The organism is Pantoea sp. At-9b, assembly GCF_000175935.2.
GTDB lineage: Bacteria > Pseudomonadota > Gammaproteobacteria > Enterobacterales > Enterobacteriaceae > Pantoea.
Window position 1 is genome coordinate 1 of the sequence record NC_014840.1, and the last position, 57,671, is coordinate 57,671.

Genomic DNA, 57,671 nt, shown 5'->3' on the forward strand with positions numbered 1-57,671 from the left:
TAATCATTAAACATAAACTGGCACAGGCTGTGCTACGGGCAAAGTCACGACGATTTTCGAGGAAACAGACATGTCCGGAACGATGAAAACGATGGATGGCAACGCGGCAGCGGCCTGGATCTCCTACGCCTTTACCGATGTGGCGGCGATTTATCCCATCACGCCCTCAACCCCCATGGCGGAAAATGTTGATGAGTGGGCTGCTGCCGGGAAGAAGAATCTGTTTGGTCAACCCGTAAAGGTGATGGAGATGCAGTCGGAAGCGGGCGCAGCCGGTGCGGTGCACGGGGCACTACAGGCAGGTGCATTAACCACCACCTATACCGCTTCTCAGGGTTTATTGCTGATGACCCCGAACCTCTACAAAATTGCCGGTGAACTGTTGCCTGGTGTGTTTCATGTCAGCGCACGGGCGCTGGCGACCAATTCCCTGAATATTTTTGGCGATCATCAGGACGTAATGGCAGTGCGCCAGACCGGTTGCGCAATGCTCGCGGAAAGCAATGTTCAGCAAGTGATGGATTTGTCTGCGGTGGCGCATTTGTCTGCAATTAAAGGGCGGGTGCCCTTTATTAACTTCTTTGACGGTTTCCGCACCTCGCATGAAATCCAGAAAATCGAAGTGCTGGAGTACGATGAACTCGCACCGCTACTCGACATCGACGCGCTGAACCGGTTTCGCCGCCATGCACTCAACCCTGACCATCCGGTGATTCGCGGCACGGCACAGAATCCGGATATCTATTTTCAGGAGCGGGAAGCCTCCAACGGTTTCTATGCCGCATTGCCTGACATTGTGGAAAATTACATGGCGGAGATCGCCGCTATCACCGGGCGCGAATACCATCTGTTTGATTATTACGGCGCGGATGATGCTGAGGATATGATTGTTGCAATGGGGTCAGTCTGCGACACCATTCAAGACGTGGTCGATGCCTTGCTCGACAGCGGCGAGAAGGTCGGGGTGCTGATGGTTCATTTGTTTCGCCCCTTTTCGTTAGCGCATTTTTTTGCCCGTATTCCCGCCAGCGTGAAACGTATCGCGGTGCTGGATCGTACCAAGGAGCCGGGCGCGCAGGCTGAACCGCTCTGTCTGGATGTGAAAAACGCTTTCTACCGACATGATAACCCGCCCCTTATTGTCGGCGGACGTTACGCCCTCGGCGGTAAAGATATTCTGCCATCACATATCGTCTCAGTTTTCGAGAATCTGAAAAAACCGTTACCGCAAGATGGCTTTACCTTGGGGATCTTCGATGATGTCACCCATACCTCACTACCGCTGCCGGTGCATGAGGTACAGGTCTCCACGGAGGGGATCACCGCCTGTAAATTCTGGGGGCTGGGATCGGACGGCACGGTGAGTGCGAATAAAAGCGCCATCAAAATCATTGGTGATAACACCCCGATGTACGCTCAGGCTTATTTCGCCTATGACTCGAAGAAATCGGGTGGCATTACGGTTTCGCATCTGCGCTTTGGCCATCACCCGATCAACGCCCCGTACCTGATTCACCGTGCCGATTTTATCGCCTGTTCACAGCAATCTTATGTCGACAAATACGACTTACTGGAAGGGTTAACGCCAGGTGGTACTTTCCTGCTGAACTGCACCTGGTTTGGCGAGGAACTGGAGGAGAAACTACCCGCCAGCGTCAAACGTTACATTGCGCGCAATAGCATTCGTTTTTACACCCTAAATGCGGTGGAGATTGCCCGTAAACTGGGTTTGCGCGGGCGCTTCAATATGTTGATGCAGGCGGCATTCTTTAAGTTAGCCGGAATCATTGACCCACCCACCGCCGCCATCTATCTCAAGCAGGCCGTGGAGAAATCTTACGGCAGCAAAGGACAAAACGTGGTCGATATGAACAACGCCGCAATCGATCTGGGTATGGAAGCCATCCAGGAGGTGATGGTGCCCGAACGCTGGGCGATGCAGGAGGATAAACCCGCTCCTGCGCGGCTGTTGCCGGATTTCATCAGCAACATTCTTGAACCGATGAATCGTCAGTGTGGCGACAAGCTGCCGGTGAGCACCTTCGCCGGTATGGAGGATGGCACCTTTCCCACCGGCACAGCGGCCTGGGAGAAGCGCGGTATCGCGCTGGAAGTCCCGGTATGGCAGCCTGAGGGTTGTACCCAATGTAATCAATGTGCATTTATCTGTCCCCATGCCGCCGTGCGCCCGGCATTGCTGACCACCGAGGAACGTTATTTCGCCATGCCGGAGCTGTTGAGTAAACCGGCACAAGGAGCAACCGATTATGAATATCACCTGGCGATCTCTCCGCTGGACTGTTCTGGCTGCGGTAACTGCGTCGATATCTGCCCGGCGAAAGGGAAGGCGTTGAGTATGAAGCCACTGGAAACCCAGCGACATATGAGCAGCGTGTGGAACTACGCGTTGGAACTGGCACCGAAAATCAACCCATTTGGCAAAACCTCGGTAAAAGGCAGCCAGTTTGAAACGCCGCTGCTGGAGTTTTCCGGTGCCTGTGCGGGTTGTGGTGAAACACCTTATGCGCGGCTGGTGACGCAACTGTTCGGCGACCGGATGATGATCGCCAATGCCACCGGCTGTTCATCAATCTGGGGGGCCAGTGCACCCTCAATTCCCTGGACCACCAACCATAAAGGGCAGGGGCCAGCGTGGGCAAACTCGTTGTTTGAGGACAACGCCGAGTTTGGCCTTGGCATGATGCTGGGAGGGCGAGCGATTCGTGATCAGCTCGCCCAATATGCCACCGAGGCGTTAAATCGGCCACTCAGCGCCGGGCTGCAGCAGGCTTTGCAGCAATGGCTGGCGCTGAAAGATCAGGGCAATGGCACGCGGGAGCGCGGTGAACGTCTGAGCACATTGTTGGCGGAAGAAAAGGGCGATGATGACCTGCTTAATCGGCTCTATCAAAACCAGGACTACTTCGCTAAACGTTCACAGTGGATCTTTGGCGGAGATGGCTGGGCCTATGATATTGGCTTTGGCGGACTGGACCATGTACTGGCATCCGGAGAAGACATCAATGTGTTGGTTTACGATACCGAGGTCTACTCCAATACTGGCGGCCAATCGTCTAAATCCACGCCGGTCGCCGCCATCGCCAAGTTTGCGGCGCAGGGCAAACGTACCCGCAAAAAAGATCTCGGTATGATGGCGCTCAGCTACGGCAACGTCTATGTCGCGCAAATTGCGATGGGTGCGGATAAAGCCCAGACGCTGCGGGCTATCGCCGAAGCCGAAGCCTGGCCTGGGCCTTCTCTGGTGATTGCCTATGCGGCCTGTATCAATCACGGGTTAAAAGCGGGGATGGGTTGCAGCCATCGTGAAGCGAAGCGTGCGGTCGAAGCGGGTTATTGGCATCTGTGGCGTTATAACCCTCAGTTAGCCGAGAAAGGGAAAAATCCGTTTATGCTTGATTCGGAGGAGCCGGAAGACAGTTTCCGCGACTTTTTATTGGGCGAGGTGCGTTATGCTGCGCTGCGCCGCACAGCGCCAGATCTTGTGGATCGCCTGTTCGAACAGACGGAACAGGATGCAAAACAACGCTTTGAGCAATACAGACGCATGGCGGGTGACTAATTGTTATCTTAAGGAAGAGACGGCCTGAGCAGCGCAGGACACGCGCTGCTCACTCATGCCCTTGCCATCATCCTGCTTATTGTTCTCTGGCATAAGGGAGAGTTTGAATGTTTCTGCTGACGCAGCATGTTTTCTCTTCAACTCTAACGCTTGTGGCGCATCTAACTTACCAGGTAGCAGGACAATGCATCGAGCTGGGAAAAACTGAAATGTATACCCGCTATTCAGATACTTCAACGTTCCCGATTGACTCAGCGTCTCCAGGCATGCCGCAAATGGCTAAGAATAATTTTATTTTCTAAGGTACTGGGTGCCTGTCATCTTTAACATTATATGCTTTTAATTCCCTTTCAATGTCTTTATTCCCCATCAACAATGTTAAAAACAGGTTAAATGACACAATACCCGCCTTTTATATTGCCGAATCAACGGGCATCTCCCCGTTATAAAACGGTGTTTTATGAGCAGAACATGCAGCAATTTGGTTATGATTTTCTACTATCGATTTATTCCCCTGTTGCTATCGTTGGGCATTATTATTTTTTCTTCTTTGAAGAGAGCGCTGCGTTTATGGAAGAGATCGTTATTGTGGAACCGGCATTTTTCAACCAGTTTCAGTGTGTGGGTAGTGCCTGCCCCGACCATTGCTGCAAAGGATGGGATATTGAGCTCGATGAACCAGCGGTAAATCGATACATGCAGAGCGAAGCCATTGAAATTCGTCAAATTGCTGTTGAAAATATTATTACAACTAAAGAAAGCCAGAGTCGTTGGGGGAAAATAAAATTAACCAGCAATGGCAACTGTACTTTCCTTGATGAAGACCGCTTGTGCAAAGTGCATAAGTCACTTGGGGAAAAAGCGCTCAGCACCACCTGTGCGATCTATCCACGTCTTTACGCCAGCTATAAATATGAAATTAGAAGTAACCTGACCCTATCATGCCCGGAAGCGGCAAAAAAACTCTTAACAACGCCGGGCGCGATGCTCTACAGCGAAAAAATCAAGCCAAGTCCCGAGGCGTTGGATGCACCTGACATTAGCGAGCAAGATCGTCTGCTCAATCTGATGTGCACCAACATTATGCTAACCTGTGGTTCAGACATCGACGCAGGCTTTTACGGTATCATCTTGTTATTCTTTTATCGTGATAAGTTGGAAAAGGACAATGAGCCGGAAGGGAATATTTTAAATTATTTCGAGGATATCCAGACGGCGATTTATAATGGCCAAATCAGAAAAAACATTGATGAATTAAATCCTAACTACCCGCTACAATCCGAACTGTTTTCTCGACTGCAAACATACCTGAATAAAAAACATGAAGGTCGGGGGTGGTCTACCTTACGACGTTATTCGCAAAGACTGCATACTGTGCAAAGCAACAATTCCGCAGACACAATGCAGCGATTAAATAAAATCTGGCAAGATAAAGCACGCCCCTGGTTCCAGGAGCGTTCCCATCTACTTAGTAACTATATCCAGTATCGTATGTATGAGGATTTTTTCCCACTGAAGAATGGAAGAGAACTCTTCACCAATCTTTATTTAATGATATCGGAATGGCTACTATTAAAGTGGCTAACTGCTGCACGTTTTGCGCTGAATGACAACTTCACTGAAGATGATGTGATTAATATCGTCTATAGCTATCACAGTATCGCAAGACATGACAAAAATGCAGAGGATGCATTTTTGACTGAAATTGGCAGGATAACGTTTAACGATCATCTTTCATTGGCTTATCTCCTGAAGTGATGGTATTCCCCGTGGTGGGGATGATCCAGGCCACAAACATCATCTTAGCGACCTCTGACTAGCCAGCAATAAATGTAAAAGGATTGTTGTCCTGAGCTGATTCGCTAAAATGTGGCATCTCGTCCATCAACAGGGAGTCATCCGTGGCAGATTTTGAGCGACCTAAGTCACTGACAGCGGTAGTAACCGATCACGTTCGCAAGCTGATAGTCCATGGCGATATTCCACTTGGGGCAGCCATAAGCGAACGCACCGTTGCCGCTGAGCTGAATGTCTCAAAAACACCGGTTAGAGAAGCACTTGCCCAACTCAGTGTTGAAGGGCTGGTGACGATCAAACCGCAATCAGGCGTGCGAGTATTTACTTTGAGCGCCAGGGAAGTGCGAGAAATTTGTGCTTTCCGACAGGTTCTTGAAACCGCGGCACTGACACTGGCTATGCAGCAGGATGCCAAAGGGCTGGCGGATGCATTGGATGCAGTGGTGAAACAAATGGACGTCGCTCAGAGTAAGGGGGATTTCCGTCGTTATCTGGAGTTGGATAATGATTTCCACCAGCGTTTTTTTGATTTCTGTGACAACGCTTACCTGACCAATTCTTACGTGCGTTATGCGGCTAAAATCGCGGCGTTACGTACTCACCTTGCTGCTAAACCACAACACACATCGCTTTCTTATCAAGAACATGGCGAAATTGTTGCCGCTATCAGAAATGATGCACACGCAGAAGTCTTGGCCATTCTCGAACGCCATTTGGGCCGTACCCGTGAAACCTATGAAATCGGTGTGGAAGATATCGCCGCAGCCGACGCCGCTTCCCTGACCACATCCTCCTGATCTACTAAGCCAGGGCTCCCTGGCACCTTCCTGTGAAATCATTAAAAAGCCAATCCTGGTCACATTTTCTTAACTTTTCTTTGACTGGTATACCAGATCTCAGTTAGTTTTTTTCGAAACCCGCTGCTGATGTCGGTGGCGAAAACTACGCAATCTGGTTAAAGGAGCGTCTGATGAGTCGAAGATTTAAGGTGGTTATTACTGATTATGATTACGGCGATATCGCCATTGAAGAAGAGATCCTCAATGCCGCAGATGCGGATGTTATTGGCCTGCAAGCGAAATCTGAAGATGATCTGGTTGAAGCTGCGCGTGATTGCGACGCCATCATGAATCAGTATGCCCGGGTTGGCGCAAAGGTGATTTCCGCCATGACGCAATGCAAGGTGATTGCGCGTTACGGCGTCGGTGTCGATATTGTCGATGTCGATGCGGCCACCAAAAGCAACATCCTCGTTACAAATGTGCGTGATTACTGCACCGAGGAAGTTGCCGACCATGCCATCAGCATGTGGCTGGCGCTGGCGCGTAACCTGTTCGCTTACAACACCGCTACACATCAGGGCATCTGGCAGTGGCAATCTGGCGCACCCGTCTATCGCCTGCGTGGACAAACGATGGGGATTGTTTCATTCGGCCGGATTGGTCAGGCGATCGCTGAGCGCGCCCGCGCCTTTGGTGTGAATGTCATTGTCTACGATCCGTACATTGATCCGGCCTTAGCACAGCAACATCAGGTGACGCTGGTCAACAAAGAAACCCTCATCGCGCACTCCGACATTTTCATGATGCAGGTACCGATGACTGCGGACACCCGCCATTTCCTCAGCGAAGCAGAATTCAGGGCCATGAAGCGCCGGGCGTTAATCATCAACACCGGACGTGGTCCCACTATCGATAATCAGGCGTTATACCGCGCACTGCATGAAGGCTGGATTACCGGTGCAGCGCTGGATGATCCCGAAGAGGAACCGGCAAAACGCGCGCAATGGAATCCTGCGGACAACCCGATTTTCTCTCTGCCAAATGTCATCGTGACACCCCATTCGGCCTACTACTCCGAAGAATCCATTCGTGCGGCACGTCAGTTGGCAGCCACTGAAGTCGCCAGCGTGCTAACAGGTAAAACACCTCGATTCCCGGTCAATGGCGCAGCCCTGGCGCTTCGCATCAAAGGAGCAAATGACCATGCTGAAGCAATTTAATGATTTCACCCGTCAGCCAGAGCTGCTGGCACAGTTTGACGCCTTATTGCAGAGCTATTCGATTGCGGCGGTTTTTGCCGATGTGCAGTACCGCACTGGCGTCATGGACAGCGGTATTAAACCGGCATTCCGCGCCAAAGTCTGTGGTCAGGCGATTACCGTGCAGTTGTCTAAAGGGGATCTTGTTGATCCATTGAAAGCGCTGGAGATGGGACAACCCGGCGATGTGATCGTAGTAGATGCGGGTGGCGACTGTAACACCTCGGTTTGCGGTGGACTGATGGGCGGTCTGGCTCAGAACCGTGGCATTCGCGCCATGATCATTGACGGTGCCGGGCGCGACACGGATGAACTGGAAGATATCAATTGGCCAATCTGGAGCCGGGCGATCACACCCCGCGGTACCCACACCATGTTTTCCGGGCGTAAAGAAGAACTGTCCATCAACGTTCCCATCGCGGTCGGCGGTCAGTTAGTAAAACCTGGCGATTTTATCGTGGCTGACCTGATGGGGGTGGTGGTGATCCCTCAGGAAAATGCACCAGAGATTTTGAAACTGGCGAAAGAACAGGTCGAGCGTGAACAGGCTACGCGCGAATGGGTGAAGCAGGGGAAAACCGTCGAAGACTTGCTGGCAGAGTTTGGCCGTATCTGACCCTGTGCTCTGCACCAAGGGTGCAGAGCATGTTAACCCGGAGAAAAATATGAGCAATACCGCTGAATTTGGACTCTGTGACTGGGGCACTTCGAGCTTTCGTCTGTGGCTGGTAGATGGGAAGGGCACCACCCTGAATGAGGTACGGACCCACCAAGGGTTGGGCAGCGTGGCTGAGCGGTCGTTTTCAGGCGTGCTGGAGCAGCACCTGGCCGAACTTGGCGCATCCGCTGACCTGCCGGTGTTGATTTGTGGTATGGCGGGTTCCCGTCAGGGCTGGCAGGACGCCGGTTACAGCACCGTCCCGCTGACGGTGAACGCGCTTCTGCTTTCCCCGATCAGGATTGCTGGCGCAAGAGACATCCGCATTTTACCGGGCGTGTGCCAGCGCTCACCGACTTACGATGTTATGCGTGGCGAGGAAACCATGTTGTTGGGTGCCGTGCGATCAGGTCAGCTTAACAACGGATTGATCGTGATGCCCGGCACCCACAGCAAATGGGTATCGCTGGAGAATGGGGTTGTCACCGGTTTCAACACCTTTATGACCGGGGAACTGTTCAGCCTGATGAGCACGCATTCTATCCTGCGCCATGCGGTAGCCGATGCCATCGGTGAAATTGATGAACACTCTCCGGCGTTTATCGCGGCAGTGAACCTGATGTTAAGTGGGGGATCACTCACTCAGCAGTTGTTCACCGTTCGCTCAACCACCTTACTGAGCGACTGTCCCCCGGCAGAAAGCGCCTCACGCTTGTCGGGATTGTTGATTGGTGCAGAGGTAGCGGCATGCTATCAACAGACGTCACAGCGCCAGGTTATGTTAATTGCGTCAGGTTCCCTCACCGCACTTTATCGCAAGGCGTTAACGCTGGCGGGCTTTGCAGTCACCCTGGTGGATGCTGACGAAGCGGTACGCGCCGGGCTGTTCCAGAGTGCACAGACCTTGTGGCAGCGGCAGGAGGAGCAACAGCATGTCTGAATTACGTTTATCAGGTGCTAAACGGGGACTTATCGCCATCCTGCGCGGTGTTAAACCCGAAGAAGTGGTGGATATTGGCTATGCGCTGGTCGAGGCGGGAATCGCGATCATTGAGGTTCCCCTGAATTCCCCGCAACCGTTTGAATCGATATCACGGCTGATAAAAACATTACCTGCGGACATTCTCATCGGTGCTGGCACGGTGCTGAACCCGCAAGATGTCGACCGGTTGGCAGATTGTGGTGGCGGAATCGTCGTGAGTCCGAATGTTGATAAGGCGGTCATTGAACAAACCCGCTTACGCGGCATGCTTTCTCTACCCGGCGTGTTTACTGCGACCGAGGCCTTAGCGGCGATTGCCGCAGGAGCCAGCGGCCTTAAGTTCTTTCCAGCTTCTGTTATGGGTGCCAGTGGCATCAATGCATTGCGCGCGGTGCTACCGGCAGACATTGCATTAGGTGCGGTTGGCGGAATAGACGCCGGGCAGTTTATTGATTATCACAAAGCCGGTATTCATTTTTTCGGGCTTGGTAGCAACTTGTATAAAGCCGGAGATAACGCACGAACGGTTTCGCAAAGAGCAATAAATCTGGTGCACGCCTGGGACGCCATAAAAAACCAATAACTATTTTCCCATAATAAAACGGCTACGGCGTAAACAACGTAGCCTTATTCTCTCTACCCTGCAGGAGAAAATAAATGTCTGGATTTACTCTGTCAAAACAAAGCTCGACCATGAAACCTCAAGGGCGGCAGCGCTGGGGGGTGCTTGGGTTACTCTGCCTGCTGGCGATCATTAATAATATTGACCGCCTGACGCTGTCTATCGCAGCGCCGGTAATGCAAACTGAAATGCATATCACCGCTACGGATATTGGCCTGCTGGGAAGCGCCTTTGCTTTAGCTTATGCATTTGGTCAATTACCTTCCGGCTGGTTTGTCGATCGTTTCAGCCCGCGTATCCTGTTGGGCACATCCGTGATCATCTGGAGTGCCGCGACAGTCGCGATGGGTCTGTCCTATACGCTTACTGGCTTTATACTGGCCCGTATCTGGCTCGGTCTGGCTGAAGCACCATCCTTACCCGCCACGAATAAAATCGTTACCCGCTGGTTCCCCAAAAAGGAGCAGGGCATCGCCAATGCCAGCTGGGATGCTGCACTTAAAGTAGGACCGGCCTTCTTTACCTTTTTACTGATCTGGATCGTTTCAGAAATTGGCTGGCGTGAAATGTATTTCATTGCCGGTGGTGCAGGAATTATTGCCGCAGTGATATTTTTTGCCTTCTATCGGGATATAGAGAAACATAAATCCCTGACAAAAGAAGAAAGGGAATATATTCAGCATGATGCCACACCCATAATTACAAAAAATAATTTACCCTGGAGGGAGTTATTCAAACATCAAACCATGTGGGGCATGATGGCAGGTTTCTTTTGTAACATGTGGGTTTACCAGATCTTCCTGGTCTTTATTCCACTTTATATTATCAACCAGTTTGGCATTAAATTTTCCTCTTTAGGTCTGGTCGCCAGCATCCCGTGGATTGGTGCGATCATCGGTGATCTCGTGAGCGGTGTGATTTCAGGTAAGCTCTCCGAACGTTCCGGCTGGAGCACGCTGAAAGCCAAGAAGGTCACTATCATTGGTGCGCTGGTGTTACAGGCTATCGTCCTGGCGCTGCTGCCATTTAATGGCATGTTCGGTGAAGGCGCGGGCCTGACTGTCGCGGTGATCTTAATGGCTTTTGCGCTCGGTTTTAATGGTGGCGTAGTCGCGCATGCCTGGTCGATTCCAGCCGAAGTCACGGCCCCGGGTACGGTAGCCTCTGTCGCCGCAGTACAGAATTTCGGTGGCTTCCTCGGTGCGACAGTTTCACCGCTGGTCGCTGGTGCGATTGTCGATGCTACACACAGTTTCACGCTGGTGTTTCTGATTTCCGCGGTTGTCTCAGTGATTGGTGCGGGCATTTATTTCTGGTTCGTCGGTAAGCCCATTATCCGCGAAGAAAAAACCTCATCCCTTATGGCACAGGCTACACAGGAGTAATCTGAGATGAAAATTACGGAAGTGGAAACCTATATCCTGAAGAGCAAACTGGATCGTCCGTTTGCCTACTCTCAAGGCTGGGTGCAGGGGCGTTCTACGGTACTTGTGCGTATTGCCACCGATGAAGGTATTGAGGGGTGGGGGGAGACGTTCAGTGTTGGTTTGCAACCGCCAGAAATCGCCGCTGCCGCCATTAACAGTGCCCTGAAGCCGTTGATCATCGGTAAAGATCCCCGTAATACCGAAGTGCTGTGGCATGACATGTATGTCAAAACGCGAGATTACGGCCGAAAAGGGGTGGTGCTGGGTGCCATCAGCGCAGTTGATATTGCGTTGTGGGACATCTGCGGTAAAGCGGCGGGATTGCCGCTATGGCAACTGCTTGGCGGCGCGTTTCGTGAGCGCGTGCAATGTTATGCCACCGGGTTTTTCCGCACGGAAGGGCGCGGCCAGGCGGATGCTATGGCCCGTGAGGCGATACGCCACAGTGAAGCCGGTTTTTCTCTGATGAAGGTAAAGTTAGGCTTTGGGGTTGATGATGACATAAAAGTCATGTCTGCCATTCGCGAAGCCGTTGGCGAACGTAGCAAGTTTATGATTGACGTTAACCACGGTTACGGCGCTAATGATGCCATTCGTCTTGGCCGCGCTCTGGCTGATTACGATTTACTGTGGATGGAAGAACCGGTCATTCCTGAAGATTATGTTGCTTACCGTCGGGTAAGGGATGCGTTGGACATTCCTATTGCGGGCGGTGAGGCGGAGTTTTCATTGTTTGGCTTCCGCGATCTCATTGCATCGCAATCCATTGATATTGCCCAGCCGGATATCTGCCTGGCCGGTGGAGTCACTGCGTTGCGTCATATAAATGTACTTGCAATGGCCGGTGGTGTTCAGGTTAACCCTCATGTCTGGGGGACTGCGGTTGGCCAATACGCTTCATTGCATATGATCGCGTCTACTCCGGTCACTCACTATGCGCTGTATGCCAGTCAACCGCTTTTCGAATACGACACATCATCACATCCGTTCCGTACTGCGCTGGTTGAGAACCCGCTGGAACATGAACAGGGGTGGTTAACGCTGCCGCAAGAACCGGGACTTGGTTTCACCATTGACCGCGATTTTTTGGAAGAAAATGCTATGACTGATAGCACCCATTAGAGATCGAATATGGCCGCTTCTGTCCAGTTTTCTGAGGCGGCAAATGCTGCGATTTTAAGTGCGATGGAAAAAGCGATTTTCAACTCCGCTGACAATACAGCCAGAGCAGGTGGAATCCGAGTAGTAGGGTATGTTGGTTAAGTCGTATCAGACCCTTAATTTAACATAACTATCATTTTGCGCACTTATTTATGTCATTGATAAATATATGTTTACATGCCAATGATGACTCCCATGACCGTTCGGGATAACTTGTGCAGCCGCTCAGTTCAGCCATAAGGCACAGGCAACTTCGCGCAAGTATCCCCGAATAATGGTTTCATCCTGACTGATGTCAGAGTAGTCTCTTGGCCGACTCTGAATGATGCCCGCTTTGATAAGAATGACTTGCCGCTCGTTCTAATAACTAAAAATAGTGCAAACAGGACAACTATGGATTCTCCACTTAATTCACCATCAGCCATGAACAAAACTCCGTCTCTGAATCGCGCCCGGCGCGCTGCCTGGGGTAGCTTTGCCGGTGCGGTGGTCGATTGGTATGACTTCTTGCTCTACGGCATCACTGCCGCCCTGGTCTTTAACCATGAATTTTTTCCCCAGATTAGTCCAGCGATGGGAACGCTCGCTGCATTCGCCACCTTTGGTGTCGGCTTTCTGTTCCGGCCGTTGGGCGGGATAATTTTCGGCCATTTTGGTGACCGTCTTGGCCGTAAACGTATGTTGATGATGACCGTCTGGATGATGGGTATTTCCACCGCCCTTATCGGTCTGTTGCCAACCTTCTCCACCATTGGCTGGTATGCACCGGTGTTGCTGGTCACATTGCGGGCCATACAGGGCTTTGCGGTTGGTGGCGAATGGGGAGGTGCAGCGCTGCTTTCAGTAGAAAGTGCACCTGAGAAGAAAAAAGCCTTTTACAGCAGCGGTGTTCAGGTCGGCTACGGCGTAGGACTTTTACTCTCCACCGGACTGGTTTCACTCATCAGTCATTTAACATCGGACCAGCAATTTCTGAGCTGGGGCTGGCGCATCCCTTTCCTATGCAGCACGATCCTTGTTCTTGCCGCGCTGTGGATACGAAATGGCATGGAAGAATCCACTGAATTTGAGCGCCAGCAGAAAGCAGCGGTTTCAAAGAAGTCACGTATCCCCGTCATGGAGGCGCTGCTGGTGCGTCATCCGGGGGCGTTTTTAAAGATTATCGCACTGCGTCTGTGCGAGTTGCTGACCATGTATATCGTTACCGCGTTCGCATTGAGTTATTCCACGCAGAATCTTGGCTTGCCGCGCGAACTGTTCCTTAATATCGGTCTGCTGGTCGGTGGCCTTAGCTGCCTTACCATCCCTTGCTTTGCCCATTTAGCGGATCGCTTCGGTCGTCATCGCATTTACATCATCGGTGCGGTGATCGGTATGCTGAGTGCCTTCCCTTTCTTTATGGCACTGGAGGCGAAATCTCTCGTCTGGATAATATTCTTCTCCATTATGCTGGCGAATATTGCGCATGACATGGTCGTCTGTGTCCAGCAACCCATGTTTACTGAAATGTTTGGTGCAGGTTATCGCTACAGCGGTGCTGGGGTGGGTTATCAGGTCGCCAGCGTAGTTGGCGGTGGTTTTACGCCGTTTATTGCGGCCTCTTTAGTGACCCTCTCGGGTGGTGAATGGCATAGCGTGGCAATTTACCTTCTGGCTGGCTGCCTTCTCTCTGCGGGCACCGCGTTGTTTATGAAAAAATCTCACTAACTGCACATGCCTTGATGATCGTCCGGCGATCAACTTTGTTGTATCGGGTTGGATCGCCGACATTTACTGAAAGCGCCACACTGGATAGAGCCAGTCGTGCGCTGGAAAATGACACAGATGGTTAGTACCGTCAGAACACTCTCACAACCGCTGCACTGACAACCCAAGTCGCACAAAACACGAAATGTTACACCTCCTTAAGAAAAGATCACATTAAACGTAATTTGTGAAATTTTACCGTCAGTTTTGTGATTCAGGTTAAGTTTTTATATCCCTATAATTATTGAGAGATTGAAATTATGTCACCACACCTGTGGCTGGCAGCATTCAGTCATAACAATAGAATCACACATGGCGGTCATTTATTTATGGTTGAGCAATCAAGTCGTGTTTCGCGCAGGCGTTTGTTGCAGGGAATGGGTGCACTGGCTGCACTGACGGTTATTCCCGCATTCCCTTCCTATGCCAGCGCCTCCGACGACAGTAGTTTCACAAAATTATCCACCCTGCTAACCGGTAAATCACAACTACCGGAAAACTTTACCAGGGTCCTTCTTGCCGCTTTCTCCAGAATTGACAGCAGTTTCAGCAGTAAAACATCCAGACTCCAGCAGTGGATTGACCACAACACCGTGAGCGCCAATGAAATCAGCAGCAAGCTGGCTGCCGATCCTTCAGTTGCCGATTTAGCCCATCTCCCAACCGACATTCTGACTGGTTGGTATCTCGGGGTCGTCGGCAAAGGAGACAACGCCATTTGCGTGGCTTATATCGAGGCACTCGCCAATCAGGTTGTGGCCGACAAGCTCAGACCACCGACCTACGCCTACGGTGCCTATGGCAGTTGGGCTGCACAGCCGCTCTAACCCCTCGGTTCAATCTATCCATTGAGATTAAGTAACTAATATGTCTGAAACTATTACTACTGATATTGTCGTTATCGGTTCCGGGGTCGTGGGCGCATTGACCGCCCGTAAGCTGGCGCTGGCGGGACGTCAGGTTCTGATGCTGGAGGCTGGCCCGCGTATTGAACGAGACACCATTGTCAGCAATTTCCGTCATTCTGCCCGTAAGGACGATTTCATCGCTCCCTACCCCAATTCAAAAATCGCCCCGTTTCCCGATTACAAACCTGAAGATAACGGTTATCTCGACCAGACGGGTCCAAAGGACTATAAACCCGAATATCTGCGCGTTGTCGGTGGCACCAGTTGGCACTGGGCAGCCCAGGCATGGCGGTTGGTGCCGGCTGATTTTCGCCTGAAATCTCAGTATGGCGTAGGGCGCGACTGGCCGATCAGTTATGACGATCTGGAGCCGTATTATTACGAGGCCGAACTCCTCTGGGGCGTATCAGGCCCGCCAGAAATGGCGAAATATTCACCCAGAAAACAACCATTTCCGATGCCTCCCGTCACCAAATCGTGGCTTGAGCAACGAATTACCGAGCGACTGGCACCGAAGTATGAAGTGCTGACGAATACCACCGGGCGTAACTCACGGCCTTATGATGGTCGTCCTCAATGCTGTGGTAACAATAACTGCATGCCAATCTGTCCGATTGATGCGCAATATCACGGTGGCATTGCTGCGGATGCCGCTGAAAAAGCGGGTGTCAAACTGCTGCCACAGGCGGTGGTTTACAAACTGGAGCAGGACGGGAAAGGTAAGATCACGGCCGTTCACTATTACGACTGGAACAAACAATCTCACCGGGTAGAAGCTGAGATCGTCGTGCTGGCGGCAAATGCGGTTGAGACACCCAAAATATTGTTCATGTCTGCCGATGCGAAAAACCCTCATGGTCTGTGCAATAACTATGACCAACTGGGACGTAATTTGATGGACCATCCCTCAAACTCCGTCACCTTTTTCGCTGATGAACCCCTCTGGCCGGGACGCGGCCCGATGAGTCCCTCTTCTATCCAGCAGTTGCGTGATGGTGCTTTCCGCTCTGAATCCGCCGCGTTTCGTATTGATATTTCCAACTCATCGCGGGTCGCCGGCGTCACGGCGGGTGCAATTAAAGAAGGACTTACCGGTCAGGCACTGGATGACGCTATCCGATTTCGCGCCTCCCATGAACTGAGTTTTAAGAACGTGTTAGAACAACTGCCCGATCCTAACAACCGTACCATGCTGAGTACCACGAAAAAGGATGCGCTGGGTTTACCCACCCCGGCATTCTCTTATTCATTCGACAGTTATGTTGAAAAAGGGATGCAGCACTCCTTAGCGGTGTATGCCGAGATTGCCAAAATGCTGGGTGCTACCAATGTGCGTTACTCCACGCCGGGCGTGTACAGCAATAACCAACACATTACTGGCACGCTGGCGATGGGTTTTGATGAAAAGACCTCAGTCACTGACCATCATGGCAAAGCCTGGGAGTACGACAATCTCTACATGGTATCGACGGGTGTCATGCCAACCGTTGCTACCGCAAACTCAACCCTCACCGCATGCGCGCTCGGCTTACGTACTGCCGACGCCATTCTTGGCAAAATTTAAGGAGAGCCGTAAATGAAAAAGACGCTTTCTTTAAGTCTGACAGGCGTGGCGCTGGCGCTCTCCTTGAGTGCAGCAGCCCAAGCTGATGAGCCGGCATCCGCTGCGCTTATCGCCAAAGGGCAGTATCTGGCCACCGCAGGAGATTGTGGTGCCTGTCATACTGCGCCGGGCGGTAAACCCTTTGCCGGTGGATTATCACTCCAGACGCCGCTGGGCAGCATCTACAGCACCAACATCACACCGTCGAAAACAGCAGGTATTGGCGATTACAGCCTGACTGATTTTGAAAAAGCGGTACGTCATGGGGTGCGCAAAGATGGCGCAAACCTCTATCCAGCCATGCCTTATACCTCATACTCGAAGGTTACTGATGAGGATATGCAGGCGCTGTACGCGTATTTCATGCAGGGTGTCCAGCCCGTCGATGACAAAGGGCCGCAAACCGATCTGCCCTTCCCCTTCAATATTCGCCTGTCTATGGCAGGATGGAATTTGTTGTTTGCAGACGATAAACCGTTCACGCCGGATAACAGCAAATCGGCTGAATGGAACCGGGGCGCGTATCTGGTTGAGGGGTTAGCCCACTGCTCCACTTGCCATACACCCCGCAACGCTCTGATGGCTGAAGAGTCGGGTAAGGCGCTGGCCGGTGCTTCTCTCGGTACCTGGTTTGCACCCAACATTACCTCGGATGTCCATGCAGGTATCGGCGGTTGGTCAGATCAGGCATTGTCTGCTTATCTCACTACCGGTAATTCAGGGGAAGGATCGCAGGCAGGTGGCCCCATGCTGGAAGCTATCAACAAAAGCTTCAGTCACCTGACGCCCACTGATATCCAAGCCATTACCGCATATTTGCGCGATGTCCCTGCACAGCAAATCAATCCAACGGCAACGAAAACGCAGCTAACCCCGGCGAAGCAGGTGAATGAGCTGGACCTGTTATCGGGCAATGCTTCCGAAGGCGCAAACCTGTATAACAGCCACTGCGCCAGTTGCCATCAGCTATCGGGGGAAGGTCGTAACGGACTCCCTGCCTTGGCTGGCAACGCTGCACTTCGACGCCCGGTGGCGGATAACGCTGTCATGGCCGTGCTGGATGGTCTGGTACCCGACCACGGACAAGCGATGCCAGCTTTCTCCCGGCATATGAACGATCAACAGGTTGCCACGTTGGTTAACTATCTGTTCCATAACTTTGGCGATGCCCGTGTTCAGACCACACCAGAACGGGTGAAAGAGTTAAGAGCAGGTGGCAAACCTTCGCCGCTATTAGCCGTGGCGAAAGGCGGTATGGTCGCTGGTGGTGTTATTGTCCTGCTGATTCTTCTGTTTTTCTTACGCAGACGACAGCGAAAATAGGGTAAATATCAGGCGATGGTTTCTGCCATCGCCTGATATGTTCTGATAACAGGTCTGTAGTCTTTCAGCTTATGGGTTAAGAATGCTGTGAATCTGTTGTGACGTAAGGTCTACACCAAAGAATTGGCTGTAAAAATCGTGCGTTTCCTTAGCCATATCGATATCAGCAAATCGTGCCGGATAAAGGGTTTTCGCCAGCCATAAGATCTGTATTGCCTCTTCACTGGTTTCCCTACACCACCAGAACATCCCCTGCGGATTGACATACACCCGATGTTGTTTCACCGCTGCCACAGCCTGCCAGGCGGGAGAATGCATGATTTCATCGGCATCGCGTTTGTTCATGGCGACAATTGCCTCAGGATTGCTGGCGATGACTTTCTCCAGCGGGACCTCACCCATGTTGTTTCGTTTCACGCCAAACCAATGTTCTGCCACATTGCGCGCGCCAGCCAGATCCATCCAGTCCTGGTTGAGAGAAGGACGACCGCTGGTCGTTAGTGGGGTTCCCATGCTGTGATAAAGCGTCACCTGTTTACTTTCCGGCAGCCCTTTCAGTCGTTGCTTTATCAGCGCGATATTGCGGTCAAAATAGTGCTGATAACGATCGTTAATCACCTCAGCCGAAGGCCCCAGTGCTTGCGCCGTCAGTGATACCCGCTCACGCAAGGCATTCATAGAATTCGCTTTCAGCTCCAGCGTCTTAACACCGGCCTGAGATAGCAGTTCGGGTTGTGACAGATGCATATTGGCGGGAATGATCAGTAGCTGAGCATTGAGTGCGATAACCTGCTCAGGATTAATTTCATGCGCACTGTTCACACCAATGACAGGTACCTGTTCAATGCCTGGATAGATCTGGCGAAACAAAGGAATGCGCTTGGCAATTTCTGAGGTGCCAACAATATTGGGCCCATAACCCAGCATGGCAATAATGGTATTTTGTGCAGGCCAGGGAGACGCGACACGAATATCGCTGTGCGTCTCAGTTGCCGCATTACCATACAACGGCCAGGCCAACAGGGCGGCGACTAAAACCGTCGTTAATCGACGAATAACGTTTTCCATAAAATCCCGGTGCCTCCTGACGGGAGACACCGCTCCGAAGATTAGAAATCGAAAGTGACTGAAGCGCGAACTTCACGACCGTTGCCGACAAAGGCACTTGCCGAGCTGCCACTCCCGTCGGTATCACCCGGGAAAATAGACGCCCAGTAGTGTTCATTCGTCACGTTATTTACCGCAACACGCAGAGTGGTGGGGATATTGCCAACCATCGTGGTGTAGCGGGTGCCGAGATCCAGGGTGGTATAACTGTCTGCCCATGTGGTATTCAGGTCATTACTTGCACGCTTGCCGGTATAATGGACATTGGCGCTGTAGACCAGTTCTGGCATGGAAGGCAGGTTGTATTCCACCAGCACATTCCCCTGAACTTTCGGTACGCCGACCACCCGTTTATTGCTGGTGTCGGCTGAAACGGTGTTTTTCAATTTCGGATCGAGGAAAGTGACGCCGCTATAGATATTCAGGCCGTCAAACACATTTCCGCTGGCGGTGAGTTCGAGTCCTTTATTAAGTTGATCACCCTGCTCTTTGTAGACCATGTCAGAAGGGTCAACGTAAGCAAAGGGACGTTTCAGGCGAAACAGCGCCGCACCCAGATTCAAGCCCTGAACCTGCGCTTTCAGCCCAATTTCATATTGCTCGCTACGGTAGGGGTCGAGTGTCTGCCCCTCATTTTTAATGCCTTCACCCGTTGCCGCGGTTCCACCCTGTTCAAGTGAGTCGGCATAGCTGATATATGCCATCACGGCTGGGGTGATCGAGTACATCAACGCGACATTCGGACTTAAGCCATCCTGGCTGACAACACTGGTTTTCTGACCCGCATTACTGTAGTTACTGGTCTCCAGCCAGCTCTGGCTGAGATAGAACATCGCTGACCAGCGTGGATTGAAGGTGACGGTATCGCCAACGGTGATATTTTGTTGCGTGGTCACACTCGATTTATAACGCGCACCATCAGTGATAATTTTGCCATCACCCGGTTCCTGCATAGCCGAAGGATCATAATAGTTAGTCGTTCCCAGACTGTAGCGTTGGGTACTGCCTTTAGCGGTCCAGATAGACCATACATAACCTCCGGTGGAGAAGGCCAGGTCATGCCCGATACTTCCGGTATCGACGTGTCCGTTCAGCGTCAGCGTATTGCTTAATACTCTGAATCGCCCCGCAGCCGCAGAATCAGAAAGGGAGCGACTGAGTGTTCCCGAATTATCGGTAATCGTGTTAGATACGGTGCGCATTGCCCGGTCTGCCTGCTGGAAGCCAACCCCGGCATTCACTGACCAGTTACTATTCAGGTAATGGATCAGGTGGGTGCTGATGGTGTCAGTGGTCAGGTCATTACCTGATGTCGGCAAGGTATAGTTTTTATTATTCGGATTCGGTGCTTTCGGCAGATTTATGCTCTCACCATAGCTGAAGCCACCGACATAGCCTTTTTGGATAAATTCATAATGGCTGGCATCAAGCTGCAAGTGCGTCCCCGGTCGGATATTCCAGTCAAACGCGACGGCGACCAGTTTGCGGCGTAACGTACTGTCCTTAACGTTGCCCTCCCCCTCTTCATTAAGAAGATTCACCCGGTAGCCAAACTTATCGTCATCACCAAAATGCCCCCCCAGATCGACATGACCACTGTAAGCATTGCGGCTTTGATAACCCAAAGTGACACGGTGCAGGGGTTGTTCAGTGGGACGTTTGGCAACAAAATTAAACTGCCCCGCCGGGCTGGCGGGGCCATAAAGAGCCCCCGTCAAACTGTTCAGTACATCAAGTCGTTCTAACATCTCTACCGGAAACGCGGTAGTTGACACGATATTGAGGCCATCAAGACGGCTGTTGGCCACCACGCTACCCTGCATCCCCCGGCTTTGTGGCCGACCAACGTCCATGCCACCGCGTGCCTGCATCTGCGTACTGGGTGAATATTTCAATAATTCGCTGACGCTTTTCGCCTGCTGATTATCAATCATCTGGTGAGTGACGGTCGTGGTCGAATAGGGCGTTTCAGTCCATGACTTATTGCCAATGGGACCCAGGTTGACATCCGGCGTGGTAAACCCTGCCCCACCCTGACTGTCTGAATAAATATCCCCTGATGGCACTGCGTTAACCACCATCTGCTGATCATGGGTGGGTTCTTTTGCCGACGTGCTTTTATCTTTCGTCACAACAGGCTCATTCGTGACTGCTGCACCGACCATCCCAGGCAAACCGGCGAGGAGTATCGCGATTAATCTCTTGTTCATATTATTGCGTTATATAGTTATTTATATTACGAAAAAGGAGCAAGGAGAATACATCTGCAATTAATGATTAGCAATTATTAAAAACATTGAAAAAATGCAACAGGAGTAATCACTCACAGTAAATAACAAGATCTAAATAAGATGTTTATATGTATTTATTATATGGTTTCGGGCGTAAATTCAGATCGTTGCATATCATTATTTCTTCTTTTGTTCACGGAAATAAAAAATACAAATCAATGAGTTAAGTGAGTATCACAGATGGCCAGATAATAAACTGGCCCCGAAAAGACCATTGAGCTGATAAATATCACATAAAACAAACATTAATTCCGACAGTCGAAAACACGCCATACACAGACACGCTGTGCATATTTAACCTTCACATGAAACTAAAATCGCCATCAGACATTAACATTTTTTCTATTTACTCTTGCGGTAAAATTTCGACAGGAAATATTTCATTGCTCTGCTCGCTGAGCAGAGAATTCTCTCTTCTTTATCTGACCGAATTAACCTGTAACCACCACGGCATCCAACGAACGAAGGGCAAAATCAATCATGGCGATAAGCTCTTCTCTGGATGATCCATCGCGCGCCTGCAAGGAAATCGCCTGGGTTATGCCATAAAAAAACGCCGCCATTTGTTCAATATCGGTATCTGCGGGAATGTCGCCGTCATGACGTCCACGTTCAATGCGTGCGGTAATCGCCTCAACAATTTTGTGCCGTGCCTGCTTAAGGTACAGCCTTGCCTGTTCATTAGCCGGCAGGCAATTCACTACCCCGAGGATCAGCATACATCCACCCGGTTGATGGGCGAGCGCAGCCTCAATACTGGTCAGGAACATATTACGCAGCGCCTGCCGCAGCGTTGGTGGTGTTTCCAGCGCCTGTCGTGACCTTTCTCCAACCGTCACCAGGTATTGATCCACCGCCTCACAAAATGCGGCTTCTTTGGACTCAAAGGCTGCATAAAAACTGGGCGGGTTAATGCCTGCTGCGGCAGTTAAATCAGAGAGTTGCGCGCCTTCATAGCCGCGAATCCAAAAAACCTCCATCATCGCCTGCAAAGCCGCTTGCCTGTCAAAACTGCGGGGTCTTCCGCGAGAAGTCATAGCACACCATTTCTGTAAACATCACTACAAAATTATTGACTGCGTCAGCCAGTCGGGTTAGAACCAATTATATATTTTTGACTACAGAATAGAAGGTGCATGATGCCTGAGCGACAACCCATTGAGGTTATTGAGGAATTTTTACAACGTGCGGCAACATCGCCAGATGTTTCAATCATTGGCGAGCTGGTCAGCGAGGAAGTTGACTGGTTCGTGGCGGGCGATGTGGCGGTTGTGCCGTGGATTGGCCGCAAGCACGGCAAAGCCGGTGCCGTCGAGTTTTATCGGCAGATCCGCGAGCAGATTAGCTCGGAACACTTTGAAATCGGCGAGATGTTGGTGCGGGGTGGCAGAGTCATGATCCCCGGCAGGCTGGCATCCCGGGTGAACAAAACCGGAAAACTGATCGAGAGCGAGTTCGTGCTTGATTTTACGGTGACTGACGGCCTGATTACGCGTTTTCGGCTGTTTGAAGACAGCTACGCGGTAGCACAGGCCTGTGTCTGAACCGCTGGTTGAGTTGGCGGTTAACTTTTTTGCGGCGATTCACTGCTGTTCTCGCCACGTACCGCATTTAACCCAGCCAGAGAAAAAAGCTTGAAATGCGCAGTCAGCGCTTGCGTCTGCATCGCGACAATTTCCTGCACAGGGCCAGGTATACGGTTCCCTGCCACCATCAGCATCATGCAGGGTGCCACGACACTGAGCATGCAGGGAAGCAGGCGGGGATCATCCTCTGCAAGACCGGCGGCTTCCGCAACAATCCGCCTGACTGACTGAATTTTTCCTGCACCTTCTGAGTTGATAAAATCACCGAGCTGTACCGAAGGAGATAACAATTCGCGCGCAAATACGCGTCCGTGCCAGTCATTCGGATTGCTGAGTTTCGCCAGAAACGTTTCCAGAAATACACCCAGTTTATCTTCAGCGGGAAGGTCTGATGCCGCTAACTGAGCGAGCTGATTGCCATCCAGGTAATGATGATGCGCCAGTGTCAGTACAGCCAGATATAGCCCATCTCTACCGCCAAAGTGATAGTTGATCGCTGCCAGGTCAACATTGGCCTTTTTGGCGACCTCTTTGTTAGTGGTCTGAGCAAACCCCTTCTCAGCAATCAATTCCCCTGCTGCCTCCAGAATGCTCTCGCGGGTGATATCGCCATCGCTGCGTCGTGCTCTGCCCATTATTCAAAATGCCCGGATAAGTTATTTATGACCATATGGGGTTTATTATCGCACAATTAAAGTTTAAATTAAATTTAAACTAAGCCTCGGGGAGCGTCAGGACGCAATGCCTATGAACAAGAAAATCATCGCTGGAGGGGGCGTGGCGGCGCTTATCGTTGTCGCAGGCGCTTTCTGGTTGTTTGGCAGAAACAGCCAGGATACGGGTCAACTGACACTGTTTGGCAATGTCGATATCCGTCAGGTTTCACTGGCATTTGAGAATAATGGCCGGATCAGTACGGTTGCCGTTGATGAAGGCGACCACGTCAAAGCCGGGCAGATTCTGGCTACGCTGGATACCAAAGCGCTGGAAATTCAGGAACAACAGGCTGTGGCCCAGTTGGATGTTCAAAAGCAGACCGTTCGTGAGCAGCAGGCGGGCGCGCGTCCGGAAGAAATCGCACAGGCGAAAGCGCAACTGGCATCCGCTCAGGCGCAACTGCAAAAAGCCACTGAGGATATCACCCGCATCCAGCGGATTTCAGCCACCACGGGCGGTAAAGGTATCAGCAAGCAGGAGCTGGATATGGCCAGAAGTTCCCTGCTCGTTGCACAGTCGAGTGTGAAAGAGCGGCAGGCTAACCTCACGTTAATGGAAAAAGGAGTCCGAAAAGAGCAGCGTGAGGCATCGGTCGCTCAGGTCCGCGCCACACAGGCCCAGCTGGCACTGATGCAGTATCACATTTCTCAGGCCGAGTTACGTTCTCCTGTTGACGCAGTGGTACGAGCCCGTCTTCAGGAGCCGGGTGACATGACCGGACCTCAGAAAGCCGTCTTCACTCTGGCACTGAGTGAACCCAAATGGGTTCGGGTATGGCTGAGCCAAAATGATCTTGGCCGGGTGAGGTCAGGCATGACCGCCCAGATCAGGACCGACTCCTTTCCTGATAAACCCGTGCAGGGCAAAGTCGGCTTTATCTCTTCTGTCGCCGAATTCACCCCAAAATCGGTTCAGACCGAGGAATTACGCACCAATCTGGTATACGAAGTGCGAATCGTTGCTGAAGACCCGGATGATGTATTGCGTATGGGGCAGCCAGCAACGGTCACTGTCAACACTCAACCAGAGAAACAACATGATGCCACTCACTGATCGTCAGGACGTGGTGGTTGCCCAAGATTTAGTGCGCGAGTTTCCTGCCCCTGGGAAAAATCGGCCAGACCTGCGTGCGCTGGATGGACTCACGTTGAGGATTCATGCCGGAGAAGTGACGGCGCTCGTCGGGCCGGATGGTGCTGGCAAGACCACCTTCCAACGACTGATCGCCGGACTGTATACCCCCACATCGGGTACCCTGACAGTTCTGGGGACCGATGTGGTTGCTGACCCGCAATCTGTGCAAAACCGCATCAGTTATATGCCGCAACGATTTGGCCTTTATGAGGATCTTAGCGTGCAGGAGAATCTTGACCTGTATGCTGACTTGCATGGTGTTCCTGGCGGGGAAAGGCAGTCACGTTTTGCCCGTTTGCTGGCTATCACTGACCTTGATCGTTTCACCGCCCGTCCGGCGGGAAAACTCTCTGGCGGTATGAAACAGAAACTGGGTTTGGCCTGTACCCTGGTGCGCTCCCCGGATTTGTTATTGTTGGATGAACCCAGTGTCGGCGTTGATCCGCTTTCCCGTCGCGATTTATGGAAAATTATTGAGCAACTTGTCCAGGAAGAAAATCTGAGCGTTATCATCAGCACAGCTTACATGGATGAAGCTGAACGATGTGCTCAGGTTTACATTATGGATCAGGGTAAAATTCTCGCGTCTGGCACACCAGACGAGCTTCGACGGGTCGCCAATGGCAGCACCTGGCAGGCAATTCCTGCATCCGGCATCAAATCACGGACTTTGCAGGCCCATTTACTTGAACAACGGGAAAAGATTGCTGACGCAGTCCCTAAAGGGAACGCAGTCAGGTTTATTTGTCAGTCCCCTGATGATACATCAACCCCTGCCGGGATAAACGCCACACCACGCGAACCTGAGCTTGAAGACGGCTTCATGCTGTTACTGCATCGAGCGCAATTACAGGAACAATCCTCCACATTCTCTGCCCCGGTGAAGCCAGAAATGGTGTCATCCCGTGATTCCACAAATGACAGCGATAATCCTGTCATCCTTGTAAAGGATCTGGTCCGTAAGTTTGGTGATTTTACTGCGGTTGCCAGCACCTCTTTTGGCGTAAAACGTGGGGAGATTTTCGGTCTTCTCGGACCGAACGGTGCCGGAAAGACCACCACTTTTCGCATGCTGTGTGGGCTGCTGCCGGCGACCAGTGGTCAGCTGGAAGTCGCCGGAATGAATCTGCGAACCGCAAGAGCAAAAGCGCGCGCCCGAATTGGCTATGTGTCACAAAAGTTTGCGCTGTACGGCAATCTCAGCGTCAGGGAAAACCTGACATTCTTTGGCGGTGCTTATGGCTTGTCCGGGGACGTGTTAACTCGGCAGATTGAAGCCTCTCTTAAACAGTTCAAACTCAACCCTGATGCTATCAGTGGTGAATTGCCGGGTGGGTTTAAACAACGTTTGTCGATGGCTGTCGCATTATTGCATCAACCCGAAATCGTCTTTCTTGATGAACCCACCAGTGGTATCGACCCGCTGGCCAGACGCCTTTTCTGGTACACCATCGGAGAGCTGGCAGATAAGGGGATCACCATCATTGTCACCACTCACTTTATGGAAGAAGCCGAGTATTGCGACCGCATAGCGATTCAGGATGCCGGAAAAATGCTGGCACTGGGTACCCCAGAAGAAGTTAGACAATTTGCCGGGCTGCATCACGATGTCGATATGAATACTGCATTTATTGCGATTGTCGAGAATGCACGAGCCAACGCCACAGAGAGGGGGTCATCACATGCATGACTCCACATTCTTTCATCGTCTTATCTCGCTGACACGGAAAGAGACACGCCAGTTGGTTCGTGATAAAAGCAATCTGGCCGTGGGTTTCCTGTTACCCGTAGTGCTGATTCTTCTATTTGGTTACGGTATTTCTTTCGACCTTGCCAATGCCCGTGTTGCTGTCGTTCAGGAACAACATACTCCGCAAAGCTATCAGGTGATTAGCGCATTGCAGGGAAGTCGCTATCTGTCAGTGCAGGAGTATCCAAACTTCGTTACGGCACAGATGGCGCTGCAACAGGGGAAAACGGATGCCATTGTGCGTATTCCTGCAGATTACGCGCAGAGTAGTCGCGTTGGCACAGGACAGTTGCAGGTAATCCTGAATGGGGCGGTGACCAGCGTCGCCTCTGCCGCTCAAAGTTACATTACCGGGGCACTGGCCGTGCAGTCTGCCGTTGAATCAGACAGACAAAATAGCCCCTCGCTGGCTGGCTCTGTTTCTATCGAGCAGCGTATGTGGTTTAACGAAGCCAGCAACAGCACCTGGTTCATCGTTCCTGGCATCATTGTCCTGATTCTGACGCTCATTGGTGCCTTTCTTACCGGGTTACTGATAGCCAGGGAGCGAGAGCGGGGAACGCTTGAAGCGTTGTTTGTCACTCCGGTTCGCCCTCTTGAACTTGTACTCGCCAAACTTGCCCCGTATATGGTGATAGGCACGGTTGACCTGATAATGTGCCTTCTGGCGGCGCATTATCTTTTCGACGTCCCGATCCGTGGCTCTCTGTTCGCTATCATCATCGCCTCTTTGCTCTACCTACTGGTGGCACTGGGTATGGGACTGGCAATTTCTGGGTTTGCACCGAGTCAGTTCATGGCAAGTCAGGTGGCACTGATTGCGAGTTTTATGCCAGCCATGATGCTGTCAGGATTTGTCTTTGATCTTCGCAATTTGCCGGTGGCAATCCAGATAGTCAGTCAGATCCTGCCTGCCACACATTTCATGTCATTGATAAAAACGCTTTTCCTGGGGGGGAATGACTGGCCGTTATTTTTCCGCCAGTGCGGCATTCTTCTGCTTTACGCAGTGCTGCTGATTAACGCTTCGCGGATCTCGCTTCGTAAACGGTTGAGATAAAAAGATGACGAATTCATTAATACAGTGGCTGCGACATCTTAGCTTTCTGATAAGAAAAGAAATGCTGACAATCATCAAAGAACCCGCCAACCGGGTGATCCTGATTGCACCCGCATTTTTGCAGGCCGTACTCTTCGGTTATGCCGCAACCTATGATGTCAATCATGTTGACTACGCCGTCCTGGATCAAAGCAGAAGCCAGTCCTCCATCGAGATTCTGTCGCATCTTGATGGCACAGGTGTGTTTAACCGTACTGCGACCCTGACTTCATCTGCCCAGATAGCGCAGACTGTCATGGACGGTAAAGCGCTTATGGTACTGACTTTCCCGCCCGATTTTGAAAATAAACTCAACCAGGGCTTAACATCCCCCATGCAGGTAATTCTGGATGGGCGTAACTCTTCAACGGCCGGGGCCGCTGCGAGTTATATCTCTGCGGTAGTCACTGGCTTCAATCAGAGAAGTGCTGACCCTTCTGCCCTGAACGTCGTGGTCAGAGCCTGGTATAACCCCAATTTTGAGTCTCGCTGGGGAATAATGCCCACCCTGATTGCGGCTCTCAGCATGATTCAAACCCTGTTACTTTCTGCTCTGTCTGTCGCCAGAGAACGGGAACAGGGAACATTTGATCAGTTACTTGTGACCCCTTTTACCCCCATGCAGCTCCTGGTTGGCAAAGCCATACCACCTGTACTGGTGGGCCTGGTACAGTCCACGATAATTTTACTGATCATTCTGTTCTGGTTTCGGATACCGATGAACGGCTCGTTACTGGTGCTCTATACCGGCCTGTTGTGCTTCAACATTGCTGCGGTTGGTCTGGGGCTGTCGATTTCTGCTGTTTCCATCAATATGCAACAGGCGATGCTTTACACCTTCTTGCTGATTATGCCGCTCATGTTGCTTTCCGGGCTGCTTACCCCGGTACAGACCATGCCTGACTTGCTCAATACCCTCACCTATGCCAACCCACTGCGCTTTGCCATCGATCTGGTGCGACGGGTCTATCTCGAGGGAGCCGGGCTAGCTGATATCGCCTTTGATTTTATCCCTATGCTTGCCCTGGCTGTTGTCACTATGCCGCTGGCTGCATGGTTGTTTCGTAACCGACTGTACTGATGCAGGAAAGAAGATGAATCTCAGTGTTTCCCACTTCAATCGTCATTCGTTGTCCGCTGCGGCAACGTTGTTGGCGATGGCACTCGTTAGCGGTTGTACCGTTGGCCCTGATTTCAAAAAACCCGAGCAGAAAGCCCCAGCCGACTGGACAAGCTGGCGTAGTGCTGATCCTGCGTTGCTAAATGTTCCCGGTGCCGCTGCGGTGGCTGATAACCAGTGGTGGAAAAGATACGATGACCCGACACTCAATATGCTGGTTGAAAAGGCCCTAACTGCCAGTCCCGATATCAGAACTGCCGCGCTTCGGTTTGCCAGCGCACGCGCACAGCAACGCATCACGTCGTCGCAACAAACACCAAATGTCAATGCAACAGCCAGTATCACCCGCAATCAGCAAAGCGAAAACAGCCCTTCGACCAGAGCGTTAAAAGAGGTTCTGCCCAATCCCGATGAGCTAATCACGCTGATGACCGATCCCTACAACTGGTATCAGGGAGGACTGGATTTTAGCTGGGAAATTGATTTCTGGGGGCACGTCCGGCGCGCCATTGAGGCTGCCGAAGCTGACAGCGCCGCGCAGCAGGCACAGCTTGAATTTGCCAGATTGAGTATTGTTGGTGATGTGGTTAACAGTTACTGGAACTTGCGGGGTATTCAGCAGCAAATCCGTCTGGCAAAAGATGATGAGAGAGCACTTGATGAGCGTCTGTCGTTGATACGAGCACGAACGTTGAGTGGAGCACAGGATAATACGGATCTTGAACGGCAACGCAGTGAACTGGCCGCGACGCGGGCAAATCTGATTGAATTACAGGCACAGGAGGGTGTGACGACAAATCAGCTACTTCTGCTGCTGAATGAACGTCCTGGTGCATTGAAAACGTTGCTGCAATTCAAACCTGACAGCTTACAGGCAGGCAATCTGCCTCCTTTACCGTTAGGTATCCCCTCAGTGGTCGCGTCAAACCGACCTGACATCAAAGCTGCGGAAGCGCATCTTCATGCTGCCACAGCCCGAATTGGCGTGGCTGAAGCAGAACTCTACCCCAGTATCACAATCGGTGCCCGAATCGGGATGGATACCTACAGCGCGGGTAATTTCGGTGAATGGGGCAGCCGAAGTTGGTCCGTTGGGCCAAGTCTCAATTTACCGATTTTCGATCGAGGACGGCGTAAAGCGACTGTCGTATTGCGGGAGACGGATCAGCAACAGGCCGCTGTCGATTATCAGAAAACTGTCCTGCGAGCGTGGCAGGAAATCGATGACGCATTGAGCCGTTATAGCGCAGCCCAACAAAAACTCGCTGAACAACAAACGCGGGCTGAGAGTTCTGCTCAGGCTCTGGCTCTGATTGAGGCACGCTATAACGGCGGATTAACCAGCTTTATTAACGTCCTGGATGCCCAACGTAGCGATATTCAGGCACGTCAGGCATTGGCGATGGGCCAGCGAGATCTTAAGACGGCATGGGCGGCGGTGAATCGTGCTGTGGGTAACTATCCACGTTAATTCACGCCAGCAATGCAAGATTTTACACCTCAAAAAAATCAACTTTGCCACCCACGAGGTGATACATGCTGCCAACAATTTTAATTTTCTTCTGATCTTCCAGATTTTTCAGTACCGGGCTATTTTTTCGAATATTTAAAATGGTTAATTCAACATTTTTCCTGGCGACCGCATCGACAAAATCATAATTACTTCCCTTACGCTCACCACTGTATGTCGTTTTTTCAATCGCGGGTTTAATTTCATCAAGTAATCCCGTCAGATTTCCTAACTCGGCATTATCAATGGCTCCCCGAACCGCACCGCAGCTGGTGTGGCCCATCACCAGTACTAACTTCGCCCCGGCGACTGCACAAGCAAACTCCATGCTGCCCAGAATGTCCCGGTTGCTGATATTGCCCGCAACGCGAGCATTAAACGTCTCCCCAATCCCCGCATCCAGCACAATCTCAGCCGGTGCGCGCGAGTCAATGCAGCTGAGGATCACGGCTGCCGGATATTGGCCCGCAGCGCTACTGCGTTTCTGCGCCAGATAATCATGCTTTGCAGGCCGGTTTTCCCGGAAACGCGCATTGCCCTGCCTGAAATGCTCAATAACCTGATCAGGCGTCATCGCATCACGTTCCGCTTTGCTAAGCGATGCTGCCAGGCTGATAGTGGGTACTAATAAACCGGCCAGTCCAGTGATCGAGAGTGCGGATACCGCAAGGGTATGTTTCAATAATATCCGACGTGATGATTGATTCAGGGGGTTATGGCTCATCATGTACTCCTTGCAAGGTTGAAATGTATCATTTCAGGCAAGCCTGAGTGCCGTTAATACCCGGCACGCTTACTTAACAGATAAATCAGTACATCCTCGTCTATCATGACAAGATGATGGGTAATACCCGGTGAAATTAAAGATGTCGATATCCAATGATATATCAGCCTGGCATAAATTGCGCTTTCATCACCTGTTAAAATAAAGTCAGATAATGCAGTGGCATTTTCTTGCATTGTTTCCTATGAAAATAACTTTACCTGGTGACACGGAGTCTGCCCTTGTCATTATTCGTGCATTTTACTCATTTTTCAGGCATATGATTATCGCTCTGATATCGGGATAAATATAAAATCAGTACCAATGCAAAGTTGGGAGTAGTGAAATTTTTCTGAGGGAAATTTATTTAAAGCGAACCGCTGACGAAAGCCTTTCATCGGCTTTGCTGTTTGAAATATCAGCCATTGGGAATGTTGTCACACCCAACGACTCCGCATCCCCTGCATCATCCGGGTTAATCTGACATTGTCGCAATATGGTAATGCCAGCTTATGTATCAGCAGGTCTCCAGCTGGCAGCGATTGTTCCCCCGCTCGTGTCACACTGCGCTGTTCCAGAAGCGCGTTCAGGGCTTTGAGAAGATTAAAATCTAACGCCTGCAAATCCTGTTTCATTTTTTACCAGCATTGATGAATGTTTAGTGATGAGCGGAAAATACCCATGTGACGCAGTGAGGAAGCATAACCTGGGAAAGCTCCCTGAACAAAAAAATGGGCCAGTGAATATCACTGACCCATTAACGTGAGCAATTACCCGATACGTTTATTTTGATAAATTAACTTATCTGGCGCAGTTTTCTTCTACGGCGGAAATAAACGACAAGGCCAATGACGATCAGCACACCCACTCCGCCACCCGCGATCAGCAAATAACCCGGGATAACGGTGACATTATTGTCACGCAAGGTTTTCACCGCAGCAGCGTCAACATTATCTCCGCCATTACCGTATTGATTGCGCACATAGTTGGTTAACGTGGCAATTTGGGCGTCGGTCAGATTGTCACCGAATCCCGGCATGACGATGTGATCCCCTGCCCCATTCTCACGGTCTATCCCATGCAGAATCACCTGCACCAGATTGTTCGGCTTATCGGACCCGACAACACTGTTTTGCGACAATGAGGGGTAGTATCTATTTTCGCCAATGCCCTGCCCGGCAGTACCGTGGCAGCTCGCACAGTTACCGTTATATAACACTGCACCCGAAGGCGAAGCATCATCAATCGGCATACCACGCACATCCTGTGTGATATTGCTTTGTGCATCCTGACCGGCAGCCGAGCGGTTGCGGGTGGATGTCTGCTGTGCCGGCACACTTTTGATATAGGTCGCCAGTGCGCTCATATCTTCCGGGGTCAGGAAACGCAAGCTATGCGAGATAACATCAGCCATGCCGCCGCCCGTGGTCGCCTTGCCGGGCAGTGCCCCGGTACGTAGATATTGCATCAGATCGTCATGGCTCCAGTTACCAATACCCGACACTTTATCTGATGAGATGTTAAACGCCTCCCACCCATCGACCATCGCCCCGGCGTAGGCTTTGTTACTCAGTCCCATTGCGAGGTTACGTGGTGTGTGGCACTCCTCACAATGTCCAAGCGCCGTGGCGACGTATTTCCCGCGGTTCCATTCGGCAGATTGCTGCGGATCGTCTTCAAAAGGCTTGTAGTGGAAATTGATTAAATTCCATCCCTTGAGCGTCAGGCGCTGGTTATACGGGAAGCCCATTTCGTTTTCCGGCGGATTATGGTTAACCCCCTGGAGCGACATAAAATACGCATACATCGCATGAATATCAGCGTCAGTCAGCTTCGAGTACGACGTGTAAGGCATTGCCGGATAGAGGTTTTGCCCGTCGGCACGGATCCCGTGTTTTAGTGCATTGCTGAACTGTTGTTCCGTCCAGCGACCAATACCAGTGTTTTTGTCCGGGGTGATATTCGAAGAGTAAATCACGCCAAAGGGGGTTTTGAACGCTAACCCACCGGCAAACGTCGTCCCACCGGGCGCGGTATGGCATACCTCACAGTCAGACGCTTTGCTGAGATATTCGCCCTGCCGGATTAAATCCTGCGTTGCGCTAGCGGCAAAAGTTGCGGAGCAGAAAAACAGGCCAGCCAGAGGAGCCATCAGTAACGATGCTCTGAGTGATAAGCGCATCATACGTGTTTACACTCCTCGATCAGTTTATCCGCGAGTCTCATCGCCAGGGCAGAAAGAGTCAGCGTACAGTTAACGGTACCGGCGCTCGCCATCACACCACTGGACGCGACAAACAGATTTTGGTGATCGTGTGTACGTAAATCTGCATCAACGACTGAATCATTTGCATCATTGCCCATGATCAGCGTCCCCATAATATGGTTGTTATTGAAATACTTATCATCGTGGCGAACTTCTGTGCCACCAAACAGGCTGGCAATGTGATCAAAGTGCTGATGCGCGACATCACGGGCTTTATTGATGTAATCGTTAATAAAATAATGCACGCCCGGTTTTGGAATCCCGAGCGCATCTTTTCTGTCCTCAACCGCCACAATTCGGTTATTACGGTCTGGCAGAATGTCGAAAAAGGTGTTCACTGCGACCCAACGCGATGCATAGTCGCGCACCATAGCGGGTAGCTCTTTGCCTGAAATTCCCTTGCTTAACAGATAATTACTGACGGCCAGCGTCGGCGAGTAGTTACCCAGGTTAATCTTCATGGCGGAATATTCAGAACGGAACGCACCGTCGCGCAGATTGTTAATGCAGCTAAGACGCATCGGGCCACGTCCCGGCCACATCGGTTCTTTGCTGAGGAAGTAAACCGATGTCCCAGGATGGTCCATCAGATGACGTCCGACGTTATCGGTGGTGTTGCCGATACCGTTCGGGTACTTGTCACTTTTGGAGATCAGCATCAATTTCGGGGTTTCGATGGCATTGGCAGCCAGTACGAAAATTTTTCCTGTAACGCGGAAGCTTTCACCGTTCGGATCTTTGTACAGCACCGAGGTGATATTGCCTTTTTCATCGTGCTCGATTTTATAAACCACCGCGTTCGGCACTAACAGCGAGCCAGCACGTTCTGCTTTACGCAAAGCCGTCTCGCCGGTGTATTGCGCTTCAATCGGGCAGATGGGCATGCAGTTACTGTTACCGCAACAGGCAGGACGGCCATCGAACGGTTGGGTGTTACGCGCAGCCGGTTCGGTGATCAGGTGATAGCCATTTTGATCAACCACCTTCTTGAAGGCCTTATCAAAGTCAGACAACGGCAGCGGGGGCTGCGGATACGGTTTACTGCGCGGGGACCCGGTGTCGTCGGGACCACCAACGCCCATCTCGACTTCTGACTCGTAGTAATAGGGTTCCAGATCATCGTAGCTGATCGGCCAGTCGCGCCCGACACCATAAAGTGATTTGAGCTTCATATCATTGGGTAATAAACGCCATGCCTGAGCCGACCAGTGCCAGGTAGTACCGCCCGCGACACGCAGGTATCCCGCCTTGTAAGGCTCCGGGCCATACTGAATAAAATAGTCGTTATCTTGTGGTGAATATTGCGGGTGAGGTGCATGTTGCGTCGGCGGATAAGGTGACTGAAAATCGCCTTTGAACGGAGAATTACGGTAGTTTTCGACGATTTTCCATCTTTCGATACGCGGACCCGCTTCCAGCATCAGGGTATCAATCCCCGCTTTCTGTAACTTTTGTGCGATCTGAGAGCCAGCAATCCCCGAGCCAACGATGACGACGGTGGCTGAATGCGTTGTTTTCATCAATTATTCTCTTACAGGCTTTTAATGACAGGCGGCTTGGCCCAGTAATGCGGTTCACCTCTGGCGTAGGTCGGGAGTACCACAACATCGGCAATCGGGGTGTACATCAGCGCATATTCATACGCGACCACTTTCGCCTCTTTCCCGCTACCCACAATCCCTAATTGCCAGGCGCGCAAAATATCGGTGAACAACGTCTGGGTATTCTGATCAACACCCTGTAAAGCCTTTTGCATATCAACAGAACGCATGTCTGCATTCAGAATTTTATTCAGTGTTGCTAACTGGTTTTTTAATTCTGCATTGCGACTTTGCATCAAGGTAAAAATGCGCTGCCCAAGGGCGTTATCCAGTTTGGGATAGCCGCAAATAACCTCAGAGACGGTCATAAAAGCGGTAAAAATGGGGTTTGAACGCATGCCAGCATCTATTGCCCAGGCAACCTGTCCGGGAAGTAAACTGCTGGTTGCACCGAGTACCGTGGTTGTTGCCAAAAGCTTGATGAATCGCCTTCTTCCCGCGGGACTGACGTCAATCGACATACTCATATTAATTTGCCTTGCTTAAATTTTTAGACTTGCCTTTTTGCATCTATTGAATATTGTAATGTGCTGTAGGAGCAGCAATAAATGTCTAAATTCAGAACAAACAACTGGAAAACAGACACTTAAAGTTACATTGCTTTGATTTTGTTATTGCATTGTTTTCATCCCACAACGTCGGTCAGGCAGACCCATTCATGCGAAATGGTCCCCTTAGTCTTCATGTGGGTAGTATTATGATTTGATAAAAAAATGTGATCCAGATAACTACAATGTTAATTTGATAAGCAAATGCTTATGAGAAAAAGATGGCTGATACGTTAAAAAGATTAGAATATTTCACCTGTCTCGCCGAAATTGAACATTATGGCAAGGCAGCTGAGAAGCTTGGAATTGCTCAATCAGCACTCAGTCAGCAAATAAAAGCGCTTGAGCTGGAAGTGGGATTTCGCCTGTTTCAACCGGCCGGCAGGGGGATATGTCTCTCTGCGGCGGGCAGACATTATCACCAGAGCGTTATTGAGTTACTTGAGAATCACAAGCTTGCCATTGAAAAGGCAAAAAAAGCCGCATCCGGAGAGATGGGAAAGGTCACGATAAGTCATGTAGGGACGGCTCTGCTGGATGAGAAGTTTCTCAATCTTTTAAAAGACTTCCGTCGTCATTATCCTGCTATCGAAATACAACTGATTGAACTCGCCATGCCAGAGCAACTTACCTTGCTTCGTAAGCAAAAAGTGGATTTGGCAATCATTCGTGGGCCTTATCCTTTATTACCGGAAGGAACGCTCAATTGCACATTCTCGGCGCAAAGGCTTTGTGTGGCGATGTCACCTAATCATCCCCTCGCCTCCCGACAATCACTGTCAATGAAGGATCTGGAAAATGAATCCTTTGTGAGTTATCAGGAACCGGATATTCAGGGCATCAGCGGTGCGTTAATTCAACTTTCCCATCAGGCCGGATTTAATCCAAGAATAGAATGGCGAGTCTCAGCGGTAAATAATAGCCTTGGCCTAGTCAATGCGTGGATGGCCGTCAGCTTGGTTCCGGAAAACATTATTTCCTACAGTATTGGGAATGTTGTTTTTCGCCCGCTGGAGGACGCTAACGCATTGACTCAGCTTATTTTTGTCTGGAATCATGATCAAACCAATCCTGTGCAGAAGTTAATGACTGATTTTTTCAGAAACTACTCGACAAAATAATATCCGGCCACGAAACGGCCAGTTATAGCCTTATGGTTCCCGGATCACAGGAGGCTAACACAAGGGCACGCGCCGGGCCGCAGCAGTGCTGAGGTGATTGAATACTCCCCCCTCCGCAGGTTCGGACGGCATCCGCGTGAATCTTCAGGACCGATTGGACGACATCAAGCCGAACTGCCTCAGGCCCTGGTTACTGCTACACCAGAGGATACGGAAAGCTCGCTGTATCCTAACCCCTATATCCCTTACTCGAAGAAAATTACGGCTTCAGTTTTTCTCTTGTAGTTGATCTTTTCGCCACTCTCACAGAGGAAACTCAGCGAAAAATGAATGACTGGTTCGATCGAATACTAAGACCACACCAGTGATTATAGAGGCAAAGCCCCACCAATCGTTGCAACTATGAAATGATAGATTTCATTCTTTGCTGTTTTGCCTCCACCGATGTTTGTTTATTGTTGTTGCACGCCACCGATACAGGTCAGGCACAGACAACGACAGGAGCATCCTCATCATGAAAACAGCCGTGCAATTACTTCAGAGCTACCTCGACAACATTCAGGATCCTAAGGCTGCCGCCGCGCTTTTTGCCGCAGATGGCGTGTTGGAACTCCCTTACCTACAGACGCTGGGGCTGCCGCATCGGGTGCAGGGTCCAAAAGAAATCGAGGCGTTTATCGCCGGATTATTGCAAAAGGTGCCTGATTTTCGCTTTCGCAATATCCAGTTTTTCATCGATACCCCGACACAGGCATTCGGCGAATACAGCGTTGAAGCTGAAATAACGGGCACTGACCGTCTGTATAAACAAACCTACGCCGGTCGATTAGTGGCTGAGGATGGAAAAATAAAACTGTTGCGTGAATCACTGGATACGCTGGCCGCATGGCGTGCGTTTAATGGAGATCAGCCCGCCTGAATCAGTAAATAAGCGGCAGGCAGAAATCAATTTTTAAGTTAATAACATCCATCATCAGAGAATTTCTGGAGAAAAAAATGAGTGCAAATACCCCCGATGCCCGTATCTCGTCTGCGGGCGATCACGATAAAACGCAAGCTACCGAAATCATTGTCAGCGCTTATTATCGCGTGCATCCGGATGACCGCCAAACGTTCATCAATGCCGTAAAGCCTGAGATGCAGGCCGCGCAGCAACTGCCGGGATGTGTCTTCTATGCGTTTTCACAAGACCTGGTCAACCCGGACGCTTTCCATCTGTCCGAAGGATGGGCTGATATTGACGCCTATGAGCGCCATGAACATTCAGCAACCTTTTTACAGGCATTGGCAACGGTAGTTAAAAACGTGCGCATTCTGCATCGCGAGGGCATCCGTTATGACGTGGCAAAACAGCATATTGATGATCCCCGTGGCAAGGTTTCATCCTGACACCCGCTACTCAATCGATGCGTGACGTTGATTTTCAGGGAAGAAAGACCTCTCTTCCCTGAAACGAGGCACTTAACGCCAGAGTTTTTTGCTGGCGATATCCGCACCCGCACGCATCGCGCGGAACTTCTCACGTACCACAGTCGGATGAACTTCGGGTTTGTACGTGGCTTGTGAAGAGAAGCCACAGTCAGCACCCGCAATGACGTTCTCTTTGCCGACGCGGTCTGCGAAGCGAATCAGGCGTTCAGCGATCAGTTCCGGGTGCTCAACGGTATTGCTGGCGTGGCAAATAACACCCGGGATCAGACGTTTACCCTGCGGCAGTTTAACCTCTTCCCAGATGTGATATTCGTGCTCATGGCGCACATTGCCAGCCTCGAATGAATAATCCGCCACATTGATGTTCAGCATATAACGAACAAACTCAATGAAGGGCACATCGTGAATACGCGGGCCTTCATTGATGCTGTAGCAGGTGTGATAGCGGATTTTCTCAGCCGGGATGCCGCGCAGCGCATGGTTGAGAATATCAACGTATTCATTGGCTTTAGCGATGATTTGCGTGTTATTCAGGTGTGGATCAGCAAACAAATCCGGCAGGAAAGGATCATCGATTTGCAGACCAAAACCGGCATCGATGATGGCTTTATATTCCACCCGCAATGCTTCGGCGACTGCCGAGAGATAATCCCCTTCCCGCTCATAAAATTCATTGCTGCCGACGCCTGTTGGGGCGACAGAAGGCACGAAGGCACTCAGCGCATGGGCGTTTTTCGCGGCATCGCGCAGGTTGGTCAGGTCGCGCTGCAACTGCGCCACACCGTGATAAGCAATCGGTCCGGTACAGGCGACCGGCACGAATGGTACGAGGTTGCCGCCCAGCATCGCTTCGCCAAAATATTGCTTATAGTATTCCGGGAAAGCGTTCACCTCGGCATCAAAGGCGGCATAGCCTTGGCCGGGGCGCGGTTCAAAACCGGCAATACGGTCGCGTACATAAGCGAAGAAGCCCACTTTGGACATCTCACCGTCTGCAACGATATCGATGCCATCGGCAACCTGCTGTTGCACCGACTCAAAAACAGCATCGCGGATCTTCGTTTCCAGCTCGGCGCTATTCTCTGCGCCCTGAATATTGGCTTTCATGGCATCCAGCAGTGTCACCGGACGAGCCAGGCTGCCGACGTGGGTGGTTAAAATACGGTTTTCAGCTGACAAAATGTTCTCCCTGAAGCAGGTAGGTTTGCACATCGATTCTTAAGAGGAAGGCTTCAATCCTTCGTTTTTCATCGCCATACCAGAATACAAATCAGGAACCTTGTCAAACTAATCATTAGCACGATCATTACTCAGCAGGTTCGGGCTATCCTCTGGTGAAAAAAACGGGTTAACATCAACTTCTTAAGTTCATGGTTACAGGAACATGCAATGAATCAGTATTTCACTTCAGTGGAGCTTGAGAAAGCTTATCGCCTTATTAATCATGGCCCTGCAACCCTGGTGTCTGCCTGTCATGATGGCATCACCAATGTTATGGCGGCATCCTGGGTTTGCGGGCTGGATTTCAAACCGGCCAAACTGACGGTTGTGCTGGATAAATCAGCGTTTACCCGTCAGTTAATTGAGAAGAGCAATAAGTTTGTCATCCAGGTGCCTAACGCAAAACAAGCCGAAATGGTGCATTACCTCGGAACCCATTCAAAAGCGAACAACCATAATAAACTGTCGGATGTTGGCGTTGAATGCTTCTATGTTGATGGTATCGAGCAGCCTCTGGTCAGCGGATGTTCCGCCTGGTTGTACTGTGAGCTTATCCCGCTTGAAGCGAATCAACGCGATCACGATCTGTTTATTGGGGAAGTGAAAGCCGCATGGGCGGATAGCCGCATCTTCCGGGATGGACACTGGCAGTTTGAAACGGCGGCGGATGAATGGAAGAGCTTACATTACATTGCCGGAAAACATTTTTATAAAACCGGCGAAGCCTTAGACGTGAAATAGTCACAGATATCCACTTTGGGGGAATGCGCAGCGCGTCGCCCCCATAGCATATTCATTAGCAAGGTGCGTTGTGGACCGATATTGAACCCTATGCGCCACAAGGGTTTGCCTCACTCAACTTTGTCAACTCCCGTCACGGCTGGCACCTTATGGTGCCAATCGTCCATTGCCAGGCACTAATGCAATGGCCTTTGCGTTTCACGATGGTGAACACGACACTGCATCTGCCGGGCGAACGCCGCAAAGTGAATCGTGCTACGGCGCGGCAATCCGGGCTGCTGGTCAGTGATGATGTGGCGGAACAGCTGGGGTTGGGCTGAAGGCCATACCAAAGCCTGTCATTCTATGAGCGTGAATAAGGTGTTGTCAGGTCCGTTGATCGAGGTCAGATAAAGTTTCCGCTTTTGCTGCCGATGCTAACCCCCATAAAGACTATGACTTTAAGGATGCAGAATGCAGCAAAAATTAAGCCTGGCCGTTCTGGCGACAACATTATTATTGGTCGGATGTACCTCAAAACCCGTTCCTCCGAGTGAAAAGCTTGTCCAGACACAAACTGTAACCTCAGCAAATCAATCGCAACTTGCCGTTGAAGGTTGGCAAGACCTCGAAACGAATTACAGCCGCCCTTCTGACACCCAACTGCATTATGTGACTCAGGGCGACACTTCCAAAGCTGCTGCGCTAAAAACACTACAGTTTGTTTCAATGATGTTTGTGGGTGGCCAGATTCAGAGTTTTGGTAAAGAGCAGCTCAGAGGGACGGAAGTGGCTGGAGTGATGAATCCATCCCTCGCATACCTTACGCCACGAGTCAGCGAGATCCTCAAAACCGAAATGGATCATCGGCCAACGCAAAAATACGATAAGCCACTGATTATCAAACCGTTAACCTGGAAGCTGATATATAAAAACTTGTCAGGCGGCGATGACAATTATCAATTGGTTATGAGTACCACACTGACACGCTTCGTGAGCGATAATGCAGGGCACGCGACATTCCAGCAAATTGACTGCAAAGCTGATACCACCACGCCCGAATTTACCCTCCCGCAATGGCAGGCTAATAACTATGCCAAAGTAAACGAAGTCACGCAGAAAATTATGGATCGCTGTCTGGTGAAATTCACCAGTGAGGTGAAATCCTTTTTTATCATGAATCCTACCAGCTGATTAAATGCCCTGGACTGCCCCGTGCCTTAGAAAAAGGCACGGGGCAGCGTTTTTTTAACTAATATCTGGCTTATATGGAATAGGCATCGGCTGCTTTTGGTTCTCAGTGTTGAAACACTGCAACATGTTGTCGGTCACTACGGCTATTTATTCCCGGAAGTATTCACACAGCGCGTTAAAGAAAACATTACAGCGCTTTTCCCTGGCACGCGAAGCATCATAAAGCAGATGCATCGCCTGTTCGGGAATTCGGTATTCAGCCAGTAAGGCTACCAATCTTCCGCTGTGCAGCAGTGGGTGAAGTGCTTTTTCGTAGCCAATCAGTACGCCAGCCCCTTTTAATGCCGCTTCCAGCATGGCACCCCAATCATTCACCGTTAAGCGGGAGCTTACCTCAATGTTGCTTTGCCCATCCTGACTGGCAAAGGGCCAGAGATGGGTTGAGCCAGCTTCCTGCCAGGGGGAAAAGCCAATGCACTGATGATGTCTCAATTCGGTAGGATGTTGTGGCTTGCCGTTCTTAATCAGGTATTCAGGTGACGCGCAGACAATGAGCCGATATGCCACCAGGGGTTTTGCGACCAGCCGCAGGTTTTTGTCTAAATCCCCGATGCGGATCACCGCATCAAAGCCTGCCACTGATGCATTAATGACGTCGTCCGCGAGCGTAAGCTCAATATTGATATGTGGATAATCCTCGATGAATTGAGTGAGGAAGTTGACCAGGGCATAGCGCCCGAAGGTCACCGGCGCATTGACCCGAATGGTTCCTGCTGGCACCTCAGCCGTTCCGCTGGCTTCGTTTTCGGCGTCATCAATGGCCTGCAAAATGGTCAGACAACGTCTGAAGTACTGGCTCCCCGTGGACGTGAGGCTCTGTTTTCGCGTCGTTCGGCTTAACAGACGCGTCGCCAGTTGCTTTTCAAGGGTTGCGATGTGGCGTGCCACCATTTGCGGCGACATGCCCATCTTTTCTGCTGCCGCGACAAAAGAACCCATTTGCACCGCAGCAACAAACACTCGCATCCCGGTTATCTTGTCCAGCATTAACAACTCCTGGTTGTTTCATTGTTCGATTTCAGTGCATTTTAAATACTCACGATGCTCATTACACTCGATATCAACAGTTAACAAATGAGAGACAGATCATGAGTATTTATATCGTCAGAATGGATCATCCGGCAGGCACGCAATGGGATGCGTTCGTAAGGGAACATGTGCTTTACCTTAAAGAATTGATTAACCAGGGGAAGCTCATCGCATCGGGACCACTAAAAAATACGCCGCTGCGGGCAGGTTTTCTGATTTTTAACGCGGCAAATCGTGATGAAGTCGCAGCGATGGTTAATGCCGATCCTTTTGCGCGTGAAAATCTGATTGCTGAGTTGGATATACAGGAATGGGACCCGCTGTTTGGCCAACTTACTGGATTATCCACGCGCACCACGGTGAGTGAGTTACAGGATCTTGTTGATTAGACGGTTTTCAGGCTGGAATAGCTTTCATTGCCAATATCTTGTCCTGTATCGGTATGTACGTACACCTGGCGGTACGCAAAATACGCGTAACTCTTCAAGGCATAATTCGATTCAGAAACTGATCGAATAAAGGGACTGTAAACGCGGTATCGCCATGCGACGGGCTCCAGATCATCCCCTTGTCGATCAAGCTTTGTCGCACGGGTCCCAATGACTTAACGTTCTTGTCCAGCTCACTGGCAATATCACCGGATCGGTGTGGACCTGGTCCTAATATTGCCATTGCTTTCAGATACTCTTTCTCTTTCGGCGTTAAGCGGTCAAATCGGACCATGAAGAAACTGGCATCGAGTTTGGCTATCGTCTCAGGCGTTGCCAGTTCTACATCTTCTTTAGTAATGGGTGACACATCCGCAATATTCCAGGTATGGCTGCCCCATTCCTGGATGAAATAGGGATAGCCGTAGGTATTTTCGAAAATGCAGTTAATGGCATCATCATTAATTGATTCGTTTTCCGCCTCAATGGGTTTTCTGATAGCCTCAATACAGTATTCTTTATTTAAAGGACCGATATCAACAAACTCAAAAAGCCTTTCAGCGTATGACTTAGCGTCACCCATCCGGCCTCGTAGCTGAGGAAGACCCGCTGCGACAACGGTGATTGGATATTTTTTTTGCGCGCAGCGGTGTAACGCGGAAATAAGCGCGGACATTTCTTTTTCCTGAATATATTGAAGTTCATCAATAAATATCACCAGCGCTGTTTTGGCCTTTTGGGCGGCAATTCCCACTTGCTCAAGGAGCGCCGTGAGATCAATTTCTAGATCGCCGTTATCCGCTAAGCCTGGCTCTGGGGCAAGATCTAATCCAACCTCAATATCGTTGTAGGTGACCTTCAATTTCGAAGCGAATCCTGCAAGTGCAGCCAAACCACGCTGAGCCAGATCTTTAGCTTCTTCAATTCTGCTTAATCTCAGCAACGCAGTGCGAATATCAGGTGCCAGCATGGCCGGAAGTGACTTTCGTTCAGAGGCTTCAATGTTGATGGTATGAAAGCCATTATCTTCTGCAGTCGTCAAAACTGTTTGCAGTAACACCGTTTTACCCACTCCACGCAGCCCAACGAGAATGACGCCCTGACTGTTTCTGCCTATGCGGATACGCTCGAGGTTTTCTGCGATTTTGGTCTGAATCGCACCCCTTCCGGCCAGTTCCATTGGTACGGCTCCTGCTCCAGGAGAGAAAGGATTCATTACACGGTTCATGGCTTTCCTATAAAGTTTAGGAGGTTTATGAAAAAAAGATAAACACCATAAACTCAATATAACTCATCGTTGATTGTTTGCAAAATACCAGACCGCTTGCCCAGTCCATCTGACGCCATGAATGTGTCATTATCTGGTCAGCTATTTGTTGGTCCTGGTGGATAGAGCGTGAGGGATCAGCGGCTTACCAAACCAAACTGCCGTTGTAGCGCAACGCTGCCCTTTTCGGTGATAGTCACCTCCCGATAGCCGGGCGTGGTGGCGACCCAGGCCTTTTGCCGGAACAGCGTCAGCAGCGCTGCACCGGCGTCGCCTCCCAGATGAAAGCGCCTTTCGCTCCAGTCGAGGCAGGCGCAACAGCTTTTACGGCGGGATGCAGGATTCAGCACCGCACCCAGATGCAAAAAATGTGTTTTGCCGACAGCGGTCAGGGCAGCCCCTGTTGGCTCCAGCCAGCCCTCCTCCAGCATAAAATCATAAATCTTTACCGCAATTTCACCGGCGAGGTGGTCATAGCAGGTTCTGGCATGACGGAGATGCAGCGGTGTTCGTGATACTGCGGAAGAGGTTGGATTCATCGACACGCCCATCAGCGTTTCGAGCAGCCCGGCAATCTCATGCCCGGCAAGGCGGTAATAGCGATGTCGCCCTTGTGTCAGACAGTTAATCAACCCGTTGCTGAGGAGCCGCGCGAGATGACCGCTGGCGGTGGATGGCGCAATGCCTGCCACCGCGCTAAGTTCGGTCGCGGTCCAGGCGCGGCCATCCATCAACGCGCAGAGCATACTGACCCGTGACGGGTCAGAAATGGCTGCGGCAACGGCGGACATGGCGTGTTCAAGCGAACTCTCCGGCACGTCGTTAGATGCGGTTTTCAGCAGGTTCATGCAGAGGTTGTTTCCCATTCACGCGTCACTTCGGCTGCCCGATCATCATTGTCCGTGACAAGGATAAGCCGGTTACTGTGATCGCTGTACTGTACCCATATATTCACCCCGCTGCGGGCAATTGCATCGGCAATTTCCCCTAATTCACCGGGACGTTCCTGGCGTAATTTTCTGATCAGTGGACGACAAACGTGCCTGACATCAAAGCCCGCGCCAGTAAGCACCTGACGGGCTTTTTCTCCGTCCTCAACCAAAAAGTGAGCATGTCCTTCTTCAGCGGTTGAAAACATCCCGCCCCCTTCCAGGCCAACACCGTTTTTCCCCAACAGTTTACCCAAAGCCGCCAGCGAGCCAGGGGTATGCTTAAGAACGACGTGAATATCATACATGGTGTGACGACTCCTGATCTGACGAGTAATCCCGCAATACGTTAGCAACGCGAATTCTGTAAAACGCAAAAATCGAACTTTTACCCTCACGCTGGGCAGCCTGATGCATCATGTTCTGCTTCCAGCGGGCTACCGCTGCTTCATCCTCCCACCAGGAGAGGGAAAGTATCTTTTCGGGTGTATTCAGGCTCTGAAAACGCTCAATGGCGATAAACCCAGGCGTATCTGACAACAAAGGTTTCAACTCTGCGGCAAGTTGCAGATAGCGCGCCTGGGCAGCGGGTAAGGCCTCAGCTTCAAAAAGAACGGCAATCATTTCAACACTCCATCACTAAGATGGCGTCAGTTTATGCCTGGCAGAAAACGATGCTTCGGTCGGCAGCGAAATATGGCTGCACCTCAGCACCAACAGTGATACGAGAATCATTATCGTTTGACATGTTTTGCCAACGGTTGCAAACTCTCGTCACATTTGAACTTCGTCACAAATTACAAACACGAAGAAACCATATTTTTAAAGTCATTAACCTGATTAATTCAAATCCACAACATTTGTGGGTTGGGTATTCCTGCGCCCAAAAATCAGGCAACAAGTGGCAGATTCACAACCAGGGAGGTGTTGAGACGAGATAAATAACCTTAATAAACAGATAACTATAAACATTCTAATTAATGCTGGGCTTTCGTCGCTTTACTTTACCTTCCTGAAAAGGAGTTTTGTATATATGGAAAATACCTCACCATGAATAAGAGTAAGAAGATTGTGGTTTCTATCATCGGTGTTGCGCTGCTTCTGCTGGGCTTGGCTCTGGCAGCAGGTGGCGCATATCTGGTGACACTGGGCGGTTCCTGGTTCTATCTGCCCGCGGGTCTGGCAATGGCAGCCAGCGGCTTAGGTTTGATCCGGCAAAAAGGCTGGGCGTTGTATGTCGCATGGGCGTTGCTGGTTGTCAGCCTGATCTGGGCTTTCAGCGAATCAGGTACCGACTTCTGGCAGCTGGTGCCGCGTACCGTCACCTTCCTGGTGGTGGCGCTACTGGTGACGCTGTGTGCCCCAACCCTGCGTAAATCCGACCATACCTCGGTTATCCCCTGCAAATTAGCCGGTCTTGGCTCGGCGATTCTTGCGCTGAGTATCATCGCCATCTTTGCCAACATGTTCCGCGTCCACCCGGAAGTGGAAGCCAGCAATGAAAAATTGCCGGTGCTGGATGAACACGCCGCCGATAACAGCGGCAACGACTGGACGGCATGGGGACGAAATACCGGTGGTCAGCGCTTTGCGCAGTTCAATCAGATCAACACCACCAACGTGCAAGATCTGAAAGTGGCCTGGACCTACCATACCGGCGATTTAGCCATTAACGGTTCTGAGTATCAGGTCACGCCACTCAAAGTCGGCAACACCATGTACCTGTGTACCCCATTGAACAAGGTGATTGCGCTTGATCCGGTCAGCGGCAAAGAGAAATGGCGCTTTGATCCGAAAATTGAAGAGACATCGGGCAACAAAAGCTGGAAACGCTGCCGTGGCGTGGCTTACACCGAGTTGGGTGATGCACCGCAGGATGGCTCCACCCCGGCGATCGCCGGTAATAAGCGTATTATCAGCACCACGGTTGATGGCCGCATCTTCTCGCTGGATGCCGAAACCGGCAAGCTGGATGAAAGCTTCGGTGACAACGGTTTTGTTAACCTGCTCAACGGGTTGGGACCGACAGCACAGGGTTCTTACTATCTGACTTCGGCACCGTTGGTGGCTGATGGCGTGATTATGGTTGGCGGTAAACTGAACGACAACCTGACCACCGGTGAAGCCTCGGGTGTGGTGCGTGGTTTTGATGCCCGTAGCGGTAAGCTGTTATGGGCATGGGATGCCTCCCGTGGTGCGAAAGACAGCTCGCCGTTGCCGGAAGGGCAAGACTATGCGATTGAAACGCCGAACTTCTGGGGTACTGCGGCCTATGATGCGAAGACAGGCATTGCCTACTTCCCGACAGGCAACCAGACGCCGGATTTCTGGACCGGCAATCGCCATGCGTATTCTGACGAATATAACGATGCGGTGGTCGCTGTTGAGCTGAAAACCGGTAAAGAGATATGGCATTTCCGTACTGCCAACCAGGATCAGTTCGACTATGACGTCTCTTCGCAGCCGATTCTTTATGACATGCCAGGTAAAGATGGCAGCATCACGCCGGTACTGATCCAGTTAACCAAGCGCGGTCAAATCTTTGTGCTGGACCGTCGTAACGGAAAACCGGTGATTCCGGTGGAATATCGCCGCGTATCAACCGATGCCATGCCAGGGATGAAAGTGGCGGAAACCCAGCCCTACTCTGCCATCTCAGTCGGCACTGCCGCACTGAAAGAATCGGATATGTGGGGCGCATCGATTTTCGACCAGCTCTACTGCCGTGTGCAGTTTAAACAGATGCGTTGGGAAGGCGAGTTCACGCCGCTGTCGGATAAGCAGCGCACGCTGATTTATCCGGGCTACTACGGTGGCTTTAACTGGGGCGGCGGCGCGCTTGATGTCTCTACCGGCACGCTGATCGTCAACGATATTCGTATGGCGCAATGGGGCAAATTCATCAAACGTGAAGATGCAGCACGCATCGGCATGAAGCCGAGCACCGAGGGTGAGTATTCCGAGCAGTTGGGTACCCCCTGGGGTGTCGAACGCTCCATGTTTATGTCACCGCTGGGCGTGCCGTGCTTTAAACCGCCGTTTGGTTCGATGACCGCCATCGATCTGGCAAGCGGTAAAACCCGCTGGCAGGTGCCGATGGGTACCATCAAGGATGCTCCGATTCACGGTGTCGCGCCGGGTCTGGATATCCCGCTGGGGATGCCGACCATGGGTGGACCGCTGGTGACCAAAGGCGGCCTGACCTTCTTCCACGGCACGCTGGATTACTACCTGCGTGCGCTGGATAACAACACCGGTAAGGAGTTGTGGCGTGGTCGTCTGCCGGTCGGCGGACAAGGCGCGCCTATGACCTACATCGGCGAAGATGGTAAGCAGTATGTGGTCGTGGTTGCGGGCGGAGCAACGCGCACCGGGACTAACGACAACCGGGGTGATGACGTTATCGCCTACGCCTTGCCATAAGCATCAGCAAGAAGGTGCCCGTTAAGGCACCTCTCGCAGCGGCGCGGCTTATCGCGCCGCTGACGAATTTCTCCCCGCAAAATCGCCTGCGACACAAGTTGTCATACCCAGGAGGAAAATTGGCGTTTTAAAGGAGAGAAACATGCTGAACGCCAATACGATTGAACACCTGCCGACATCTGATAATCAGCGCAGCTTGCAACTGCGGATCTACCGCCTGTTATTTCGCCTCGGCGCGCATAAACAATTTATTACGCAACAAGGATTCGGCCATCCAGCGTTAGTGGAATTCTTCCATTTATCCCACCTCCAGGACCAGGAATTCACAGCACAGTTGCAACAATCGGTACTGCGGGAATTACGCCAGCGCCATGCTGAGCTGGAGCAACAACCCGCCCTCCTGCCTTTGTCCGATTTCGAACACGCGGTGGCAACGCTGGCACGGCGCATCGGCCTTAACGCGGCGGAAAGTGCCATTCTGGCCTTTACGTTGCAACTGCATCAGGAGCTACTGCTTGATGAAACCGCTGAATGGCTGGGAATGATGACATTGACCAAGGTGTATCGGGTGCTGTCGACATTGCTCGATCTGAGCGAGAACGAGGTTCGTATGGCGTTAGACCCTGGCAGTTTGCTGATGCAAACCGGTCTGATCCGTCTCGAAAGCAGCGGGTCGCATTCATTGCGTAATAAACTCGAACCCTTCTCCCTGACGCTGAGTGAACGCCTGTATGCCGGTGAAACCGAACCCGCCATGCTATTACAGGGAATCATCACGCGTTGCACGCCAGCACACCTTAATTTCAGCGATTACGCACACCTGCCAGCGGTGAACGTGGTGCGCCAGTGGCTAAATTATGCACTGCAATCACGCCGCGTAGGGGTGAACATTCTCATTCACGGACGCCCCGGCACCGGAAAAAGTCAGCTTTGTCGGTTACTGGCTGAAGAACTGCAAACTGAGATCTATGAAGTCGCCAGCGAAAATGAAGCGGAACGGCCGATCAACGGCAGCCGCCGCCTGAATGCCTGTCGCGCCGCACAACGCTTTTTCCACGGTGAGAAAACACTACTCCTGCTTGATGAAGCGGAAGATGTCTTTACCGAAAGCTCGGGGGCACTGAGTGCGCTCTCGCTACCCGTGCCTAAAGCGTGGATCAACCGGTTGCTGGAAGAAAATATGCTCCCCACGCTGTGGGTTTCTAATGATATCAGTAGCATGGACCCGGCTTTTATTCGCCGGTTTGATATCGTTTTAGAGCTAACGCCCCCTCCGCTCCCCCAACGGGAGGCGCTGCTGCGCGATAGCTGTGGCGCAATACTCACACCCGGTGAGATCTCTCAGTTAGCCAGCTCACCCTGGTTGACGCCCGCCGTCGTGCAGCGCGCCGGCACAGTCGTGACCACGCTCAGTCACCAACTGGCTGACGAAAAACCCAATGAATCTTTAGTCTTTTTAATCAATAACACCCTAAAGGCACAGGGCCATGCGCCGATAAGACCCACAAGCAATGCCCGAACTCCCGCCCTTTATGACATCGCGTTCGTTAACAGTGATATCTCATTAGGCACCGTAACCGCCAACCTTGCGCCTGAGGATGCTGTGCGCTTTTGTCTGTATGGCCCGCCGGGAACCGGCAAAACAGCTTGGGCGCAGTGGTTAGCGAAACAGCTGGGGCTGCCATTAATGGCAAGAAAACCGTCCGATTTTTTTGGCCGTTATGTGGGCGAGAGTGAACAGAATATTGCTGCGACCTTTGAACAGGCCCGACGCGATAAGGCCGTGCTGCTGCTGGATGAGATCGACAGTTTTCTCGCGACCAGAGAGGAGGGTCAGCATCGTTGGGAAATCAGTTGCGTGAACGAAATGCTAAGTCAGATCGAAAGCTTTGACGGGATTATGGTCACCACCACCAATCGGTTTGAGGTACTTGACGCCGCGGCCATACGCCGTTTTGACCTCAAGGTCCGTTTCAATTTCCTCTGCGATTATCAGTCAGTGGCATTGCTGAATCTGTACTGCGACAGGTTACAGCTCGGAGAACCTTCTGCGGCGGCGATGAATGCATTAACGAAATTAAGCTCGTTGACCCCGGGCGACTTTTTCGTGGTGTCGCGCCAGCACCGCGTCACACCGTTCCACACAGCCAGTGATTTTGTTACCGCGTTAAAGACCGAGTGTTGGTTAAAAAAACGGGAGAAGCCCGCGATCGGATTTTTGCATTAAACCGCGCCGGATGAATAAAAAAGGGAAGAAAAAGTGGCTAAAAGACCCGAAACGATAGAAACCACCTTGTTGGCTATTGAGTTATTGCGGCGTATTCCGCGTGGCAGAAAAATTACCGCCCGGGAACTGCATGAACAGTTATCGCATGCAGGCATCGAACGCGATTTACGTACCATCCAGCGCCATCTGGAAATGCTGTGTAACCATTTTGATATCGAATGCGACTTACGCAACCGCCCCTATGGCTACCGCTGGTTAGAAAACTCACGCGGCGTATCGCTACCGGTGCTCACCCCACAAGAGTCGCTGCTGCTGGCGATGGCGGAAGCACATCTGAAACCCATTCTGCCGACCCGGCTGATCAAATCCATGACGGGCTTTTTTACCCAAGCGCAGCGTAATCTTCATGCCAGCGGGCAAAGCCGTCTCGAAGCCGAATGGCCAGATAAAGTACGCGTGGTGGCAACCAGCCAGCCGCTGTTGCCTCCCCCCATCGCGGAGGGGGTTTTTGAAGCGGTGAGCGAAGCGCTCTATCTCAATCACTGGCTTAAACTCACTTACCGTAATGCAGCAGGCAAAGAGAGTGAAAATGCGGTGATGCCGCTTGGCCTGGCGCAACAAGGGCCACGTCTGTATCTGGTGTGCCGTTTTGAAGGGTACGACAACGAACGCAGCCTGGCGCTGAACCGCATTCTGGCGGCCAGTGTCAGTACCTTCAGTTTCGAACGTCCCGCCGAGTTCAACCTGAAAAAATATGATGACGATGGCCGCTTTGGTTTTGGTGAGGGCCACCAAATCTATCTGACCTTCGAAATTGATCGGGCGGCTGGGCTACATCTGATTGAGTCACCGCTCTCGACAGATCAGACCCACCGTGCCATCCCGCCTGATCGCCTTGAGATCGCCGCGACCGTAGTCGACAGCGCCATGCTGCGCTGGTTTCTTAACGCCTTTGGTGATGCGGTGAGCCATGTCCAACGTCACCCGATTACCGAAAGCGATGCGCTACGATGAACAGTATCACCTGGGGTCTGTGCGCCCCGGCAACGGTGCCATCCGTCAGAAGGACGCGCAGCCTGCAACTCAATGACACGGTCGCTCGCTTCCACCAGCTTGCCGTGCCGGGATTAGGCGGCGTCTGGTTTGCCCGTCAAATCATCATGGCACTTCAGGGAGTGTCGATAGCCCGCCAGCTGGACAATGGCACCAGCAATATCGAAGCGGCCAATGCGATTGAGGCACTTTGCTGCTGGCAAGGGTTTGAACAGGGTGGGCAGGGCGATGCGCGCCTGCGCGGCGTGCGTAAAATCAAGGGGCTGAACGCTAACCGCGTGACATTCAACGCCGCCCGCAAACGGTCATTTTATGTCACTATTCCGATGCGTATGGGGACGATTGAAGTACTGCCTGCACTGGGATTGGTCTCACCACAACGCAGCTTTAACGCATTTCATTGTACTGAGTTGGGTGAGCAACTGGTCAGGCTGGAAGCAGCGCAACGGAAAGTGCTCAGCAGTTGGATCGCCGATCCCGACCAAAAAGCGCCCAAGGGGCTACTTTCCCCGATCGCCCCTTTGTCACTCAATGCACGCCAGTTGATACGCAGCCAACTGCAACACGCGGGTGGCGAAGCGGATCGCCAGCGACGCAGTGCTGCCCTGCTTTGGGTCGATCGTCTGCGGCAATCTCCACCAGCGGCCATCCGTTGGGACAAACACCCGAAGGAGATCGCTGCCGGGCACTGGCATGACCTACAGGCCGGTGCCTATTTCTTCGCAACACGCCATGCGGCGCTGGCACTGCTGGAAAGTGTCGAAAGTGAGATGGCACAACGCAGCAGCGGGATGCACATCGATTTACAGCTTTCCCTCCCGCCAACCCTGCTTGCGGCGATAGATGCGGTGCGGCAGCCTGCGCAGGCATTTCTGGCGTTGCAGCACCATGATGCGGCTGCCAACCAATTTTGCCATGAATGCAACCAATCGCCTGCCGCAATACTGCGCGCGCTGGTGCAGCGGGACGGCCATATCCTCAAACTCAATGGTGAACAGATTGACCCCGGTAGCGCGTTTCGCGGCGCGCCAGCCGATGCTGTTGCAACGAACGAAGAAGAACCCGTTGAGCAACCCGTTTCTCAAGACTTCTGGCCTGAACATATCTCCCGCCGGATACGCAATCTTTTTACCCTGAACCTGGATCTACAGGGTGAGATGTCGGACTGGCTTGAGAAAAGGCGATTATCATGACCTGTTCATTGGTTGACTACTTTGAAGCACCACGCGGCTACAGTGGCCACTTTGGTTGGCTGTGCGGCTATTCCGCCAGCGATGATTTTCTGGCCTCTGCGCTGGAGCGTTTTACCGGCCTGAGTAAGGCGGCACGCGCGCACCTCGGGCAAAGCAAACTCGCGTTGTTTCTTAATGTGCATAATGCGCCTATCTCGCCGATTGAGGTTCCCGGCGTCGTGCATTGTCAAATGCGGACACCGCCGCCCTGGAAGCTGTTGCATGCCAAAGTGGCGATCCTCGGCTTTAAACCTCATGACGAGCAACATGGCTGGCGGATGCGGCTGTTGGTCAGCACCGGTAACTGGACCAGGCAATCGTTGGAAGAGAGTCTGGATGTGGCATGGTGCCTGGAACTGTCCGCTGCGGCGCTGCACGCACCAGGACCGGATGTGCAGCAAAGCTGCGCCGATTTCCGTGCCGCTCAGACACTCTTTGACGAGATTGCCATCTGGTGTGATACCTCGTTGCTATCGCTGACAGTCAATAACCAGCCGGTACTCAGCAGTCTGGCGCGACAGGAAGTGGAGTCGTGGCTGGCCCAATGCCGCAAACACGCCAGAGGAACGTCCCGACTGGTGGATAACCGTAAAAAATCGTTGTTTAGCCAGCTGAAGAGCTGGCTATCCGCCGCTCCCGAGCGGGCTGGCAAACGTAATTATCTGGCGATGGGTTCCGGTTTCTATGAAGGTGGCACCGGCAGCAGCACATCCGTGCCGCAAAAAATTGTGCAGCTGTTGCAGGATGAGGCCGTGTTAACCAACACGGCGAAAATTGAACTGTATGTCAATCCGCACGCCTGCCAGGGGATAGCCCGCCAGGCCGAGGCATTGAAACAACAGGGCATCACCCTTCGGCTGCCGGCGCAATCCACCAGGATTGAGCGTCTGCTGCATGCCAAATTCATTTTCAGTGCCAACCACCGCGCGGCGAATGACATGCTGACACGTGCCTGGCTTTATCTGGGATCCGGCAACCTCACCGGTCCGGGTTTTATGCAGCGCATGAAACCGGCGGCGGGGAATCTGGAGGCTGGCGTGTTCTTTTGTCCTGAGCGCATGATTAAAACCGCCGTCAGAAAGCAGGCGACGGACATTGCCCTGAGCCAGTTGCTCCCCATTCAAAGCGACCACGACGGCGCTGATCTGGACTTTCCTCTCAGCGCAGGCCAAGAGATGGACGAGCGCCCACCCCACTTCGCTCCGCCGATCAGCGGTTTGCAGTGGCAAGCCACTGGTGAAGACAAAGGTTTGCTTTCTCCAATATCCACCCCCGCGACGGACATTATCGTGTTGGATACGGCAGGTGCGCCCTGCCCGCCGCTGTCGCAGGGCTTTGTCTGGCAGGGAGACATGCCACGTAGCGTCACCCTCTGCTGGACGGCTGATGCGTTGACGCATCGTGCCACTATCCCGGTGATTGATGAGCTTGGCCGTATTGCCGCCACCCCGCTGCGCCGCCTGAACCTGGACGAGGTACTCTGGCAGATATCCCATTTTCCACAAACACCGGACATGGAAGAGGTGGAGTCACAAGGCACGCAAGGTGACCTGCTGCTCAGTAGCGAGCATAGCTGGCACGATGAAACAGCATCGACATCACAACCCATCCGGCAAATGATGGCCTTGATCGAGAGCATTGCGGATTGCCAGACCAATCTGGCCGAACATCAATGGCTTTACTGGTGTCGCAGTCTTGAGCAAACGTTGATGCAGGCTAGCGGCAACCCGGAGATCGCCCGTTTCACCGATTTACACATCAATCCGTTGAGTGCATTAAAAGCGGCACCCTTCCGTCCGACATTTGCCGAGGCTGACCACAGCCAGGCGGGACAAGACTATCTGCAAATGTTGTCACGTATCGAAACCGCCTGGGGTGTCAGTGACCTGTGTGCGTTCCCGGAGACAGTGAATGAATAATACTTTTGCGGGTTGGCCCTATGTCGCCCAATTATTGCGCGAGATGGTTGATGCGTCGCGCATCAAGCTGACTGCCGGACAGCAAGCGGCGTTGTTGGCAATCGCCGAACGCATTGAGCGCCACGGCGTGATTCTGGCTGATGAAGTGGGTATGGGTAAAACCCGGATCGCCGCCGCCGTGGCCCAGTGCGTGATTGCGGCGGGTGGCCGGGTAGCGGTACTGATTCCCGGTGGTCTGGCGGCCAACTGGCGTGAAGAATTGCAGACATGCGGTATTAACCCGAGCGCACCCTTGCTGAGCCTGCGGCAATTTATCGCCGCCTGGCACCCTGACAGCAACACCACACCGTGGTTTGAACAACCGTGTCTGATGATCTCCCACGCGATGGCCGTCTGGCGGTTGGGGAGCAATAGCCCGGAAAAGCGCTGGGGTCTGCTCCCGGCCCTGGTTCACCGTTGGCAGCACAAAAACGATTGCCCTGACCTGTCCACCCCTGAACTCTGGCGCGCGGCGCGTCTCATCTGTAAAGCAATCAAGTCCCTGCCTGCCACGCATCCGGCAAAGAAACAGATTGCCCGGCTGGTTAAACAAGCCGATTGGGACAGTCTGCTGCTGGACGAATGCTACAGCGCACATTACGAACAGCGCCACCAGCTCGCCACCAGCGTCGGGCTGGGGCTGGGCACGTTTGAGTTGGTCATTGTCGATGAAGCCCATAAAAGCCGGGGTGCCGATAGCAGCCTGAATCGCCTGCTGGAAGAGGTCATTCAACTTGGCAGTGAGGCGCGTCGTCTGGCGATCAGCGCGACACCCATTGAACTCAACAGCCGTCAGTGGCAGCAGATGCTCGGACGCATTAAGGTCAACGCAGAGACTATGCTGCCCGCCATCAACGAGTATCAGTCTGCGGTGGCACAGGTGCGCACTGATTATGCCAACAGCGAAGTACAACAGCGATATTACCAGGCCTCTGCCGCGTTCGAGCAGGCGCTTTCACCTTATCTGTTGCGGCGTGACAAACGTGAAGACGAGTCAGTACAAAAGTTCCTCCAGCATGGTAGCCCTGTTTACCGACGTAAGCAGGAGATCGAAGTGGACACCTTTAGCTTACCGATGAACTGGAAACAGGCAGTCTGTGCGGCCGAAGCGCTGTCGTTTGTTAACCGTCTGCATGAAAACAGCCGCGCCAAACGGGTACGTCTCACCTTCAGCAACGGTCATGGTGTCTCCGCCCTGCTGAATCAACCAGAAGACGCGGCGCTGGAAGCCCATGACGAAGAACGGCAGCAGGCAGACGACAACGCAGACACAGGCGTGATGGCGGGTAAACGTCAGCAGCGGGCAGCATGGTGGCAACAACAACTTAGCGCTGCCATGTTGGCAGATAACGAGGGCTCATTGTTCAACCATCCCGCCATCCTTGCCACGGTGGAGGCTGCCGAGCGTGTCTGCGCCGACGGCGAGAAGGTATTGGTTTTTGGCCGCTACACTCAGCCGATGGCAACTCTGGTGCAGTTGCTGAACGCGCGCGCGATGTTGCGGACGCTGAAGACACGCGGAGAGTATTGGCCACAGGCAAAGGTGCATAACGAGGAATGGCCTGCTATTCAACATGCCTCACGTCAGCTTTACCACTGCGAAGTCAATCGGGGCGACATTGAAGCCCAGTTGAGTGCGCAATACAAAAGGCTGGAAAAGCAACGACGCGATTTTCGTCGCCATCTGCTGGCGTTGCTGAAACAAGGTCTCGCCAATAGCACGGACCAGGGCGTGCAGGCGCTCTTTGCCGTCTTTGAACAATCCGTCAATCTCAATCCGCAACACCACGATTTAGCCAGCGTGGCGAATGCACTCTACACGCTCACCGGCTCAGCAGAACAACGGCGTTCACCGGCTCATCTTGCCGCAGCGTTTGGCGATTTGGTGAATAGCGCACGAAACCGTGACCAGTTTGACGCCGTTGAGAGTGACGAAGATGAGAGTCAGGTTGCAGTACAGCAGTGGCAACACGTACTGGAGATCATCCACCAGGAATACAGCCGTCGGGAAAGTGGTTATGCTCGCCTGATGGACGGTAACACCTCGCCCGCCACCCGGAATCTGCTCAATCTGGCATTTAATCGCCAACACAGCCATCCTTGCGTGCTGGTGGCGCAGTCGCGCGTTGCCCGGGAGGGGCTGAACCTGCATCTGGCTTGCCGCACAGTGATTATGCTGCACCTCGAATGGAATCCGGGGGTGGTAGAACAGCAAATCGGACGCGTCGATCGTTTAAACAGCCTGTGGCAAAACATGTTGGACGAGGCATTGGCCGCCGGCAAGCGTGGCGAGGCGCTGCCGACGATCAATTTCTCTCCGGTTATTTTTAAAGGCACCTATGACGAACATCACTGGCACATTCTGTGTCAGCGTTGGGACAACCTGCGCGCGCAACTGCATGGCAATCCTTTTCCCCTCAGTGTGCAACCCGCTGATGCTGGATGTCGGGCCAGCATGCAATCGATCCTTGATGCCGCGCCGAACTTTTCCCCGTTGCGCAGAGGGAAAGCAGGAACCGATGATGTCTCATAGCCCACGCTCATAATAAATATCGAAATCGCCCTCACCTGTCGTGAAGAACGAAGAAGCCCGCCAGTTCGTTGTTAATCACGATTTTCCATATGAGGGTTGATCGCTACAATGTGCGGGCTAACATTTCAATCGGAACTTATGCAGCGGAAAAATTCTGCATATGTTCCATCACGGCTTTTGTCTAAAATAATGAGATTTTCTACAGATCGAGTAATCGATGTATAGATAATTTCAGGGGTATCCTTGTCATCCATGATATAAAATACGGTTTTAGACTCCAGGCCTTTAAAACTGTGCGTGGTAGATAGTTTTATAAGTCCGCTATTCGGATAGAAATGGTTTTTCTTTGCCCTTCTTACCCTTTCAATCTCAGGTTTTATTTCATCATTCTTATTAATAACGTCTCGCAACCCATCTGCTGATAACGCTTTCAAACTTTCGGCACTGTACCTCTCTTTGCAAAGCATGAATAACTCCGCGAGTTCCTCATAGGTTTCAAACATAC

48 protein-coding genes (1 of these 48 running past the window's edge) are annotated in these 57,671 nt (G+C 51.8%); 33 read left to right on the forward strand and 15 right to left on the reverse strand.

Features of this window, described 5'->3' with window-relative positions; translation table 11 throughout:
• Positions 1–70 precede the first annotated feature (70 nt).
• From nifJ to PAT9B_RS25885, 14 genes are all read left to right on the forward strand, one after another.
• The gene (gene nifJ / locus PAT9B_RS25825) at positions 71–3,580 is read left to right on the forward strand and encodes a pyruvate:ferredoxin (flavodoxin) oxidoreductase (protein ID WP_013512227.1); all 3,510 of its coding nucleotides are present in this window, start codon (positions 71–73) and stop codon (positions 3,578–3,580) included.
• A gap of 107 nt (positions 3,581–3,687) precedes the next feature.
• On the forward strand, positions 3,688–3,882 hold the full coding sequence (locus tag PAT9B_RS30490) for a hypothetical protein (RefSeq protein ID WP_013512228.1): 195 nt from the start codon (positions 3,688–3,690) through the stop codon (positions 3,880–3,882).
• Between the two features lie 169 nt (positions 3,883–4,051).
• On the forward strand, positions 4,052–5,338 hold the full coding sequence (gene fliB / locus PAT9B_RS25830; protein WP_013512229.1) for a flagellin lysine-N-methylase: 1,287 nt from the start codon (positions 4,052–4,054) through the stop codon (positions 5,336–5,338).
• A 143-nt stretch (positions 5,339–5,481) separates the two neighbouring features.
• The gene (locus tag PAT9B_RS25835; protein WP_013512230.1) at positions 5,482–6,174 is read left to right on the forward strand and encodes a GntR family transcriptional regulator; all 693 of its coding nucleotides are present in this window, start codon (positions 5,482–5,484) and stop codon (positions 6,172–6,174) included.
• Between the two features lie 173 nt (positions 6,175–6,347).
• The gene (locus tag PAT9B_RS25840) at positions 6,348–7,379 is read left to right on the forward strand and encodes a C-terminal binding protein (RefSeq protein ID WP_013512231.1); all 1,032 of its coding nucleotides are present in this window, start codon (positions 6,348–6,350) and stop codon (positions 7,377–7,379) included.
• Positions 7,363–8,034, forward strand: a complete 672-nt coding sequence (locus tag PAT9B_RS25845; RefSeq protein ID WP_013512232.1) for an RraA family protein — start codon at positions 7,363–7,365, stop codon at positions 8,032–8,034. The genes PAT9B_RS25840 and PAT9B_RS25845 overlap by 17 nt, the downstream gene beginning before the upstream one ends.
• A 49-nt stretch (positions 8,035–8,083) precedes the next feature.
• The gene (locus tag PAT9B_RS25850; RefSeq protein ID WP_013512233.1) at positions 8,084–9,016 is read left to right on the forward strand and encodes a 2-dehydro-3-deoxygalactonokinase; all 933 of its coding nucleotides are present in this window, start codon (positions 8,084–8,086) and stop codon (positions 9,014–9,016) included.
• Positions 9,009–9,641 (forward strand): 2-dehydro-3-deoxy-6-phosphogalactonate aldolase, encoded by a 633-nt coding sequence (locus PAT9B_RS25855; protein WP_013512234.1) that lies wholly within the window; start codon positions 9,009–9,011, stop codon positions 9,639–9,641. Before PAT9B_RS25850 ends, PAT9B_RS25855 begins: the two co-directional genes overlap by 8 nt.
• A gap of 110 nt (positions 9,642–9,751) precedes the next feature.
• On the forward strand, positions 9,752–11,065 hold the full coding sequence (locus PAT9B_RS25860; RefSeq protein ID WP_223300531.1) for an MFS transporter: 1,314 nt from the start codon (positions 9,752–9,754) through the stop codon (positions 11,063–11,065).
• Between the two features lie 6 nt (positions 11,066–11,071).
• The gene (locus PAT9B_RS25865) at positions 11,072–12,229 is read left to right on the forward strand and encodes a mandelate racemase/muconate lactonizing enzyme family protein (RefSeq protein ID WP_013512236.1); all 1,158 of its coding nucleotides are present in this window, start codon (positions 11,072–11,074) and stop codon (positions 12,227–12,229) included.
• Between the two features lie 432 nt (positions 12,230–12,661).
• Positions 12,662–13,975 (forward strand): shikimate transporter, encoded by a 1,314-nt coding sequence (gene shiA, locus PAT9B_RS25870; RefSeq protein WP_013512237.1) that lies wholly within the window; start codon positions 12,662–12,664, stop codon positions 13,973–13,975.
• 299 nt (positions 13,976–14,274) lie between these two features.
• Positions 14,275–14,841, forward strand: a complete 567-nt coding sequence (locus tag PAT9B_RS25875) for a sugar dehydrogenase complex small subunit (protein ID WP_013512238.1) — start codon at positions 14,275–14,277, stop codon at positions 14,839–14,841.
• Positions 14,842–14,881: 40 nt separating this feature from the next.
• Positions 14,882–16,486, forward strand: coding sequence for a GMC family oxidoreductase (locus PAT9B_RS25880; RefSeq protein WP_013512239.1), 1,605 nt, complete (start codon positions 14,882–14,884; stop codon positions 16,484–16,486).
• 12 nt (positions 16,487–16,498) lie between these two features.
• Positions 16,499–17,848: a cytochrome c gene (locus PAT9B_RS25885; protein ID WP_013512240.1), complete on the forward strand. Its 1,350-nt coding sequence runs from the start codon at positions 16,499–16,501 to the stop codon at positions 17,846–17,848.
• A gap of 69 nt (positions 17,849–17,917) precedes the next feature.
• On the opposite strand, the gene PAT9B_RS25890 is transcribed toward PAT9B_RS25885, so the two are convergent.
• The 3 genes from PAT9B_RS25890 to PAT9B_RS25900 all read right to left on the reverse strand — a co-directional run bounded on the left by PAT9B_RS25890 (position 17,918) and on the right by PAT9B_RS25900 (position 22,283).
• Positions 17,918–18,916, reverse strand: a complete 999-nt coding sequence (locus tag PAT9B_RS25890; protein ID WP_013512241.1) for an ABC transporter substrate-binding protein — start codon at positions 18,914–18,916, stop codon at positions 17,918–17,920.
• A 41-nt stretch (positions 18,917–18,957) separates the two neighbouring features.
• The gene (locus PAT9B_RS25895) at positions 18,958–21,036 is read right to left on the reverse strand and encodes a TonB-dependent siderophore receptor (RefSeq protein ID WP_223300532.1); all 2,079 of its coding nucleotides are present in this window, start codon (positions 21,034–21,036) and stop codon (positions 18,958–18,960) included.
• 641 nt (positions 21,037–21,677) lie between these two features.
• Positions 21,678–22,283 (reverse strand): TetR/AcrR family transcriptional regulator, encoded by a 606-nt coding sequence (locus tag PAT9B_RS25900; RefSeq protein WP_013512243.1) that lies wholly within the window; start codon positions 22,281–22,283, stop codon positions 21,678–21,680.
• A 99-nt stretch (positions 22,284–22,382) separates the two neighbouring features.
• Between PAT9B_RS25900 and PAT9B_RS25905 the strand changes: the two genes are divergently transcribed.
• Complete coding sequence (locus PAT9B_RS25905) at positions 22,383–22,790, forward strand: nuclear transport factor 2 family protein (RefSeq protein WP_223300529.1); 408 nt, start codon at positions 22,383–22,385, stop codon at positions 22,788–22,790.
• Between the two features lie 20 nt (positions 22,791–22,810).
• Here the strand turns inward: PAT9B_RS25905 and PAT9B_RS25910 are convergent, their stop codons facing one another.
• Positions 22,811–23,467 (reverse strand): TetR/AcrR family transcriptional regulator, encoded by a 657-nt coding sequence (locus tag PAT9B_RS25910; protein ID WP_013512245.1) that lies wholly within the window; start codon positions 23,465–23,467, stop codon positions 22,811–22,813.
• A 112-nt stretch (positions 23,468–23,579) separates the two neighbouring features.
• Here PAT9B_RS25910 and PAT9B_RS25915 point away from each other — a divergent pair, with 112 nt between their 5' ends.
• From PAT9B_RS25915 to PAT9B_RS25935, 5 genes are read left to right on the forward strand one after another with little or no spacing between them, the layout of a single operon-like run.
• Positions 23,580–24,602 carry an HlyD family efflux transporter periplasmic adaptor subunit gene (locus tag PAT9B_RS25915; RefSeq protein ID WP_013512246.1) on the forward strand — a complete coding sequence of 341 codons (1,023 nt, stop codon included), beginning with the start codon at positions 23,580–23,582 and terminating at the stop codon, positions 24,600–24,602.
• A complete protein-coding gene (locus PAT9B_RS25920) occupies positions 24,586–26,373 on the forward strand; it encodes an ATP-binding cassette domain-containing protein (RefSeq protein ID WP_013512247.1) in 1,788 nt (595 codons plus the stop codon). Before PAT9B_RS25915 ends, PAT9B_RS25920 begins: the two co-directional genes overlap by 17 nt.
• Positions 26,366–27,493, forward strand: a complete 1,128-nt coding sequence (locus tag PAT9B_RS25925; protein ID WP_013512248.1) for an ABC transporter permease — start codon at positions 26,366–26,368, stop codon at positions 27,491–27,493. Before PAT9B_RS25920 ends, PAT9B_RS25925 begins: the two co-directional genes overlap by 8 nt.
• 4 nt (positions 27,494–27,497) lie before the next feature.
• The gene (locus tag PAT9B_RS25930; RefSeq protein WP_013512249.1) at positions 27,498–28,613 is read left to right on the forward strand and encodes an ABC transporter permease; all 1,116 of its coding nucleotides are present in this window, start codon (positions 27,498–27,500) and stop codon (positions 28,611–28,613) included.
• Between the two features lie 13 nt (positions 28,614–28,626).
• Positions 28,627–30,123, forward strand: coding sequence for an efflux transporter outer membrane subunit (locus PAT9B_RS25935; protein ID WP_013512250.1), 1,497 nt, complete (start codon positions 28,627–28,629; stop codon positions 30,121–30,123).
• A 22-nt stretch (positions 30,124–30,145) separates the two neighbouring features.
• Here PAT9B_RS25935 and PAT9B_RS25940 read toward each other — a convergent pair whose 3' ends face one another.
• The 4 genes from PAT9B_RS25940 to PAT9B_RS25960 form a co-directional block, all read right to left on the reverse strand.
• Positions 30,146–30,886, reverse strand: coding sequence for a carbonic anhydrase (locus PAT9B_RS25940; RefSeq protein ID WP_013512251.1), 741 nt, complete (start codon positions 30,884–30,886; stop codon positions 30,146–30,148).
• Between the two features lie 835 nt (positions 30,887–31,721).
• The gene (locus PAT9B_RS25950) at positions 31,722–33,110 is read right to left on the reverse strand and encodes a c-type cytochrome (protein WP_013512252.1); all 1,389 of its coding nucleotides are present in this window, start codon (positions 33,108–33,110) and stop codon (positions 31,722–31,724) included.
• Entirely contained in the window at positions 33,107–34,711 is a 1,605-nt protein-coding gene (locus tag PAT9B_RS25955) for a GMC family oxidoreductase (RefSeq protein ID WP_013512253.1), read from the reverse strand. The genes PAT9B_RS25950 and PAT9B_RS25955 overlap by 4 nt, the downstream gene beginning before the upstream one ends.
• Positions 34,712–34,722: 11 nt before the next feature.
• Complete coding sequence (locus PAT9B_RS25960; RefSeq protein ID WP_013512254.1) at positions 34,723–35,259, reverse strand: sugar dehydrogenase complex small subunit; 537 nt, start codon at positions 35,257–35,259, stop codon at positions 34,723–34,725.
• A 302-nt stretch (positions 35,260–35,561) separates the two neighbouring features.
• On the opposite strand from PAT9B_RS25960, the gene PAT9B_RS25965 reads away from it, so the two are divergent.
• The 3 genes from PAT9B_RS25965 (at position 35,562) to PAT9B_RS25975 (ending at position 37,850) form a co-directional block, all read left to right on the forward strand.
• Positions 35,562–36,461, forward strand: coding sequence for a LysR substrate-binding domain-containing protein (locus PAT9B_RS25965; protein ID WP_013512255.1), 900 nt, complete (start codon positions 35,562–35,564; stop codon positions 36,459–36,461).
• Positions 36,462–36,975: 514 nt separating this feature from the next.
• Complete coding sequence (locus tag PAT9B_RS25970; RefSeq protein WP_013512256.1) at positions 36,976–37,380, forward strand: nuclear transport factor 2 family protein; 405 nt, start codon at positions 36,976–36,978, stop codon at positions 37,378–37,380.
• Between the two features lie 77 nt (positions 37,381–37,457).
• Positions 37,458–37,850: a putative quinol monooxygenase gene (locus PAT9B_RS25975; protein ID WP_013512257.1), complete on the forward strand. Its 393-nt coding sequence runs from the start codon at positions 37,458–37,460 to the stop codon at positions 37,848–37,850.
• Positions 37,851–37,922: 72 nt separating this feature from the next.
• Here PAT9B_RS25975 and PAT9B_RS25980 read toward each other — a convergent pair whose 3' ends face one another.
• Positions 37,923–39,071, reverse strand: a complete 1,149-nt coding sequence (locus PAT9B_RS25980; RefSeq protein ID WP_013512258.1) for a methionine synthase — start codon at positions 39,069–39,071, stop codon at positions 37,923–37,925.
• 210 nt (positions 39,072–39,281) lie between these two features.
• Here PAT9B_RS25980 and PAT9B_RS25985 point away from each other — a divergent pair, with 210 nt between their 5' ends.
• The 3 genes from PAT9B_RS25985 (at position 39,282) to PAT9B_RS25990 (ending at position 41,027) form a co-directional block, all read left to right on the forward strand.
• The gene (locus PAT9B_RS25985; protein ID WP_013512259.1) at positions 39,282–39,854 is read left to right on the forward strand and encodes a flavin reductase family protein; all 573 of its coding nucleotides are present in this window, start codon (positions 39,282–39,284) and stop codon (positions 39,852–39,854) included.
• Positions 39,855–39,922: 68 nt separating this feature from the next.
• Positions 39,923–40,174 carry a hypothetical protein gene (locus tag PAT9B_RS30810; protein ID WP_150105886.1) on the forward strand — a complete coding sequence of 84 codons (252 nt, stop codon included), beginning with the start codon at positions 39,923–39,925 and terminating at the stop codon, positions 40,172–40,174.
• Between the two features lie 133 nt (positions 40,175–40,307).
• Positions 40,308–41,027, forward strand: a complete 720-nt coding sequence (locus PAT9B_RS25990; RefSeq protein WP_013512261.1) for a hypothetical protein — start codon at positions 40,308–40,310, stop codon at positions 41,025–41,027.
• Positions 41,028–41,174: 147 nt separating this feature from the next.
• On the opposite strand, the gene PAT9B_RS25995 is transcribed toward PAT9B_RS25990, so the two are convergent.
• Positions 41,175–42,074 (reverse strand): LysR family transcriptional regulator, encoded by a 900-nt coding sequence (locus tag PAT9B_RS25995; RefSeq protein WP_013512262.1) that lies wholly within the window; start codon positions 42,072–42,074, stop codon positions 41,175–41,177.
• Positions 42,075–42,175: 101 nt separating this feature from the next.
• Here PAT9B_RS25995 and PAT9B_RS26000 point away from each other — a divergent pair, with 101 nt between their 5' ends.
• Positions 42,176–42,505: a YciI family protein gene (locus PAT9B_RS26000; RefSeq protein WP_013512263.1), complete on the forward strand. Its 330-nt coding sequence runs from the start codon at positions 42,176–42,178 to the stop codon at positions 42,503–42,505.
• Between the two features lie 94 nt (positions 42,506–42,599).
• Here PAT9B_RS26000 and PAT9B_RS26005 read toward each other — a convergent pair whose 3' ends face one another.
• The 4 genes from PAT9B_RS26005 to PAT9B_RS26020 all read right to left on the reverse strand — a co-directional run bounded on the left by PAT9B_RS26005 (position 42,600) and on the right by PAT9B_RS26020 (position 45,364).
• Positions 42,600–43,772, reverse strand: coding sequence for an ATP-binding protein (locus tag PAT9B_RS26005; RefSeq protein WP_013512264.1), 1,173 nt, complete (start codon positions 43,770–43,772; stop codon positions 42,600–42,602).
• A gap of 176 nt (positions 43,773–43,948) precedes the next feature.
• Positions 43,949–44,659: a helix-turn-helix transcriptional regulator gene (locus PAT9B_RS26010; protein WP_013512265.1), complete on the reverse strand. Its 711-nt coding sequence runs from the start codon at positions 44,657–44,659 to the stop codon at positions 43,949–43,951.
• Positions 44,656–45,048, reverse strand: a complete 393-nt coding sequence (locus PAT9B_RS26015) for an amino acid-binding protein (protein WP_013512266.1) — start codon at positions 45,046–45,048, stop codon at positions 44,656–44,658. The genes PAT9B_RS26010 and PAT9B_RS26015 overlap by 4 nt, the downstream gene beginning before the upstream one ends.
• On the reverse strand, positions 45,041–45,364 hold the full coding sequence (locus tag PAT9B_RS26020; protein ID WP_013512267.1) for an antibiotic biosynthesis monooxygenase: 324 nt from the start codon (positions 45,362–45,364) through the stop codon (positions 45,041–45,043). Before PAT9B_RS26020 ends, PAT9B_RS26015 begins: the two co-directional genes overlap by 8 nt.
• A gap of 426 nt (positions 45,365–45,790) precedes the next feature.
• Between PAT9B_RS26020 and PAT9B_RS26025 the strand changes: the two genes are divergently transcribed.
• From PAT9B_RS26025 to PAT9B_RS30495, 6 genes are all read left to right on the forward strand, one after another.
• Positions 45,791–48,163 carry a membrane-bound PQQ-dependent dehydrogenase, glucose/quinate/shikimate family gene (locus tag PAT9B_RS26025; protein WP_013512268.1) on the forward strand — a complete coding sequence of 791 codons (2,373 nt, stop codon included), beginning with the start codon at positions 45,791–45,793 and terminating at the stop codon, positions 48,161–48,163.
• Positions 48,164–48,305: 142 nt separating this feature from the next.
• A complete protein-coding gene (locus PAT9B_RS26030) occupies positions 48,306–50,390 on the forward strand; it encodes an AAA family ATPase (RefSeq protein ID WP_013512269.1) in 2,085 nt (694 codons plus the stop codon).
• 33 nt (positions 50,391–50,423) lie between these two features.
• Positions 50,424–51,404 carry a YafY family protein gene (locus PAT9B_RS26035; protein WP_013512270.1) on the forward strand — a complete coding sequence of 327 codons (981 nt, stop codon included), beginning with the start codon at positions 50,424–50,426 and terminating at the stop codon, positions 51,402–51,404.
• Positions 51,401–52,636: a hypothetical protein gene (locus PAT9B_RS26040; RefSeq protein WP_013512271.1), complete on the forward strand. Its 1,236-nt coding sequence runs from the start codon at positions 51,401–51,403 to the stop codon at positions 52,634–52,636. Before PAT9B_RS26035 ends, PAT9B_RS26040 begins: the two co-directional genes overlap by 4 nt.
• Entirely contained in the window at positions 52,633–54,594 is a 1,962-nt protein-coding gene (locus PAT9B_RS26045) for a hypothetical protein (RefSeq protein WP_013512272.1), read from the forward strand. The genes PAT9B_RS26040 and PAT9B_RS26045 overlap by 4 nt, the downstream gene beginning before the upstream one ends.
• Complete coding sequence (locus tag PAT9B_RS30495) at positions 54,587–57,166, forward strand: SNF2-related protein (RefSeq protein WP_013512273.1); 2,580 nt, start codon at positions 54,587–54,589, stop codon at positions 57,164–57,166. The genes PAT9B_RS26045 and PAT9B_RS30495 overlap by 8 nt, the downstream gene beginning before the upstream one ends.
• A 125-nt stretch (positions 57,167–57,291) precedes the next feature.
• Here the strand turns inward: PAT9B_RS30495 and PAT9B_RS26060 are convergent, their stop codons facing one another.
• On the reverse strand, positions 57,292–57,671 hold the end of the coding sequence (locus PAT9B_RS26060; RefSeq protein WP_013512274.1) for a nuclease-related domain-containing DEAD/DEAH box helicase. 1,585 nt of this gene lie beyond the right edge of the window; only the last 380 of its 1,965 coding nucleotides appear in the window; its start codon lies off the right edge, out of view; its stop codon occupies positions 57,292–57,294.

Bases quoted from the DNA above. Each gene is read 5' to 3' on its own strand.
- PAT9B_RS25910 (WP_013512245.1), bottom strand. From the start codon at position 23,467: ATGGGCAGAGCACGACGCAGCGATGGCGATATCACCCGCGAGAGCATT.
- PAT9B_RS25845 (WP_013512232.1), top strand. From the start codon at position 7,363: ATGCTGAAGCAATTTAATGATTTCACCCGTCAGCCAGAGCTGCTGGCA.
- fliB (WP_013512229.1), top strand. From the start codon at position 4,052: ATGCAGCAATTTGGTTATGATTTTCTACTATCGATTTATTCCCCTGTT.
- PAT9B_RS26005 (WP_013512264.1), bottom strand. From the start codon at position 43,772: ATGAACCGTGTAATGAATCCTTTCTCTCCTGGAGCAGGAGCCGTACCA.
- PAT9B_RS25890 (WP_013512241.1), bottom strand. From the start codon at position 18,916: ATGGAAAACGTTATTCGTCGATTAACGACGGTTTTAGTCGCCGCCCTG.
- nifJ (WP_013512227.1), top strand. From the start codon at position 71: ATGTCCGGAACGATGAAAACGATGGATGGCAACGCGGCAGCGGCCTGG.
- PAT9B_RS25970 (WP_013512256.1), top strand. From the start codon at position 36,976: ATGAAAACAGCCGTGCAATTACTTCAGAGCTACCTCGACAACATTCAG.
- PAT9B_RS25840 (WP_013512231.1), top strand. From the start codon at position 6,348: ATGAGTCGAAGATTTAAGGTGGTTATTACTGATTATGATTACGGCGAT.
- PAT9B_RS25955 (WP_013512253.1), bottom strand. From the start codon at position 34,711: ATGAAAACAACGCATTCAGCCACCGTCGTCATCGTTGGCTCGGGGATT.
- shiA (WP_013512237.1), top strand. From the start codon at position 12,662: ATGGATTCTCCACTTAATTCACCATCAGCCATGAACAAAACTCCGTCT.
- PAT9B_RS25905 (WP_223300529.1), top strand. From the start codon at position 22,383: ATGATGCCTGAGCGACAACCCATTGAGGTTATTGAGGAATTTTTACAA.
- PAT9B_RS25940 (WP_013512251.1), bottom strand. From the start codon at position 30,886: ATGAGCCATAACCCCCTGAATCAATCATCACGTCGGATATTATTGAAA.
- PAT9B_RS26000 (WP_013512263.1), top strand. From the start codon at position 42,176: ATGAGTATTTATATCGTCAGAATGGATCATCCGGCAGGCACGCAATGG.
- PAT9B_RS30490 (WP_013512228.1), top strand. From the start codon at position 3,688: ATGTTTCTGCTGACGCAGCATGTTTTCTCTTCAACTCTAACGCTTGTG.
- PAT9B_RS25875 (WP_013512238.1), top strand. From the start codon at position 14,275: ATGTCACCACACCTGTGGCTGGCAGCATTCAGTCATAACAATAGAATC.
- PAT9B_RS25895 (WP_223300532.1), bottom strand. From the start codon at position 21,036: ATGGTGGTTAACGCAGTGCCATCAGGGGATATTTATTCAGACAGTCAG.
- PAT9B_RS26030 (WP_013512269.1), top strand. From the start codon at position 48,306: ATGCTGAACGCCAATACGATTGAACACCTGCCGACATCTGATAATCAG.
- PAT9B_RS25930 (WP_013512249.1), top strand. From the start codon at position 27,498: ATGACGAATTCATTAATACAGTGGCTGCGACATCTTAGCTTTCTGATA.
- PAT9B_RS26020 (WP_013512267.1), bottom strand. From the start codon at position 45,364: ATGATTGCCGTTCTTTTTGAAGCTGAGGCCTTACCCGCTGCCCAGGCG.
- PAT9B_RS26010 (WP_013512265.1), bottom strand. From the start codon at position 44,659: ATGAACCTGCTGAAAACCGCATCTAACGACGTGCCGGAGAGTTCGCTT.
- PAT9B_RS25925 (WP_013512248.1), top strand. From the start codon at position 26,366: ATGCATGACTCCACATTCTTTCATCGTCTTATCTCGCTGACACGGAAA.
- PAT9B_RS26045 (WP_013512272.1), top strand. From the start codon at position 52,633: ATGACCTGTTCATTGGTTGACTACTTTGAAGCACCACGCGGCTACAGT.
- PAT9B_RS30495 (WP_013512273.1), top strand. From the start codon at position 54,587: ATGAATAATACTTTTGCGGGTTGGCCCTATGTCGCCCAATTATTGCGC.
- PAT9B_RS25850 (WP_013512233.1), top strand. From the start codon at position 8,084: ATGAGCAATACCGCTGAATTTGGACTCTGTGACTGGGGCACTTCGAGC.
- PAT9B_RS26015 (WP_013512266.1), bottom strand. From the start codon at position 45,048: ATGTATGATATTCACGTCGTTCTTAAGCATACCCCTGGCTCGCTGGCG.
- PAT9B_RS25975 (WP_013512257.1), top strand. From the start codon at position 37,458: ATGAGTGCAAATACCCCCGATGCCCGTATCTCGTCTGCGGGCGATCAC.
- PAT9B_RS25915 (WP_013512246.1), top strand. From the start codon at position 23,580: ATGAACAAGAAAATCATCGCTGGAGGGGGCGTGGCGGCGCTTATCGTT.
- PAT9B_RS25985 (WP_013512259.1), top strand. From the start codon at position 39,282: ATGAATCAGTATTTCACTTCAGTGGAGCTTGAGAAAGCTTATCGCCTT.
- PAT9B_RS25885 (WP_013512240.1), top strand. From the start codon at position 16,499: ATGAAAAAGACGCTTTCTTTAAGTCTGACAGGCGTGGCGCTGGCGCTC.
- PAT9B_RS25920 (WP_013512247.1), top strand. From the start codon at position 24,586: ATGATGCCACTCACTGATCGTCAGGACGTGGTGGTTGCCCAAGATTTA.
- PAT9B_RS25865 (WP_013512236.1), top strand. From the start codon at position 11,072: ATGAAAATTACGGAAGTGGAAACCTATATCCTGAAGAGCAAACTGGAT.
- PAT9B_RS25950 (WP_013512252.1), bottom strand. From the start codon at position 33,110: ATGATGCGCTTATCACTCAGAGCATCGTTACTGATGGCTCCTCTGGCT.
- PAT9B_RS25900 (WP_013512243.1), bottom strand. From the start codon at position 22,283: ATGACTTCTCGCGGAAGACCCCGCAGTTTTGACAGGCAAGCGGCTTTG.
- PAT9B_RS25960 (WP_013512254.1), bottom strand. From the start codon at position 35,259: ATGAGTATGTCGATTGACGTCAGTCCCGCGGGAAGAAGGCGATTCATC.
- PAT9B_RS25855 (WP_013512234.1), top strand. From the start codon at position 9,009: ATGTCTGAATTACGTTTATCAGGTGCTAAACGGGGACTTATCGCCATC.
- PAT9B_RS25880 (WP_013512239.1), top strand. From the start codon at position 14,882: ATGTCTGAAACTATTACTACTGATATTGTCGTTATCGGTTCCGGGGTC.
- PAT9B_RS26025 (WP_013512268.1), top strand. From the start codon at position 45,791: ATGAATAAGAGTAAGAAGATTGTGGTTTCTATCATCGGTGTTGCGCTG.
- PAT9B_RS25965 (WP_013512255.1), top strand. From the start codon at position 35,562: ATGGCTGATACGTTAAAAAGATTAGAATATTTCACCTGTCTCGCCGAA.
- PAT9B_RS25860 (WP_223300531.1), top strand. From the start codon at position 9,752: ATGAAACCTCAAGGGCGGCAGCGCTGGGGGGTGCTTGGGTTACTCTGC.
- PAT9B_RS25935 (WP_013512250.1), top strand. From the start codon at position 28,627: ATGAATCTCAGTGTTTCCCACTTCAATCGTCATTCGTTGTCCGCTGCG.
- PAT9B_RS25990 (WP_013512261.1), top strand. From the start codon at position 40,308: ATGCAGCAAAAATTAAGCCTGGCCGTTCTGGCGACAACATTATTATTG.
- PAT9B_RS26040 (WP_013512271.1), top strand. From the start codon at position 51,401: ATGAACAGTATCACCTGGGGTCTGTGCGCCCCGGCAACGGTGCCATCC.
- PAT9B_RS25995 (WP_013512262.1), bottom strand. From the start codon at position 42,074: ATGCTGGACAAGATAACCGGGATGCGAGTGTTTGTTGCTGCGGTGCAA.